The organism is Methanobrevibacter sp. (assembly GCF_045636185.1).
In the GTDB taxonomy this organism is placed as follows: Archaea; Methanobacteriota; Methanobacteria; order Methanobacteriales; family Methanobacteriaceae; genus Methanocatella.
The window spans coordinates 1-46,607 of sequence record NZ_JAZTXC010000119.1 but is presented as its reverse complement, the minus strand read 5'-3'; the positions used below and the strand labels follow the sequence as shown (position 1 = coordinate 46,607).

Genomic DNA, 46,607 nt, shown 5'->3' with positions numbered 1-46,607 from the left:
GAACATACACTATTACAGCAGAATACGATTCATCAATGGTTTCTAATACCATTAAAGTATTGAGCACAATTAAGGCTGAAGATATGGTCATGAAATATCGTGACGGAAGTAAATTTAAAGCTTTAATCCTTGATGGTCAGGATAATCCTTATCCAAATCAAAGCGTTACATTTAATATCAATGGAGTATTTTACATTAGAATAACGGATTCAGAAGGATTTGCAAATCTAAATATTAATTTAATGCCTGGAAGATATATAATAACTTCAATGTTTAATGGATTAAGTACGTCTAATACTATTACAATTACTGAATAAATAGTCTAATGAATTATATTTTAATAATATTTGAAGCATTGACTTAAATTCGCTGAAAAATTCCTGCACAAAAATTTCATAAATACATTTGATTAATAACAAACATTTATACTATTAAAAAAATATACTTATAAATGTATTAAAATTAATTAGGTGAAATTTTGTCTTGGTTATTTGTTATTCTTGCCTTTTTGCTTGCTGGTGTAAAATCTTCAAAAACAAAATATCAAAAGGTTTCTGTTATTATACCAGCTTTTAATGAAGAAAATACAGTAGCCAGAGTCGTTGATGTAATAAGACAAGTTTCATGTGTAGATGAAATCATTGTCGTTGATGATGGATCGTCAGATAATACGGCTCAGGAAGCTAAAGATGCTGGTGCTATTGTAATTTCTCATGAGGTTAATAAAGGTAAGGGTGAAGCTCTTTATACTGGTTATAAAAATGTTGAATGTGATATCATTGCTTTTATTGATGCAGATATTCATAATTTAACTTCTAAAAAAGTTGCTTCTATGATAAAACCTATTTTAGATGGAAAGACAGATATTACTAAGACTAAATTTGCACGTGAAAGTGGGCGCGTAACAGAACTTACCGCAAAACCGCTTTTGAACTTCTTTTTCCCGGAAATTTCTTTTGAACAACCATTAAGTGGACAATTTGCGGCCCGTAAAGAAATTTTAAAAAAGATTAAGTTTGAAAAGGATTACGGTGTTGATGTTGGTATTGTTATTGATGCTGATGTATTAGGTATTTCTATTATGGAAGTCGACATTGGTGCAATTGAACATGATATGTCTCCTTTAGCTGATTTAAACATGATGGCTAACGAAGTTGTAAGAACAATTATGAACCGTGCTAATAAGTATGGTAGAGTAACAATGATTGATGATATTGGATATTATATTCGTTTTTCTATTGTTGGATTATCTTTAGTTATTTTAGGTTTATTTACAATATTTTTCGTTAAATTTATTCCTTTATCTATTGGTGTCATAATTTCTGTTGTTGGAATTATTTTATCACTTTATTTCATTGTTAAAGTTATAATCCAATCAATTAGTATTTTTAAAAAGATTCCTAAAGGAAATTTAATTAAATCATTTATTAGAGTTCACTTTCCTTTAATTTTATCTATGCTACTTTTAATTTTAATGCTTTCAACATTTTTAGGCGCTACTACATTTCAGGATGGTGTTATTTCCATTGAGCCCAATTCAAGAAATTTAATTATATTCACAGATAGAAGTAATATTAATGATAATTCAATTTCTATCAGGGGACCATACACCATTGACACAGCAATTGAAAATGAATCTAATGTAATACGGATGCCATCAGATGCTATGATGACCCTGAATCTTGCAGTAAATGACACGATAATTATAAATAATCAGCCCTATTTAATAAATAATACTAGGGAGTTTGAGCCGGATATACTAAGACTTCCAATTGATGCAAAAAATGCACTTAATGTTGAGGATGGAGATATAATTCAAAATAGTCGTTTAATCGATGTCTTCGCTAAGTCTCATGTTCACCATACATTTGCCGGTAATAATATTACATTCATTGAAAAATTTGTCTTATCATCTAGACAAGAAAGCGAGTGGACATATAAGGTAGTTGTAGACAATCAAACTCTAGCTACGTCATTTGGTGCATTTAGTGAAAATCAATCCTATTCAATAATTTTTGATGGTTCTTATGCAGATCAGTTCACATTTTATAATGAATCTTCCATACATAATTTAAACTTTACACATCAGGGGCACGATGTCCAAATAATTTTTAATAAAACAAACACAACAACGTTAAAGAAATTCGATAGTGAATTTATTAGTTTTAGTTTGGATAATTTAGAATAACATATAAAAATAGATAAATAAGAGATTAATTCTCTTATTTTTTGTCATAAGCTTTAACTGCTTCTTCAACATCATTATAAAGACCTAATGCTGCTAAAGCACCTACTTTACCTTGTTCACCAGTAACAGCAATTAATTCAATACCTAATTCTTCAGCGGTAGCTTCTGCGGTTTCAACATCCATCATACCGGTTTTGGTCGCAATTGAGTATTGTCTTAATTTTTCAGGTATTTCAAGACCTTCAAGAATAGCTATTGCAGTTTTATCAGATAAAGTATCCCTTTTTAGAATTTCAATAGTTCTTTTTATTAAAGCTTCTTTTTTATCATTTTCAACAGCAAAAGTTAAAGCAATAGAAACACAGTTTTGAGTTTTATGTGGATTATGTGGATATAACTGAACAATAATATGATCAAGATATTCATAACCTTCGCTGGCAAGTTCAACACCTAAGTTATGAGCCATTGTCCATGTTGCACCAGCATCTTTAACATCTGTATCGTCAACACCAATAACTACCTTTTCAAGTTTAGGTGTCACTACAGTAGCCCTACCTTCTTTTGAGCCACCACCAGATTTTATAAGTTCAATATATTTGACTCCTTTTCCCATTCCTCTACACATTCCAGCTCCAACACCCGCACCAGCAAGACCGGAATGAGTAACTTTGACCTCGTCATCAACTACTTGAATTTCATCGATTCCTGCTGCATTAAAACTAGCTTTTAAATCGAGAGGTGCGGAACCCACATGACAGGAGTAAACATGTTTGTTACCATCACGATAAGCGTCATCAATTAACTCTGAATTGTTTTTATATTGATGTAACAACCAATGAGAGCCTGAAATACATGGATGATATTCGACAAGTTCTACTTTATCTCCATCAACCATTGTCAGCACTTTTTCATATGGTGCAACCCAAGGATCTGAAAATTTTTCTTTTAGTTCTTCAGGTTTTAAAATTTCCATATAATCATCTTAGATTTCTTTTAATCTATCACACATTTTGATAGCTGCTTCAACTGCACTTTTTGCATTTTTAACACGTCTGTGCGCATCTAATCTAGTCATACCAGGACCAGTGATTCCTAAAGCGACAGGAGTATCATATTCTAGTGCTAAATCAGCTATTTTACGTGATGCATGTTGTGCTACGATTTGATCGTGGTCAGTTGCACCTTCAATTACAGCACCTAATGTGATAATTGCGTCGAACTCTCCTTTTTGTAATAATTTTTTGATAACAAGAGGCATATCAAATACGCCTGGAACAGCAACTACTTTTGTAATTTCACAATCTCTATTTTTAGCTTCAGCTGTAGCTAATTCTAACATCATTTGTGTGATATCATAATTAAATTCTGCTACTACTGCAGCTATTTTGTATTTTACCATATTAAATCCTCCATTATAAACTTTATCATGCAAATATAAGAATTAAGAAACCAGCAACCCCACTTACTACCATAATAAGTATAATAAAGATTGCAGCTAATTGCATTCTAGTAAATTTTCTCATAGTAATATCTCCTTAAATTATAATTAATATAACATTTTTAAATTATTTAAATTTTTTTCCGATTTTTCTTAAATTTTTTGTCATTTTCCAACTATTTGAATTCAAGATTTCGGAATTTTCTTTTTCTAAAATTTGAATCTTTTGAGTTAATTCGTTAATTTGGGATTCATAATGTTTATCTTTTTTAAATTCTGTTTCACAAACTTCAATTAACTCTGATATTTTTTGAGTTAGATGATTATTTCTCTGCCTATGGTAGATATTTTCTTTAATTAATTCATTTTCAGAATTAATATTTAGTTTATCTTTAATTATTTGATTAATAGTATTTATATTGGATGAATAATTAGCACATTGTGATTTATATTTAATATCAATCTTATCCATTGGACTATTCTTTTCGCAAACAGCCCATATTTCGGTTTCACATCCCATATAATCTGATATTTTTGAAGGCAAGTAAGGATTAATTTTACAGTCGTTCAAGGTATAACTATCTTCAACAAGTAATATATCAAATTTGTTAGTTAAATTTAAAAATTCAAGGAAATTAACCTCTGAATTCAATATACAGTTTTTGTAAATATTTTTAGGCAATATCTGTTCAAATAATGTCTTATTTTTTGAAAAAATATGGATTTTATATTTAATGTTGTTATTTATATTTTCAAATGCAGATATAAAGTCTTCAAAACTTCTTTTTGAAAATATATTTCCAAAATAAGCAAAATTAAGATATTCATCATCTATATTGTATTTTGATTCAATAATTTTATAATATTTTTCATCTAATGTTGGATGTGGTGATAATACAGCTTTTTCATTAATTATATTGCTTATATCAAATTTTAAACTATTAATCATAACCTTTTTCTGATTTTCATTTGTAAATATAATTTCATCAGCATAAATAAAGGTTAAATATTCACAAATTAAATTTACATCATCATTAATATCTATTAATTCAAGATTTTTATTCTTTAGGTGGCTATTAATTCTTTCAACATATTCCTTATCATTTATTTCATTACTTGTTCTTCTTCCTAATGGTTTAACTAATGGATCTGAGAATTCAGCCCTCCAATAAGTTTCTGGATGTTTTAATTTATATTCTAATGCTAAAAAATGTGAATGGGCAAAAAAAGCTCTACTATATATTTTTTCATAATTTCCAAGTAGTTCTAATCCTTTTTTTGTAAAGTTTTTAATTTCATTCCAATCTGTTGAAAAATTAGTTTTAACAGTAAATTTATTAACTATATACTCTAAGACAACTTTTTCAAGTGTAAAATCTTTTTGTATATTATCAAGACTTCCACAGATTACATCAACATTTTTCTTCTCAGATAATATTCTTTTAGCAACAACATTACTGGTTGTAGTGTTAGTTGGTGAAAATGCATATGATATAATTAATTCTCGATTATCATTATTTAATTTTGTTATATCTTCATTTAAGTATTTATAAGGAAAAAATTCAAAATTATAAGCTAATATATCATCTAAAACTTTCGAATAATCCTCAGGATGTTTTTTAAGATACTCATTTATCAAAACTATTTGACCGCCGGATAAACTTTCAATAAAACTTCTCATTTCTTGAGTTCTTGCTTTATTAAGGCCTTTGTTAATCTCATTAATAACTTTCAATCGGTCATCAACATTAAATTTATATGATAAGTCTTGTCTTGATATTGAACCATGTCTCCATAATCTAAAATATTTGGCATTAATATTTTTATCAACCACATAAAACTCGAAATCATTTTCGGGATAGAAATTTGCATAATATGCAATATCAACACCATTTGTAAGTTCTGAATTAAATTTAGAATTTTTTACATTTATTGTTGGAATTATTTTATTTGTTGTAATTACAATTGCTTCTTTAATAGTATTATATGGATTTTCAATAGTTCCTGAATTTTCTAAAAGTTGTGGAGTCATGTAAGAGTTTTTCACTTCTTTCGTTTTATCATCAAGATCATAGAATGTTCCTAAAACTATTCTATTAGGTTTAACATGTTTATATAGCTCTTCAAAATAATTGTAACTAATATAATCATCATCATCAATAAAAATACAGTATTTTTTACTGGCTAGTTCAATACCTTTATTACGAGCATTACATACGCCTTTTTCACTTCTTGTTAGAATTATGTTAGCATTGGGAAAATCTTTCTGATATTTTTTAATTATTTCCGTTGTTGAATCTAATTCTCCGTTAACAATAAAAATCGCTTCAAATAAATTAAAATCAATAGTTTGGTTAATTAATGAATCAAGTAATCTTGATATGAAATTTTCTCCTTTATATGTGGGAATAATTGCACTAATACCATCATTTAATTCAGATTCTTTAATCATAACATCACTTATAATAAATTAATTATTTCATTTGTAACTTCTAATGTTGTTGATTTTCCCCCTAAATCTTCAGTCAGGACTGTGCCTTGATTTAATAATTTTAAAATAGCATTTTCTATTCTATCTGCTGAGTCATTTTCAGTTAAATATCTAAGCATCATTACTGCAGATAATATCATGGCTATGGGATTAGCAATTCCTTTTCCAGCTATATCTGGAGCCGATCCATGGACTGGTTCAAATAAGGCTCCATCTTTACCAATATTTGCAGATGGAATTAATCCAAGTCCACCAACCAGGCCAGCACCTTCATCTGACAAAATATCACCAAATAGGTTTGTTGTAACAATTATTTCAAAGTTTTGAGGTTGGGTAATGAGGTACATTGCAGTTGCATCGACATAGAAATCTTCTTTTTCAATATCAGGATATTTTTCACCTATTTCGTAAAAAATTTCTTTGAATAAACCATCACTTTTTTTCAATACATTAGCTTTGTGAACACAAGTGACTTTTGATTTATTATTTTCTATTGCATATTTGAATGCATAATCAATAATTCTTTCTTCAGCTTCACGAGTAATTATACGTTTAGCTATAGCACCATTTGATGTAATTTCTTCTTGATTAGCAATATATAACCCTTCGGTATTTTCACGAACAATCATAAAATCAATGTTTTCTGTTAGTGAATTGGTGTTAGGATAGGACTTCACTGGTCTTAAGTTAGCGAACATTTTTAGTTCTTGACGTAATTTGACAATTACATCTGCTGCAGTTTCACCAGCAGCACCAAATAAACATGCATCACAATTTTTAACTATATCAATTGTTTCTTGAGGAAGTGCGGTCCCTGTTTTTTCTAAACAATCATCACCCGCTTCACCATACTCATAATCAAAATCAATATTTAATTCATTTAAAATAGAAATAGCAGCATCAATTACTTCTTTACCAATTCCATCTCCAGGAATAATTGCAATTTTATATTTATTTGTCATATTATCACCTATTTTGTGCATTCAAAGATATTTTCATCTTTTATTAAAGCATATTTATCTATTTTCTCATAACCTAAATTTTTAATATAATCATCAGCAATTACTTTAAAACCTACATCTATTAATTTATCTTTAAAATCTGTTCCATAAAGTCTTAAATGATCAAATTGGCCATAATATTTTTCTCTTAATTCTGGGGTGTTATATTTTTTATCTTCAAATGTTTTAGTTTTATCAACGGGCATTTCATATGAAATTCCATTAATCGGAACTAATATTAAAGCAGTTCCTCCTGGTTTAAGTACACGATATAATTCATTCATTCCTTTTTTATCATCTTCAACATGCTCTAAAATGTTTGAGCAATAAATTAAATCAAAATAGTTATCTTCATAGGGTATGTCTTGAATATCTACTTTTTCTTCAACTAGAGAATTTTGCATACTGATATCTACTGGATGATATTCCATTCCGCTATTTCTAAATAATTCATTAAATTGAATTTCGGGGGCAAAATGCAAAAAAGTATTTCCTTTTTTTAGTAAATCTGTTCTTTCATGGAAAAATAACCATAATGCCCTGTGACGTTCATGACTTTTACATTGAGGACATTCAACTTCTCTATGAATAATGTTAACATAATGTTTAAATTCAATCCCTTTATAACCACAAATAGGACATTCTTTAGGAGGATATATTTTTTTATATTTTTCTAATTCTTGATTTAATCTATTATTTTCTTCTATTAGTTGTTTATAACTATTTTTATAGTATTTATAACTATTACTCATATTTAAAATAAAATCTTTCATAATATCCCTTATTTTTGTTTAAGATATTCTATTAATCCGCCTTTTTCAAGTATTTCTAACATAAATGGAGGTAATTTTTTAAATGTAATTTCTTCTCCACTTGAAGAAGTAATAGTTCCTTTTTCCATATCAACTTCAATTTCTTCTTCATTTTCAATTAAGTCAGTAATTCCCGGAGCTTCAAGAAGTGGAACTCCAACATTTGTAGCATTTCTATAGAATATCCTTGCAAATGATTCTGCTATTACGGCAGATATTCCCGCACCTTTAATGGCAATAGGGGCATGCTCACGGGAAGATCCACAACCGAAATTAGTGCCCCCTACAATAAAATCACCTTTTTTACACTTTTCACTAAATTTATCGTCTAATCCTTCCATACAGTGTTTTGATAGTGTTTCTTCATCAGTATAAATTAAATATCTTCCAGGAAGAATAATGTCTGTATCAATATCATTTCCAAATTTCCATGCTGTTCCTTTCATAAAATCACTCCGGCACAACAATTCTTCCTTCAATTGCAGAAGCAGCAGCAACTGCAGCAGAGGATAAATAAACTTCTCCTTCAGGTGAACCTTGTCTTCCTTTAAAATTCCTATTGGAAGTTGATAAACTAACTTCTCCAGGTCCGATAATTCCTGTGTGTCCTCCAAGACATGGGCCACAACATGGTGCAGAAACCAAAGCTCCCGCATCAATAAATATCCTGATTAATCCTTCATCCAAAGCTTTTGAATAAACTTCTTTTGATGCTGGAATAACTAACATTCTTGTACCTTTAGCCACTTGATTTCCTTTTAAAATTCTTGCAGCATCTCTTAAGTCACTAATTCTTCCATTAGTACAGGAACCTAAAAATACTTGGTCGATTTCTTGATCAACTTCACTAACTGGCTTTACATTGTCAACATGATTTGGGCAGGCTACTTGAGGTTCTAAGTCAGTAACATCTACATCAATAATATTTAATGATGGAGCGTCTAAATCTGTTTTGAATATTTTATATGGTTTATTTGAGCGTTTTTCTATGTAATCAATTGTTTTTTTATCTGCTTCTACTAAACCGGTTTTTCCACCCATCTCTATTGCCATATTACATAATACCATTCTGTCGGAAACAGTCATCTCCGCTACGGTTTGACCTGCAAACTCACAGGCCTTATAAGTTGAACCGTCAGCTCCTACTTGGCCTATAATATTTAAGATAACATCTTTAGCATACACATTATCTTTTAAATCTCCTGTTATTTCAAAACGATTTGTTTCGGGAACTTTAAACCATAAATTTCCTTCTGCAAAAACCATTGCCATATCGGTTGATCCGATACCTGTTGAAAAAGCGCCTAATGCACCATGTGTACATGTATGTGAATCGGCGCCAACAATAACTTCACCAGGCACGACATGCCCTAGTTCAGGTAAAATTTGATGGCAAACGCCTGCGTTAACATCGTAAAAATATTCTATGTTTTGCTCTTTTACAAAATTTCTCATAATTATATGATTATTAGCAGAGTCAATAGAGTCAGCCGGTATTTGGTGGTCAAACGGAATTACTATTTTAGATGAATCCCATACTTTTTTTACACCAATTTTTTCAAATGATTCGACTGCAAGAGGTCCAGTTAAATCATGGGTCATTGCAATATCGATATTTGCAATGATAATGTCACCAGCTTCAACTTTATTTTTTCCAGATGCCCTAGCTAATATTTTTTCAGACATTGTACTTGACATATTAGTATAACCTCACAGTAAATAATTAATATATTGTTTAACATTCTATTTAACTTTTGAAAAAAACTAAATTTTCATTTTGAATTTTATTTTTAATTTAATTTTAATTTCATTACAAATATTTTTCTTAAGATAATGTTTAATCATAAGTTTATATAATATGTTAAACAAAATACTTTCCATGAGTAAGTTCTTTGGTAGATTTAGAAAAGAAGAGGAAATTCCCGTTGTTGAGGAAGAAGTTCCCATTTGGGAAGATAGGATTTTTTGGGTTGAAACTTTACAAAAAATAGCTTTACCTGTATTAATGAATGTTAAAAAAGATTCTTTAAAGAAAAATATGCTTTTGGAGCCTCTTAATGGTGAAAGTAAAAAATTTGCTTATCTTGAAGCTTTTTCACGTGTATTCAATGGTATAGCACCTTGGCTTGAACTTGGGGCTGATGACTCTGAAGAAGGTATGCTTCGTGGAAAGTATATTGATTTGACTATAGATGCTATTTCAGTTGCTGTAAATCCAAAGAAAAATGATTATATGTTTCATTCCGAACCTAAACAATCTTTAGCAAATATGGCGTTATTTGCTCAGGGTTTACTTCGTTCAAAAAATCAAATTTGGCTTAATTTACCAATAGATGTCCAAGCAAAAATTATGGAGGAATTTAAAAATTCAAGGGCTATTGCCCCATATGAAAATCATTGGCTTTTATATACCTCAATAATAGAAGCTACTCTTTTAGAATTCACCGGAGAATGTGATAAAGAGCGTTTAGTTTATGCTATTAATAAATTCATAGATGAATGGTATATTGGTGATTCAATTTACCGTGATGGCCCGGAGTATGTTTCAAATTATTTTAACAGTGTTTTCATTCATCCGTTGCTTAATGATATTTTAATGGTAATGCGAAAATATGGATTACCTGAAGGCGAATTTTTGGATGTTCAGTTAATGAGATCTTCAAGAATTGCTTCACAATTAGAAAGGATAATTTCCCCTGAGGGTACTTATCCGATTATTGGAAAATCAATTGTTTATCGATGTGGTATTTTCCATACTTTATCTCAAGTTTCTTTACTTAAAATATTGCCTAAAAATATAGAACCCGCTCAAGTCAGGTCAGCTTTGACTAAAGTGTTAAGGAAGCTGTTTGATGGAAATCAAAACTTATCAAAAGAAAATTGGTTGATATTAGGTTTAAATGGTCATCAGGCAGGGCTTGCTGAAAATGATATTAATACTGGAAGTCTGTATATTTGCTGTGCAGTATTTTTAGCATTAGGACTAGATCCAAATGATCCATTTTGGAATGATGAACCTGCTGAATGGACATCTGTTAAAGCATGGAGTGGTCATCCAACTCAAAAAGACCAGTCTATTAACTTTTAATATGATTTTTATGAATTTTAAATCTTTTTTTTCTAAAAATTCAAGTTCTAATAGTGATAGGGAAATTTGGGTTAATACATTATCTATAATTATTGAACCAGTTTTATCCAATATTGCAAATGAAAGTCTTAAAAAAAATATGCCGGTTGAATTCGTAAAAGATGAAAGGGCAAAATTTGCGCATTTGGAAGCTGTGGGCCGTACTATTTGTGGTATTGCCCCCTGGTTGGAACTAGGTCCCGATAATACTCAAGAAGGAAAGTTAAGAAAAAAATACATTGATTTAACAATTAAAGGATTAGTAAATATTTGTAACCCTGAATCGCCTGATTATTTAATTTTTGACCAACCACACCAACCTTTAGTTGATTGTGCTCATTTAACTGAGGGATTGATTAGAGGAAAAACTCAACTTTGGGATAATATAGAATCTAATGGTCAAGAATTAATCATTGAGGCCTTAAAAGAGACTCGTTCAATTCAACCTTGGAATAATAACTGGATTTTATTTCCGTCAATGATTGAAGCTTTTTTACTTGAAACTACTGGTGAATATGATGAATTTAGATTAATGCATGGTGTTAATGTATATATGAATGAATGGTATTGTGGAGATTCATATTATGGGGATGGTCCAAATTTTCATTTTGATTATTATAATAGCTATGTCATTCATCCAATGCTTACAGATATTCTAACAATTTTACGAAAACATGATATTGGAGAATATACTTTTTTAGATGCTCATCTACATAGATTAAGACATTATGCTGGACATTTAGAAAGATTAATATCTCCAGAAGGAACATATCCGGTAATTGGACGGTCAATGTTATATAGAACTGCTGTCTTTCAAGCTTTAGGCCAAGCATGTTTATTTGGTTTATATAATGAAGATGTAAAACCTGAACAGGTCAGAAGTGCACTAACTGCTGTAATAAATAATCAATTTTCTAGTAATGACAATTTTGATGAGAATGGATGGCTACGTTTTGGATTTAATGGTAATCAACCAAAAGTAGCTGAAAATTATAGTAATACTGGTAGTATGTATTTATGCACTACAGGCTTTTTACCATTAGGTTTACCAGAAAATGATAGGTTTTGGTCAGCTCCAAGTGCTGAATGGACTTCACTTAAGGCTTGGAGCGGAAAAGACATAGATTCAAATATGTATATTAAAGATTGAGTTCATATAGGTTTCCATAATTGTATAATTTAATTTCATCTGGAACTTTATAGATTATATTTTTTGTATCAAATATTATTGTATTTTCGTGAATTATTGTGTAATCTAGATTTTTAAACTCATTATGATCACATAATATTAAAATTAAATCAGCATCGATTACGGCATCTTTAAAAGAAACAAAGTTTGGATTATCTATATGCGGATCATGAATAGCTATTTCGTAGTCTTTTTCTAAGTTAGCAATGATTTCATAAGCAGGACTTTCTCTGTCGTCTCCAGTATTTCCTTTGTAAGAAACTCCTAAAACTGCTATTTTACCATTTTTGATTATTTTCCTTACATTGTCGCATACAAATTCTGGCATTGAATTGTTTGTGTCTCTTGCAAGTTTAATAATTTTTGCAGTTTCCGGTGCCTTTGCATAAATAAAGTAAGGATCGATTGCTAGGCAATGGCCACCGACACCAGGTCCGGGAGAATGTAAGTTAACTCTTGGATGTTTATTTGCCATTTTAATTACATCAAGTGCATTTACACCTATTTCAGAACAGATTTTTGCAAGTTCATTAGCCAGTGCTATGTTAACGTCTCTAAAAGTATTTTCCATACATTTTGATAACTCTGCGGTTTTTGCTTCAGTTAACATTAATTCACCTTCTACAAATTGGCCATATACTTCACTTGCTTTTTTACTACATTTTGGAGTAATACCTCCAATAATACGATCATTGTGAATTAACTCTTCAATGATTTTTCCAGGTAAAACCCTTTCAGGGCAATGTGCAAGATATAAATCTTTACCAATAGTAAAACCCGCTTTTTCAAAAATTGGCTTTATTATTTCATCAGTTGACATTGGAGCAATTGTTGACTCAACAATAACCACGTTACCTTTTTCCAAACATGGAATTATTGATTCACATGCATTGATAACATAACTTAAGTCACAGCTGTAATTTTCAACGATATAAGGGGTGGGTACTGTTATTATAAATGCATCTGCTTTTTCAGGCTTTAAAGAGGCTTTGTAAACTTTATTTTTTAAAGCTTGTTTTATGATGTCGGATATTCCAGGTTCTTCGATATGAATGATTCCGTTATTTAAGTTTTCTATCATTTTTTCATTAACATCTACTCCAACAACTTCACAATGATTTCTTGCAAATAGAGCAGCTGTTGGAAGTCCGATATATCCTTGACCAATTACACATATTTTCATATTAACACCCCTTGTAATTTTAAATATTAATATAGATATAACTTATTTATATAATTAAATATTTGGGGATAAAAATGAAAATTTTAATTACTGGTTCAAATGGTATGTTAGGTCATGATTTAATTGATGTTTTAAACGATAAGCATGAATTAATCTTAACAACTTCATCATCATTAGATATAACTGATAAAGAGTATGTAATCAATTTTATAAAAGAAAATAATCCAGATATGGTAATTAACTCTGCAGCCTATACTAATGTTGACGGGTGCGAGGAAAATGTTGATTTGGCTTTTGCAGTTAATGGTGATGGTCCAAGAAATTTAGCTTTGGGATGTAAGGAAGTTGGATGTCCGCTTCTTCATGTAAGTACAGATTATGTATTCAATGGTAAAATTACAAGACCATTGCTTGAAGATGATGAAATTGGTCCTAATTCAGTTTATGGTAAAAGTAAACTTGAAGGCGAAATAGCTATTCAGGAAATTTTGGATAAATTTTTTATTGTAAGAACTGCATGGTTATATGGTGTTAATGGTGGTAATTTCCCTAAAACAATGTTGGAGCTTGCTAAAAATCATCCTGAAATAACTGTTGTTACAGATGAAGTAGGTTGTCCTACATATACTCTTGATTTAGCTAAAGCTATTGGAGAGTTGATTGAAACAGATTATTATGGAATTTATCATGTAACCAATTCCGATAGCTGTTCTTGGTTTGATTTTGCAAAATATATTTTTGAAGTTGCAGAAGTTGATGTTAAGGTAGTACCGGTCACTGCAGCTGAATTTGCTAGACCTGCTCCAAGACCTTCTTATTCTGTTTTAGATAATAAAAAATGGATTGAAAAGGGTTTTAAACCATTAAGAAGTTATAAGGAAGCCATAAAGGAATATATTAATATAATAAAATAGGTGTTTAAAATGGATAGAAGATTGTTAATAATTGCTATTGCAATTATAGCATTATTTGGTGGTCTTTTATTATCTGGTTCGTTTGCTCAAAAAAATGTAAAAGTTGTAGAGGATGGCCAGTATTGTACTGTTGATGAAGTTGCTGCTTATATTAAAGAATTTCATAAGCTACCAAGTAATTATATAACTAAAAGTGAAGCAAAAGCATTGGGATGGAATGGAGGGCCTTTGAAAAACTATGCTCCTGGTAAAAGTATAGGTGGTGATGTATTTACCAATAGGGAGAAGTCTCTTCCAAAAACGTCAGCAAAATACATAGAATGTGATATAAATGCAAATGGAACATCTAGAGGTCCTGAAAGAATTATTTATAATTCTGAAACATTCCAAGTATACTACACATCCGACCATTATAAGACATTTAAAGAGGTTTAAAATTGACAGTTTATGAAATTGATGGTAAATTAATTGAAAAAGATGGTCATAAGTATCTGAAAGAAGCTTTAGATTTTCCGGATTATTATGGTGAAAATCTTGATGCGTTATATGATTGCTTATGTGATTTAAGTTGTGAAATTCATTTTAGCAATGTTTCTCATGTTAAAGAGTGTATTTTAGACACATTTGATGATGCAAGAAAAGCAAATAAAAATTTAATTATTAAATTTATTTAAAAGTAAGTTTTTTATATTATACTTTTCATAAAATATGATAATAATTAACTTATTTTTAATTTTTGTATGGAAATAAGCGAGTTAGATTTAATGATTAGGGATAATGCACAAATAAAAAACTTTAATAGGTATTCATTCTTACTTACTGAGTTAGTTAAAAGAGATATCAGTGGTAAATATAAAGATTCAACATTAGGTTTATTCTGGAGTTTCTTAAATCCTTTATTATCAATGATAGTGTTAACAATGGTATTTTCACAATTTTTCGGTGGGTCTATTCCAAATTTTCCAGTATACTTATTAAGTGGTAAATTAGTATTTGATTTATTTGCAAATGCTACTACTGGAGCAATGGATTCAATTAAAGGAAATTCAGAGATTATAAAGAAGATTTATGTTCCAAAATATATGTTTGCAGTTGGAATTGTATGTTCTGAGTTTATAAACTTTTTAATATCACTTATTGTGCTTATTGCAGTGATGCTTGTAACGGGAGCACCGTTTTACATGTCTTTACTCTACTCTCCGATTCCATTATTTTTCTTACTTTTATTAACAATGGGTGTTGGTTTAATTTTAGCAACAGCTACAACATTTTTCACAGATATTAAGTATTTATATGGTGTTTTAATCATGTTGCTATCATTTATGACACCATTATTTTATCCGATTGAAATGATTCCTGAGCAGTATCTGATTCTATTTAAAATAAATCCATTGTATGCTGCTGTAAAATGTTTTAGGGATATTGTATTGGCAGGTACATTCCCTGAAATGAAATTTTTCATTTATTTGGTTATTACATCAATTGCTGCATTGGCTATTGGAATTTATGTATTTAAAAAATACCAAGATGACTTTATATTAAATATTTAGGAGGTAAAAGATGACAATTCAGTTAAGATATCCAAAAAAAGTTTCTCAAAAAGAGGATAGCGAAAAATCTGTATGGGAAAATTTAGAAAACATTCTTCTTGATGATTGGGATGACGTTGCATCTACTTATGTATCTCCAGAACAAAAGCCATCTGTATTTACAATCAGTGACTTTAATTTTAATATTCCTGATGATGCAAAGGTTTCTGAGGTAGTAATTGAGCATGATTTTCACAAAGAATCTTCTCAAGAACCTATTGAAATTGAACCGCCTTTAATTACTCTGATGGTTGGGGATAATGATTTTGAAGTTAATTCCTTTATTAATGCAGATATTTATCCTGCTGATCGTAGTGTATCAATACCTTTGGAAGATATAAAAGGTGAAGATGTTAAAGGAGATAATTTTAGTATAAAATTTGAATTTCCTGAAAATTTAAATAATCATAGTGGACTGTTATTCTTTGATTTTGTTCGTGTAAGACTAATCTTTGATATTAAAAGATATATTTTAAGCAGTGGTGAAACCAATTCTTATTTCCCGACTGAAGAAAAACCAATTCAATTAGCAGTTGGGGATGAATTTAGATATTCTCTTTACTTTAGAAATGTAAATGGTGTTTCAACAGACCGTCAGGAAGTAAAGTTTAATATCCCCGAAGGATTTGAAATTGTAAAGCATTATTTTAAAGCATCAAAGATTAATAAATTAACAGATGAAGATATTGATGAAGAATTGTATGAAGATGAGTTTGATGAAGAAAAACTAATATGGTATCCGTCTGTTAGAGGTAAAGGTTCAGCAGCTATTAGATTAGTTTTAAAATGTACGCAGGAAGGTCTTAAAGCATTATCAGGTTATAATGAAAACTTTGGTGTAACTCCTAATTTCTATGTTGAAGTTCATGATAAAGATTTTAAAAGTCCTCCAAACATGTTTGATGAAACAACTAATGTATGGGGTACAGAATTAGGAGATGATGAAGAATATCAATTAATCAATCAGAATATAGTCATTGATGTTGAAAATGTATCAATGGAATTTAAAAAAGCACAGGAAAAAGTTGATAATCTCAAGGAATATTGTATTAAATGGGTTAAAAGAGAATTAAAACCTAAAAATAAATTTAAAGCTCTTGATAATGTTTCATTTTCTGTTCATAAAGGTGAAAGAGTTGGAATTATTGGTTTTAATGGTGCCGGTAAAAGTACTATTTTAAAAATATTATCTGGTGTTTTAAAACCAACTTCCGGAAAAATTCAAACTTATGGAACTATCGCTCCATTACTTGAACTTGGTGCAGGTTTTGACCATAATTACAGCGGACGTGAAAACGTATTTTTAAATGGAGCTATTTTAGGTTATTCCAGAGAGTTTTTAGAAAGTAAATATGATGAAATATTGGAATTTTCTGAATTAGGTGATTTCATAGATATTCCAATTAAAAATTACTCTTCAGGTATGGTAGCAAAATTAGGTTTTTCAGTTGCAACTATTGTGGAACCTGATGTTTTAATTTTGGATGAAGTATTGTCTGTTGGAGATGTAAAATTCCAGAAAAAAAGTGGAGATAAACTTAAATCCATGATGGGTTCTGGTGTAACAGTGTTACTTGTATCACATGCAACAGATAACATTCGTGAATTATGTACCCGTGCAATCTGGCTTGATCAAGGTAAATTAGTCATGGACGGGGATGTTGATTATGTCTGTGATGCATATATTGAAGCAGCTAAAAAAGCATCTGAAGAACAGTTAAGCGGTCTAGATTTACAATAGTTTTTTCTATTTTTTATTTTTTTTTAAATAGTTATTTTAATTAATTATAAATTACAAAAAATTATTCATAATTAAAAATTTATAAGTGATTATATGAAAGGTATTGTACTTGCTGGTGGTTCTGGAACTCGTTTGTATCCTATTACTAAGGCAGTTTCTAAACAGTTATTGCCCTTATATGATAAACCGATGATTTATTATCCGATTTCTGTTCTTATGCTTGCTGGAATTAAAGATATTTTGATTATTACTACTCCTCGTGATTTGTCTATGTATAAGGATTTGTTAGGGGATGGTTCTTCGTTTGGTATTAATTTTGAGTATGCTGTTCAGGAGCATCCTAATGGTCTTGCTGAAGCTTTTATTGTTGGTGAAGACTTTATTGGTGATGATAATGTTGCTTTAATTTTAGGAGATAATATATTCCATGGACATAGATTTACAGAGATTTTAAAACGTGCTACTAATCTTGAAGAAGGAGCAGTCATTTTTGGTTATTATACTAATAACCCTGAGGCTTTTGGTGTTGTTGAGTTTGATGATGATTGGAATGTATTGTCTGTTGAGGAAAAACCAAAACATCCTAAGTCTAATTATATTGTTCCTGGGTTATATTTGTATGATAATGATGTAATTGAAATTGCTAAAAATGTAAAGCCATCCGATAGAGGAGAAGTTGAGATTACTTCTGTTAATGAAGAATATTTGAATCGTGGAAAACTTAAAGTAGAACTTTTGGGTCGTGGAATGGCTTGGTTGGATACTGGTACTCATGCTGGTCTTTTAGAAGCAGCTAATTTCATAGAAACAGTTCAAAAAAGACAAAGTTTATACATTGCTTGTCTTGAAGAAATTGCATATCTTAAAGGTTACATTACAAAAGAACAATTACTTGAAACAGCGGAAGAACTTAAAAAAACTGATTACGGACAATACTTATTTAATTTAGCAGAAAGGTGATTATTTATGGGTCAATTTAAATTTACAGAATGTGATATTGAAGGAATGTTTATTGTTGAGCCTGCGGTTTTCGGTGACAATCGCGGATATTTTATGGAAACTTATAATGAGAATGATTTTAAAGAAGCAGGTTATGATTTAACTTTTGTTCAGGATAATCAATCTTCATCATCAAAAGGAGTACTTAGAGGCCTTCATTTGCAGTTAACACAACCTCAAGGTAAATTAGTTCGTGTTTTAAAAGGTGAGGTTTTCGATGTTGGTGTTGATTTAAGAGGTGATTCTCCTACTTATGGTGAATGGTTTGGTGCAATTTTGTCTGATGAAAACAAAAAGCAGTTGTTTATACCACCATGCTTTGCTCATGGATTTTTAGTGTTATCTGACCATGCAGAATTCGCTTATAAGTGCACAGATTTTTATAATGGTCCTGATGAAAGTGGAATTATTTGGAATGACCCTGATATTGGCATTGACTGGCCAATAGATGGTATTGATGAATTAATTTTTTCAGAAAAGGATGAAAAATGGCAAACTCTTGCTGAATCACAAATTAAATATTAGCGGGTGTTTTATTTATGAGTACTATTTTAATTACTGGTGGTGCAGGGTTTATCGGAAGCAATTTTGTTAAATACATGCTGGATAAGTATTCTGATTATGATATTATTAATTTGGATGCTTTAACTTACTGTGGAAACCTGGAAAACCTAAAAGATATTGAAGATATGGATAATTATACTTTTGTTAAAGGTGATATAAGGGATAAAGAATTAGTTAATGATTTAATAGCTAAATCAGACTATGTTATTAACTTTGCTGCTGAAAGCCATGTCGACAGAAGCATTACTGATCCTGAAATATTCATTAAATCCAATGTATTAGGAACACAGGTATTATTAAATGCAGCTAAAGAATTTGGCGTTGAAAAATACATTCAAATCTCAACTGATGAAGTTTATGGAACTTTAGGAGAAACAGGATATTTCTCTGAAACCACTCCATTACAGCCAAACAGCCCATATTCAGCATCTAAAGCTGGAGGAGATTTAATTACAAGAGCATATTTTGAAACATTCGACTTGCCAATCAATATTACTCGTTGTTCCAATAATTATGGTCCTTACCAATTTCCAGAAAAACTAATACCTTTAATGATATCCAATGCTCTAGAAGATAAAAAATTACCAATATATGGTGATGGAAAAAATATACGTGACTGGTTACATGTATACGACCATTGTCAAGCAATAGATTTGGTATTGCACGAAGGAAAACTTGGAGAAGTTTATAATATTGGCGGACACAACGAAAGACAAAACATCCAAATCGTAAAACTAATACTCGAAGCACTAGGAAAAGACGAATCACTTATAGAATTTGTAGCTGACAGATTAGGCCACGACAGACGCTATGCAATTGATGCAGATAAAATCCGCAGTGAACTTGGATGGGAACCAAAATACACCTTCGAAACTGGTATAAAAGAAACAATCCAATGGTATTTGGATAACCAGGACTGGATGGACCAAGTTAAAAGTGGTGAATATCAACAATACTACGAAAAAATGTACAATAACAAATAGGTGAAATCATGGATATTAAGATTTCAGTTGTCTTACCGGTTTATAACGTTGCTGACTATCTTAGAAAATGTTTAGATAGTTTAGTTAATCAGACTTTTAAGGATTTTGAAGTTATTTGTGTAAATGATGGGTCTACAGATTTATCTTTAGGTATTCTTGAAGGTTATGCATTAACTGATTCAAGATTTAAAATCATATCTCAAGAAAACCAGGGATTAAGTGGAGCCCGCAATACTGGAATCGAGCATGTCCAAGGTGAATATGTTTTATTCGTTGATTCTGACGATTGGTTAGAGAAAAATGCTTTGGAATTATTATATGAACATGTAAAAGGTTTTAATTCTGAAATAACAATGTTTAAATTTAAATTTTTCAATAATGATACTTCGGAGATTAGTGAAAGTCCATTTACAAATTTGGAAGTGATTGATCCATCATTGTATACCGGTAATTTTTCGTATTATGATGTTTTAGATATCATTTTTAAAATATCCCATGCCCCTTTTAATAAATTATATAAAACTTCTTTTTTAAGGGATTTGGATGCTAAATTTTTACATGGTTCTTATTATGAAGATTTAGAATTTTTTTATAAAGTATTTTTAAAAGCTAAGAAAGTATCTGTTCTTTCAGAATATCTTTACTATTATCGTATTCGTGATGATTCTATTTCAACATCTGGGGATGAAGGTTCATTTGATATTTTTAATATATTGGAATCCACTAACCAAAATTTAATTGATGCAAATATTTTTGAAGAAGTCAAACAAGAATGGTTGATGTTTATTATTGTTAATTTAAAATTTGTTTATTTAAGATTAAATGATAAATATAAAGATAAGTTTATTAATACTATGAAGGAAAAATATGAGGATTATGAATTGAATAATGTTGTTTTAAATGAAAATTGGCATTATGAAGATAAAGCATTTTATTTGACTATTTTAGATGCTGAAAATTATAGAGAATTTAATTTAATGTTTGAAAAAAATTCTTATGAAATACTTGCTAAACATTATGAAATTTTGTCAAATGAATATAAAAAACAAATTGATGAGTTAACTGCTGAAAATAATTATTTGAAAGAAAAATTTAATGGTTCTATTACAAATAGATTTAAGAAAATCGTGAAATCATGAAAAAAGCTTTAAGTGTTATTATTCCTGTTTATAATGTCGAATCTTATATTAAAGAGTGCTTAGATTCAATTGTTAATCAAAGTATCGGAATAGAAAATATTGAAGTCATTATAGTAAATGATAAAACGCCTGATAATTCTATGGATATTGTAATGAAATATGCGGACAAATATCCTTCATTTAAAGTAATTAATAATGAAGTTAATATGGGTTTAGGCGAAAGTAGGAATATCGGGCTTAAACATGTCACTTCGGATTATGTTACATTTTTGGATAGTGATGATTTTATATCTTTAAATGCTTATGAGGATGCTTTAAATAAAATAAATGAAAATAATGTTGATTTATTAATTTATAGGTGGGAAACTTATAGTATGGGTGAAATAGTTCAAACGAATAACATTCACCATCAATTTCTAGAGGAAAATATTTTAATAGATGATATCAATAATTATCCTAAATTGTTTTTTTTAACTTCAGCTTGGAATAAAATTTATCATAAAAGTTTGTTTCATCTTTTAAAATATTCTAAAGGTCTTTATGAAGATAATTGTGTTACTTGCAATGTTTTATTAAATGCAAAGCGTATTTTTTTAAGTAATGATTCTATTTATTACTATAGGAAAAATTTGGATTCCATTACAGAAAAAATTTCTAAAAATAATGTAATTGATTTATGCAACGTTATTTCTCAGTTATATGACTTAAACAATCATAATGTTAATATATTAATTATTAACTTTATAAATGATGTTTTATTTTGGATTTATTATTATGATTGGGTGATATGTGATGAATTAACTTTTGTTGAAAAACTTCAGAAGGTTTCGAAAAAAATTAAACAATCCGATGTTGAAAAATTTGTATTTTTATTCCCTGAATGGAATTTTTACAAAGAAGATATTTTGAATTTAGACAATTATGATTCAGAAACTTTTCTTGCAAAATATAAGTATTATAAAAGATTACCTAAAGTCAAATCAATTGCAGGTTTATATGTTGATGAGGGTAATGGATTCAGTGAAGATTGCAGAATTGATGTTGTTTATGTTCCTAAACTAAAGAATAATCAATTAACATTTGATTTAAGAGGTTATTCTAATATTTCAGGTATTCGTTTTGACCCTTTAGAAGGTGAATTTATTAAGTCTAGAATTAATAATATCAAAGTCATTGATGCTAATTGTGATAATTCAATTAATGATGATTATCAGTATTTTTTAACCTTGGACCCTAATTTTGTTCTTGACGGGGAGTTTAAGGATGATAAGTTAATGATAGATTTTGATTTGGAATTTATAACTAATGAAGAATTAGCCAGTCTTTTTGTTGAGAAAAATGCTATTATTGCTGAAAAAAACAATATTATAAATGAGATTAATCACAAAGATAAAAAACATAGATTTAATTTTTTTAAGTAGGGGAACTATGGTAACTTTCAACGATTTCTTAATAAAATCAAAATTTAATATGAAAAAAGCTAAACTTTATCAAGAAAGCTATTTTAAGATAATGGAATCAGGTTTATTTGATAAGAATTATTATATTAATGCTTATCCCCATATTAAAAAATCAGGAATGGATCCTTTAGTTCATTATTTATTTTATGGAGCTAGTGAGAATAAACTCCCTTCTCCAACATTTAATCTTAAAAGATACTTACATGAATATCCAGAAATCGAAAAAAATAATTTAAATCCTTTAATACATTATATTGATAATAACAGTACTGGATTTACTTTGGATAAAAGTCCTTTTGCTTTAAGAAGGGAAAAAATCATTGATACAAATAAAATGTTTTTATCTAACTATGAATTTGAAAGTGAACCATTAGTTTCAATTATTATTCTTAATAGAAACGGTCTTGAACATTTACAAAGGTTGTTCGATAATTTTGATGAAAAAACAAATTATTCTAACTATGAAATAATTGTCGTTGATAATGCATCATCCGATGACTCTGTTAGTTTTTTAAAGAGTTTAAACTTGCCTATTACTCTAATTGAAAATTCTGAAAATGTTAGTTTTTCTAAAGGTAATAATGATGCTGCAAATATTGCAAATGGTGATTATTTACTTTTATTAAATAACGATATTGAGCCTACATACGGTTGGTTGAATGAAATGGTAGGATGCATGTTAAATAATGAAAATGTAGGTTCTGTTGGGGCCAAATTAATATTTCCATATTATGAAGATATGAAAAATCAAGGCAAATCTTACTGTATTCAACATGCAGGCGTAAAATTTAGAGAAGAAAGAACTCCTTATATTTATGGTCCTTATCATAAAAACATGTTCTCTACATTAATATTTTCATCTGATGTTAATCATCAAAAAGAAGTCATATCCAATACTGCAGCCTGTCTTTTAGTTCCAAAAGACGTTTATTTTGAGTTTGGCGGTTTAGATGAGACTTATTTCTATGGGTATGAGGACATTGATTTTGCATTAAAGTTATATCAAAATAATTATAAATCAATTTTCAATCCTTTCGCTTTATTGTTCCATCATGAGTCCGCTACTCGTGTTGAAGATGAAGACAAGAAAAATCAACTTAACTATAAGAATATCATGTATTTTTTAAGCAAATGGGGCGATTTTCTTTTCAAAAAGTTATTGATTGATAAAATCGAACAAAATCATTTTTTCACTGATAAAAAAATTGATATTTCAATCATTTCAAAAAATGATGAATTTATTTCTAATCTGGTAAAAAATTTAAATAATAAGGATTTTAATGTAAAAATAATTCCAAATTTAAATAATTTTGATATTGGGGAGAATTGTGATATTTTGATATCCAATGATAAGAATTATGATGTTGATAAAGCCGTTTCAAGGTTAAATTTAATTAAGGTTTTAATTTCTGGTGAAAATGATTCTCGATATGATATTTGTTTGGATAAATGTGAAAATTATTCTGATAAATTAATGGATATAATCAAAGAAGAGTATTTGTGATATTATGGGATATGATGATATTTATGAAACATATTTGGAAGTTTCAAAAAAACATGTTGATAGACCATTATTCGATCATTCAACTGATTCTGCTGAAGAAACAATTGAAGATATTAAAAATAATAAAATAGCTATTTATACAGCATTTACTGGAGATTATGATACATTAAAACATCCGGAAGTCATTGATGATAATTGTGATTATATTTGTTTTACTGATAATGCTGAGTTAACTTCTGATTTGTGGAAAATCATCCCAATGGAAGAATCCATATTGGATAATAATAGAAAAGCCAAACAGTATAAGTTACTTCCTCATAAATACTTAAAAGATTATAAATACAGTTTTTGGTTGGATGGAACTTTTAAAATTAAAGGCAGTATTCGCGAGTACATTTATAATAATATTCGTGCTAATTCTAAAATGCTGGTTGTTGTTCATACAGAAAGAGATTGTGTTTATAAGGAATATGATGCTTCTAAAATCATTCCACGCTATCCAAGAGCGGTTATGGAAGAACAAGTTGAATTTTACCGTTCACAAGGATTTCCTGAACATTACGGTTTAGGCGTTATGGGTGCACTTTTTAGACAACACAATCATCCTGACGTAATTAAAGTAATGGAGGATTGGTGGGATGAAAATATTAAATATACTAACCAAGATCAGCTTAGTTATGCATATGTATGTTGGAAAAATGATTTTCATCCGTCTGTGAGCCGTATTTATTATTGGGATAATGAATACTGGGCTAAAGAAGAAGGAGATTATCATCATAAAGTTATTTTTACAACTCCTATTACAAGTGATAACTTAAGAGCTAAAATAGGTGTTGAAGTAGAAAATATGAAAATCGGAGATACTATTGATTTATCTCGTGAAGAATTATATTTGCTTGTAAATGATGTAAAAGGATTAGCCGGATATAGAATTGATACTGCAGGTCGTGTTGGTTTTTTACAAAATGAGTATAATGAGTTTATGAATTCTAATTCTTTGAAATTAACGAAGCCTTTAAGAGTTGCGGGGGATTTAGCTCGTAAAGTTAAACATAATAATGTAATAGAATCTATCAGAACTTCAAAAACAAGTGCTACTGATGACATTAGGGAATATGATGCCATAAGTAATTTAGGACTTTTGAATGAAACCAGATATGGTCAAATACATCCATGTATTGATCCGATATTGCATTTTATCCAGGAGGGTTCAAAAACCGATTCTATGGATGAAAAACTAGAATATATAAATCCGATTTTTGATTTGTATTACTACATTAGTGAAAATGAAATCGGGGATGAAGATCCTATACTTCATTATGTTACAAAAGGTTTTAGAGAAAAATTAAGTTTTAATAGAAAATATCCTAATTTTATAAGAAATTTAAGTGATGATATAAATGTGCAGTTAGATACTTTTGCTACTAATCGCATTCAAAAAGAATTGGATTCTAATTATTATATAACGGATGCGAATGTTTTAATCGATTATATTGTTACTCAAAAAGATTTTAAAACAGATACTATTAAAGTAGGTGTATTTTTAGAGGATAATTATGATAATATGAATGCATGTCCATATATAAGAATTCATGCTCCATTTTCTAAATTATCTGAGGATGGAAATTATCATTTCTTTATTTATGGTCAAGAAATAATGCCTCTTTTGGATATTGAAAACATGATTAACTCACATATCTTCGATGTTATTGTTATTCAAAGAGTAAATCCATATTCCAATATAATTTTAAAGAAAGCTAAAAGGCATAATATTAAAGTAATTTATGAAACGGATGATGATTTCCTAGATATTAATCCGGCCAATCCGTCATATAACTATATTTTAGGTAATTTTGATAATATTTCAAAGCTTGTAAATAATGTAGATCAAATTACAGTATCTACCAACGAATTAAAAGCTCGTTTTGATAAATTAAATATTGATAATATTGAAGTTATTAGAAATTATTATGTTAATAGTTGTTTAGCGTTGAAACCATTTACATTTAGAGGAAATGACATTATTAAAATTGGTTATTTCGGAACTTTAACTCACCAAAATGACTTGGAATTAATTCATAATGTTATTTTGAGGTTAAAAGATATTTTCTCTAAAAAGGGAATAACAGTTATTTTTGAAATTGCTGGTGCTTCAATTGATGAGACTAGTGAATGGTTTAATGTAGTTAAAATACCTTATTATCCTATGTCCTTGCCTACTTTTTATGATTGGTTGGGAAAACACTCTAATTGGGACATAGGTATTATTCCATTAGTTAACACAGAGTTTAATAAGTGTAAAAGTGAACTTAAATATATAGAATTTTCAGCTTTGGGCATTCCTGTTGTTGCAAGTGATATGAATGTCTATAATGAAGTCATTAAAGAGGGTGTAACTGGATTTTTAGCTAATACGGAAGATGATTGGGTAAATAAGTTATCTTTATTAATTGAAGATCCTATTTTAAGAAACGGTATGGTAAATAATGCTCATGATGATATTTTAGAGAATTACAGTTTAAAATCCCGTGCCAGTCAGTGGGATAATATATTTAAAAGGTTATTAAAGGATTAATTATCTTAATCTTCCTTTTATATTATTTATTTTATATTTAATCCATCCTTTTGTAGTTTGCAGTGTTGCAATCTGTTCGGTTTTTTGATTAAGTTCAACTTCAAGATTCTGTATTCTATTTCTGAATAATTTGTAGTCTTCCATCTGCATATATGCTTCATCTAAGTTTTCCTGTATAATTTGGTTAATAATGCTTTTAATCGCATTATTTTCGGGAAAAGGCTCTACATTTTTTAGTTTCTTAAACATAGGCATGGATTTTTCAACTAATGTTTTTTTATCCTCCAGATCAATTGTTTCACTCAATGCAACGTCACTGAGCCAAACAGATAAATGCTGATTGAAAATGGTATCATAGTATTTACAGGCATTATTCTTTTCTAAAACATCGGATGTATATGAATAACCATCTATTAATCCATTTAAATAATGCATTCCTTTTGATAAACTTGTTGATGAATTATCTCCAGTTCTCAATCTAAAATTGTAAACAATATCATTAATAAATATAATTTTTTTCGCATTAATGAACGCATCTACCATAAAAGTTAAATCTTCAGCAAAAACTCCTTCCGGAAATGATATTTCATGTTCAAGCAAAAATTCTTTTGGAAATATCATTCTCCACACATTATTTATTGAGAAAAATAGTAGGTTTTCATCAATTGAATTTAAAACAACATCTTCAGTTATCCAATCTTCAGTTACAAAGTAATTATCACCAAAAGTCTGGAATTTTCCAATAGCAATATCAGTATTATTACTTGTAATTGCATTATATAACTTTTCTACAGTGTCGGAAAGATAATTGTCGTCATGATCTAAAAACATTATGTATTCAGATTCACTGTTAGCTATTCCAATATTTCTTGCTCTTCCAGGGGTTCCAGTTTTTTTGCCTGATTCATAAGTTTTAATATTATCGTATTCAGAGCAATATTTGTTTATTAGCTCTTGTGTTGAGTCTGTTGAATAATCGTCGATGATTATCACTTCAATATTTTCAAAACCTATGCTTTGAGCTTTAATTGAATCGATTGTCGAGTCTAAAAATTCAGCACTATTGTATGATGGAATAATAACAGTTACTTTATATGACATAAATTTATTTTTATGTTAAATGTTATATATAATTAAGAGATGAAATAATGTTTTTTTCTAAATCAATTAAAAAAAATCCTAAGGCTTATATAGCATTTAAATCTAAAGGAAATCCTCAAAAAATTTCTAAATATCAGGATGCATACTCTCGCATTAAGAGTTTAGCTATTATCAATGAGGATAAATATTTAGAAGTTCACAATAACTTAAATGATTTAGATTATATTCTTCATTATTTATATTATGGTATCAAAGATTCACTGGAAGTTCAGCAATCATATACCAGCGATATTTTTAACTTAGAATTCTATAAAAATAATTATGGTGCTGATAATCCTATTTTAGATTATGTTTTGCATGGTTTTTATAAAAAAAATCAGGTTAATGTATTGGATAATAATTATATTAATACACTTGAAATGGACCTCTATAAACAATATTTTGCAAATGAAAAATCAACTGTTGAAAATGTTGTTTCTAATTCTTATTATATTCGTGATAAAAGAACTTTAATTCCATATATTCAACGTGAAAATCCTATTGAACTGGATACAATTCGTGTAGGAGTTTTTACAAATGATTCATTTGAAAATTTAGCTCCTTGTCCATATATAAGATTACATGCTTTATTTTCAAAATTATCTGAAAGTAAAAAATTCACTTTCTTTATGTATGGTATGGATAGTTTTGTAATGATGGATATTGATAATATTTTAAGATGTAAGCTATTTGATGTGGTTGTTGTTCAAAGAATTCTTCCTTTTTTAGATGTTTTACGCAAAAAATGCAAAAAATACGGCATTAAGCTGGTTTATGAGACAGATGATGATTTATTGGGTGTTGAACCGAATAGTCCTTCATATGAATATGTAAATAGAGTTTCAGATTCTATAAATGATTTTATTGATGCCAGTGAGGTTATTACAGTCACAACATCAACTTTAGCATCCAGATTTGATAAAAATAAAGTGGTTATCATACCAAATTACTATGTGGATTCTGTATTGGATGTTAAGGATAATATTAAAACTGAAGGTAGGCTTAAATTAGGGTTTTATGGAACATTAACCCATTCTAAAGATTTATTCTTAATAAAAAATGTTATATTAAAATTAAAGGAAAAATATGATTTTGATTTTGAGGTAATCGGTGGATTTAATGCTGAAGACAATGTTGATGAGGATTGGTTTAACTCAATTCAACTTCCTCCAAACAATATGGACTTTGAAAAATTCATGAAATGGCTACCTGGGGCAATCAATTGGGACATTGCTATTGTTCCTCTTGAAGATTCACCATTTAATCAGTGTAAAAGTGAGTTAAAATTTATTGAATTGGCGGTATTAGCTCTTCCTGGTGTTTATTCAGATATGTGTGTTTATAATACTGTCGTTAATGATGGGGTTAACGGATTTTTGGCATCAAATGAAGATGAATGGATTGAAAAAATTGAAAAACTTATTTTGGATAAAGATTTAAGAAAAACCTTTAGGAATAATGCATTGAATAAGGTTTTAACTGATTATACAGTCGAAAACAGAGTAAAAATCTGGGATGAAGTATTGAATAAAATAAGTTAATTTTATATATATTTAAATAATAATACTATTTATTGAAAGGAATTTTTTTCGGAAGTTATCTTCCGAATGCGGAAGGAGATTTATATGTTGGAACAATATTTGCCATTTGTTGGTTTGATAATATTTGGGAATATTGAAAATTTGGTTCTTTCTTCTCAAGGAGTTGTGGCTGGAGCTAACCCTCTTAAATTAGGGATTTTAAGTTTTATTGCAGTAGCTATATGGTTAGCTATTGGAACCTTTGGAACTCGAATTGCACTGCCTTATGTGAGTTTTATCGATTTTTTCGGTGGATTAATTATTTTTGTTTTAGGTGCTCAAGCTATGATTGAGGCATTCAGAGGTGAATAATCGTGGTAAATGAGTTCAAACAATTTTTTGGCTTAATTGTTTTTGGAAACATCGAAAACCTTATTTTAGCGGCACAGGGTGTTGGTGCAGGTGTTGACCCTATCGGGTTGGCGGCTTTAAGTTTCACGGCTGTACTTTGCTGGCTTTTAATTGGTACATTTGGTACTAGGGTAGCTATTAAATATGCAAGGTATATTAATTTCATAGGTGGGCTTGCAATATTTATTTTAGGTGCTCAAGCAATGTTACAAGCGCTTCCTGAAATGATGAAATTTTTCTAGAAATTTTTTTTAGATATATTTAATTAATATCAAAAAGATATTATTATTAATATATTTTATTTAGCTGATTTTTATGAATGAAGATGAGAATCCCTATGAAGTAGTGAAAACTAGATATGAATCAAATGTTGATAGTTTTATTTTAAGTGATTTATTTAAATTTAGTCTTCAAATCGATGAAAATTTAATCAATGATATTAAAGATAATGAATTAGTAATTTATACAGCATTTACGGGGGATTATGATTCATTAAAAGAACCAGAATTCATCGATGATAATACAAAATATGTATGCTTTACTCAAAATCCTAATCTAAAGTCTGATACCTGGGAAATTATTCAGATGGAAGATTCTACATTAGATGATAATAGGATTGCTAAACAGTATAAAGTTTTTCCAAATAAATATTTTCCAGATGATAAATACAGTTTTTGGATTGACGGTTCTTTTAAGATTAAAGGTAGTATTCGCGAATATATTTATAAATATGTAAATTCTTCAATGTTAACTGTTGTTCATCCGGAACGTGACTGTATTTATGATGAAGCAATGGAATCATTGCCTTTTGCAAGATATTCTAATTATTCAATCTTAAATCAGGTTGAAAAATACAAATTAGAGGGTATGCCCACCCATTATGGTCTTCCGGTTTTAGGAGCTATTTTTAGAAAGCATAACGACCCCGAAATTGTTTCATTAATGGAGCAATGGTGGGAAGAAATAATTAATTACACTAATCAGGATCAATTAAGCTTTACTTATTTGATGTGGAAGAATGACTTCCATCCTTCTGTGGGAGCTGTTTATTATTGGGATAATGAATATTGGGCAATAGACAACCAAGAATATCATCATAATGTTAAAGTAGAAGATTATATTACAAGCAGGAATTTAATAAAATCTCTTGAAGGCAATATCAAAGAAACGAATACCTTAACAAAGGAGGAAATTACTTTACTCTTCAATGATATTGATGCATTAAGAGATGAGGCCGAAGCTTTAAATCAAAATAGGGATTATTGGGATAGACAAATTAACAATGTTAGGGATTCCACATCCTGGAAATTGACTAGTAAATTACGAAATATAAAAAATAAAGGTGATTAAATGGTTAAAAATATTGTTAATGGGGGTTCTTTGTCAAATTTAAAATCCATGCTTAAAAATCGTAAATATTATAGTCAAATAAAAAATTCAGGATTATTTGACAGTGAATTTTACAGTGAAACTTATGATGATTTTAAAGGAGATCCTCTCAATCATTATTTGACCAAAGGATATAAAGAGGGCAAATTACCTTCCTTAGATTTTGATTCAGATTTTTACTTAAAAGCTTATCCTGATGTTAAACAGGCACATTTAAATCCATTATTACATTATATTGCTCATGGCAAATCAGAAGGTAAAATAATTCAGCAGGCATATTCAATTAGAAGAAAAGAGGAAATTTGTGAAACTAACTTGGCATTTTTATCTAATTATGAATTTGATGCAGAACCACTAGTATCTATTATTATTCTAAATAGAAATGGTTTGACTCATCTTAAACGTTTGTTTAAAGACTTTGATTCAAAGACTAATTATTCCAATTATGAAATCATTGTTGTGGATAATGCCTCAACAGACGATTCTGTTAGTTTTTTAAAAAGTCTAGATTTACCAATAACAGTCATTGAAAATGATATTAATGTTAGTTTTTCTAAAGGAAATAATGATGCGGCTAAAATAGCTAAAGGCAAATATTTACTTTTATTGAATAATGATATTGAACCTACATATGGTTGGTTGAATGAACTGGTTGGTACAATTTATTATAATGATGATGTAGTCTCTGTCGGGGCTAAACTTATTTTTCCCTATTATTTTACTTCAAATAGGGTTTCTTCATATAAAATACAGCATAGTGGAGATATATTTGCTGAAAGGATGTATCCTTGCTGTTTATATGCAGTTAATAAATCTGATTCCAAATTAGATATTTTTGATTCCAAGCTAACTCAAAATAATCAATCTATTGCTGTTACTGGTGCTGTTAATTTAATTGATAAGAACGTTTATGAAGAACTTTCTGGTTTGGATGAGGAATATTTTTACGGCCTTGAAGATGTTGATTTTTGTTTAAAATTACATAAAAAGGGTTATAAAATTTTATTTGCCGGCAATTCAGTATTGTTCCATCATGAATCTAGTACACGTGTTAAAAATGAAAGTTATTTTGAAAATGATAAAAATAATTACTCTATTTTCTGGAATAAATGGGGTCAGTATTTATCAAGATGTTTATTATTAGATAAAATTAATTCAAATAAATTTTTCACAGAAAAGAATCTTAAAATCACTATTGTAGATAAGCCAAATTCTAAAAATGGAGAATTAATATCGGAAATTTCTAAAAACTTTAATGATCTTAATTATTCTGTTGAAGTGATTATGGATATGGAAAATAATTATATTGGTAATTCTTGTGATATTTTGATTTCATTCACTGATAGTTATAAATTAAATAATCTTGTTGCACGCGGCGATATTGTAAAGGTTATTGTTGACAATAATAATCTAAATACTGATGATTATGATATTGTTGTTTCTTTTGATGATATGAGGCCAAATAATAATTTTATTAAAATCGATAATGATTTTACAACAGAATTTTTAGAAAAACTTGAAAAAATAATAAGAGATGGTTATGAGTTTTAAAAATAAACTTTTTTCAAAGTTTCCAAGCAGATATATTTCTTATAAGATTAAAGATAAAGATAAAGCTTCAGAAATTACAAAAGGATATAAAGCTATTCGTAAAAATAATTTATTTGATGATGAATTTTATTTAAAAAAATATCCTAAGGTTGCTTCATCTGGAATGGATCCTCTGCTTCACTATATTTTTTTTGGTTTTAATGAAGGCAAAAAGCCTAACGATACATTTGATGGGGTTTTTTACAAAAATCATTATTCTGATGTTGATATCAATCCCTTAGTTCACTATGCATTATATGGAATTAATCAAAATCGTCAAATTAAAGTTGAAAACAAAGATCTTTCTGAGTTTTATGGCGAGAATAGGGAAAATATTCTATTTGTTCTGCATGAAAAAATTGGCACTGTCGGAGGTACTGGTTTTTTAAATATGGATATTATTGATAACTTACCTGATGACTACAATGCTTTTATTTTAACTTCTGATGGTGAGGATGTTGAATTATGGAATGTTCATGAAAATTTAGAAAAGATTGCTAACTATAATATTTCTTTCAATACGAATTTTTCCGTAATTGACAATGATGATAATTTTATTTCACAGGACAGTTTTGAAAACATTTTTTCCAATGATGATTTGGCTATCGTTTACGATGAAATCCTTTCAAAATTGGGAATTAGGCTTGTTCATATAAATCATTTAATTAATCATAGTTTTGATTTAATCAATATCCTAACAAAAAAATCAATTCCATTTATTGTTAATCTACATGACTTCTATTATATTTGTCCATCTATCCATTTGGTAGATGATGATTGTCAATATTGTAACTTTAACTGCCAAAACTGCAAAGGAATAGCTCATAAATCTGATATTACTAATGAAATAATCCTTGAAAGATGGCATAAGGAATGTAAAGGTCTTTTGGAAAAATCATCTATTAATGTAGCACCTACCCAAAGTGTTGTTGATGTTTATCAGGAAATTTATCCGGATTTAGATAATTTCAATGTCGTGGAGCATGGTGTAAAAATTGATAAATCTTCCTATAAAGCACAATTAACATCTAAACCAATTAAAATTTTAGTTCCGGGACATGTTTCTCCGCATAAAGGTTCACTAATAATTAAACAGCTCAAAGAATTTGACAAAGACAAAAATTTGGAGCTGCATTTTATGGGGACTACTATTCCAAATTTAAACAGCTATGGTGTTAATCATGGAAAGTATGAACGTAAGGATTTTAATAGAATAGTGACTGATATTAACCCTTCTTTCGCATTGATTTTATCAACTTGTCCAGAAACATATTCCTATACTTTAACGGAGTCATGGATGGCAGGTATTCCTGTAATTGCAAGTGATTTGGGTGCTTTAAAGCAAAGAATTTCTTCAACCGGTGCTGGATGGTTGGTCGATTATACAAATATAAATGAGATTTATAACTTAATAATTAATATAAATCAAAATGATTATGAAAATAAACTTTCAAGTATTTCAAAAATTGAATTTAAAGATTTAAATGCGATGTGTGATGAATATATTTCATTATATAATAAATTAACTGATTAAAATGTCTGATTATAAAATTTCTGTTATTGTTTCTACATATAATACTGGAGATTACTTAAATGAGTTTTTAGACTCCATTAAGTCCCAAAATATTGGATTTGAAAATATTGAAGTTATTTTTGTTGATGATAAATCAACTGACAGTTATACTCTTGATTTATTAAAAGAGCTTAATCAATCTTACAATAATGTAAAAGTTGAGTTTTTAGATAAAAATTCGGGATTTCCGGGCACCGGTAGAAATATTGGCTTGAATTTAGCTGATGCAGATTATGTCATTTTTGCTGATCATGATGACACATACGCGGAAGATGCTTTTGAAGTGATGTGCAATAAAATTGGTGAAAATGACGTGCTTATTTCCAATTTTAATCAAGTTTATCCAAATAAAACTGTTCCATTCAAGTCAATCTATAAAGATTCTGGTGAAATACAGGTTTTATGTATTGATGAAGATAAAAATCTTTTAAGAGTGCCTGCTGCGATATGGACTAGATTATTTAGAAAAGATTTTTTATTGGAAAATGATATTTGCTTTTTAGAAGGTATGTTGGCTGAAGACGTTTATGTTGCCACATATTCTTGCCTAAAAGCTGATGGAATTATTTATCTTAATGATTTTTATTCTTATAATTACAAAATTAGAGATAGTGATGATGATAAATCAACTATTCATGTAAGGAATCGTAAATATATTGAAGCAATCTTAAAGGGATATTATAAAATCGATGAGATGTTAATAAGTTTAAATAAGACATCTTATGGTGAAATAATATTTAAGAGCCATCTCACATCATGGTTATATACAATAGTTTTATCTAAGATAAGTGATGATGACAAAAAAGAATTATTTATAAAGTCCTATGATATATTTAATAAGTATTATAGTGAAGATCCATTCTTTAAAAAAAGATATAATAAATTGGTTGATTTAATATTAAATAAGAAATTTGATGATGCAGTTTTGGAATCTAATAAATTAGGAAAAACTCAAGAAAATATGAATAATAGAAGTTTCATTTCTAGAATAAAAAACAAATTGGTCGGATAAAATGGCAAAGTATAAGGTTAGTGTGATTGTTCCAACATATAATTCAGGTTTATTTCTCAATGCTTTTTTTGATTCAATAATGTATCAAAGTTTGGGCTTTGAGAATATCGAAATTATTTTCGTCGATGACTGTTCCGATGATGAATATACTTTATATTTACTTAATTTATTTGATAAGAATTTTTATAATGTTAAATCAGTATTTTTAGAAGATAATACTGGATTTCCTGGAACTGGACGTAATATTGGCTTATCTTTGGCCGATTCTGAGTTTGTAATTTTTTCAGACCATGACGATACTTATGTCCCAAATGCTTTTGAGATAATGTATAATCATGCGGTAAAAAATGATGCAGACATGGTCATTACAAATTATTATAAGATTTATCCCAATGAAAGAGAAAAGGTTAAAACGATTTTCAATGGGGAAAATATCGTTGTTAGTAGTGTTGATGATGATACACGCTTATTTTCAATAGATCCTGCAATTTGGTGTAAATTATTTAGAAAAGATTTTTTAATTGAAAATGATATTCGCTTTTTGGAAAGAATGCTGGCTGAAGATTTATACTTTTTTATAGTATCTTTATTTAAATCATCATGTACCGTTTATTTGGATAATGTTTATACTTACAATTACTACATCCGTAATGTTGAAGGAGATAAATCTACGATTCACATTAGAAATAAAAAATATTTGGGTAAAATGATTGAAGGATATTGGCAAACAAATGAATTCTTAAATAACAATGATTTTAACCAATACTATGCGGATATTTTTAATATGCACTTTGTATATTGGATTACAAGTTTAATTGTCAGTGATATTTCGGATGATGAAAAATTAGAATTAATTTCCAATATTAACGAGCTTCTTAAAAAGGATGTTGAAATCATCCCAGGTTTTAATGAGAGGATTTATTCTGGTTTAACCAAACCTATTTTAGAGGATAATTATGAAAAGACACTTAAAAGTATTAATTCTATTTCAAGATATCGAGGTATTTTTAGATTAATTACTTCATTTTCAGCACGGAGAGGGTAAGCTATGTTTTTAAAGCATAAATTATTTGGGAAATTATTTAATCTTTTCACTAAGTTTCGTATAAATGATTATTTGGTTTCTTTCATAATAGATTCTAATGAGTCATTCACAGGTAATTTAGAATATATTAAAAAAGAATTGGAAAAAAGAGGTAATTTTCAGTTTCATTATTATTATAAGGATAAATTATCTTTCAATTCCTTCAAAAAACTTGCCACTTCCAAATATGTATTTTTAAATGATAATTTCTTTCCTTTAGCATTTATGAATTTTAAAGATGAAGCATGTGTTATTCAATTATGGCATGCTCCAGGTGCATTTAAAAAGTTTGGAGGCAGTATTGAAAATGCTTCAATGCTTAAGTTAATATCAGATAATACGGATTATTTGATTATTACTTCTTCATATAATGAAAATTACTATAGTGAAGCATTTCAAATTGATAAGTCTAAAATTAAACCTTTAGGTCTTCCAAGGGCAGATTATTATTTTAAAAATCATGATATTAATAAATTGAGGCAGAATTTTAATAAAAAATATAATATTGATTCAAATAAGAAAATAATCTTATACGCTCCAACATTTAGAGAAAATGAAAAATATAATAATGTTTTCAATTATTTGGATTTAAAGGAATTCAATAATAAATTATCTGATGATTATGTTTTAGTTTTAAGACTTCATCCTAAGATTAGGAAATTTTATTCTGGCGATATTTCAGTTGACGGAGATTACATTGATTGCAGCGATTATAAAAACGAACAGGAGCTGTTATTATTATCAGACATATTGATTTCAGATTATTCGTCAATAATGATAGAATTTGGACTTTTAAATAAGCCTATTGTATTCTTTGCTTATGATTTGGATAATTACCTGTCTAATGAACGTGGTTTTTACCTTGATTATAAGAAAGACCTTCCGGGACCTATTGTTTATACAACTAATGAATTAATTGATGTTATCTCTGAAGGCATTGATACTTCCAAATTGGAGGCCTTTACTAAAACCCAATTTAATGAAATCGACGGCAAGGCATCTGCAAGAGTTGTTGATTTTGTCCTGAATGAGGGTGATAAAAATGGATAATGTTAAGGTAAGCGTTATACTTCCGGTATTTAACGAGCAGGACTATATATCAGCAACCCTAGATTCAATTATCAATCAGGATTTCACGGATTTTGAAGTGATTATAATCGATGATGGTTCAACGGATAATACTTTAAAGGTTATAGAAGAAAAATTCCATAATTGTCCAATACCCCATAAAATTATTCATCAGGAAAACAATGGAGTAAGTTCAGCTAGAAATAAGGGAATTTCACTTGCTTGCGGTGAATACATTGTATTTGTAGATGGTGACGATTATATCTTAACAAATCACTTATCCCAATTATACAATGAAGGATATGATTTTAGCTTAACACAAATGGTTAAAAAAGAGGGTGAAGAGATAAAAAATCCTCATTATTACGATTTTGATGAAATAAATGCTAAAGATTTTATTAAGTTAGAATTAGAAATGAAAATACCTTTTAATTTTGTTCAATTATCATATAAAACAGATATAGTAAAAAAACATAATTTACAGTTTCGTGAAGATGTAAACTATGGTGAAGATACCGATTTCGCTTTAAGAGCATTATGTTATGGTGATTCTGTAAAGATTGGTAATGAAATTACCTATTATTATATTCAGCATGAAGAATCATTAAGCAATACTTCAAAACTAAACCGCTTTGATTATATTTCTGTTTTAGAGGATTTGGCTACTTTTTTCAAAAAACAAAATCAGAATGACCTGACTGAATTAGTGAATAGTTCCAGAATTCCAAAAGCTATTTTTGGAAATATGAACTACTTTTTTTATCATAATTATGATTATGATGAAGTAATTAAAAAAATGAAGGATTTAGATCTTTTTAGGAAATTATCCTATTTTAAAGGCGATAAAAAGTTCTCCCTTAAAATTAAGTTATTTTTATTAAATCCTAAGTTATATTATATAATGTGGAGAAAATTCAAAAATTCAATTTAGATTCATATGAAAGTTTCAGTAATTACCCCTAATTATAATGGAGTCAAATTCCTTGAAAATTATTTTAAATCACTTAATAATGACAGTGAATATATTGGAGAAGTAATAATAATTGATAATGGATCCACGGATTCTAGCATTGATTATATTCAAAGCAATTCTTTTAATTTTCCTGTTATTCTAATTAAAAATGATGAAAATTTGGGTTTTGCACCTGCTGTCAATCAGGGAATATCAAATGCAAAGTATGATTATATTTTCTCTTTGAATAATGATACAGAAATTAAAAAGGGTTCTATTAAGGCAATGCTGGACTTAATTAAGGAGAATAATGTCTTTTCGGTCCAAGCTAAAATGCTTCAGTCAGACAACAGACAGCTCATAGATGATGCAGGGGATGAATATAACTTGCTTGGATGGACCAAAAAAATTGGGGAAAATCAGGATTCAGATAATTACTCAGAAGTTTTTGAAATCTTTTCTAGCTGTGCTGGGGCAGCATTATACAAAAAAGAGATTTTAGATAAAATCGGCCTTTTTGATGATAATTTTTTTGCATATATGGAAGATGTTGATTTGGCAATTAGATCACAAATCAACGGATATAAAAATTTGTTATGTCCGGATGCAATTGTTTATCATATTGGAAGTGCAACGAGCGGAAGCAGATATAATGATTTTAAAGTAAGAATTGCCGCTCGAAATAATGTATGGACAGTTTATAAAAATTTACCAATTCCATTGAAGATTTTAAATATCATATTTCTGTTTTTAGGTTTTTTAATCAAATACATTTTCTTTGTAAAAAAAGGATTTGGTTCACTTTATCTTGAAGGCATTAAGGAAGGACTATCCACAAGGTCCGGACTTGAAAAGGTAAATTTTAAAAAAGATAACCTGAAAAATTATTTTAAACTAGAGTATAAATTGATTATAAATACATTAAAATTTTTAAAAAAGTGAAATATCATGGATTTATCAGTCGTAATAGTAAATTATGGAACCTTCGAATTAACTAAAAATACTGTCAATTCAATATTGGAGTATTCCTATCCGTTCAGCATTGAAATTATTATTGTTGACAATGCTTCTGTGGATGATAGTTTATCTAAACTTAAAGAGTTCTTTAAAGATAAAGTCAAATTCATACAATCCAAATCAAACAACGGTTTTGCTGCGGGCAATAACCAGGCTTTAAGAATCGTTGATTCTAAGTATGTTCTGCTTTTGAATTCAGATACAGTAGTCTGGCAAAATACCCTAGAAGACATTTACAATTTCATGGAAAATAATCCTGATGTTGGAGCCTGTGGATGTCAGGTACTTTTAGAGGATGGAACTCTTGATAAAGCATGTAAACGCAGTTTTCCTAATGTAAAAAATTCTTTTTTCAGATTGTTTCATATTCCAACCAAAAGTGAAGATGACAACTATAATCTGGACGATTTGGATGATGATGGCATTTATGAAATTGATTGTCTGACCGGTGCATTTATTTTCACCCGAAAAGAAGTTTTGGATGATATAGGCCTTTTAGATGAGACATTTTTTATGTATGGTGAGGACATTGATTTCTGCTATAGAATTAAGGAGGCAGGCTGGAAAATATTATATTATGGAAAAGGTAAAATAACTCACTTTAAGGGGGCCAGCAGTAAAAAACAAAGACCTAAACTTATTTATGAGTTTTACCGTGCCATGTATATTTATTATAAAAAACATCACTCCAAAAAGTATAATTTTTTAGTAAACGTTATAGTATATTTGGGAATATTCTTATTATGTATTTTCAAACTTTTTTTAAATATTTTTAAAAAGAAAAATTAAATATTGATGAAATATATAATTATATTAACTAATTTTCGTGGTTAATATATGATAAGGGAAAATCAAAAATGGTTTAATATTGTAATGGTTTTGCTTGATGCTGCTGTTTTAGCTATTTCTTTAGCTATTTCATGGTGGATTCGTTTTAAAACTACAGTATTTGGCCCTATTGGAGGACATTTGCCTATTGAGAGTTATGTGTTCTTCCTGTTATTTGTTGTTATTCCAGTATATTTAATTTTATACTTCTCTTTTGGATTATATAAGCCTCGTAGAACCTATAAAACGATTTTTTCAGAAGCTACTCAGATTATTAAAGTCAATATTGTAGCATTTGTCGTGTTAGTTGCTATCCTGTTTATTTTAAATCAGCCCGATTTCTCAAGAATCATGCTATTCCTTTTAGCTGTTGTTGCATCAATATTGGGCATTATTGAAAGATTTATTATTAGAAGCTTCCTTAAAAGGATACGTATAGATAATAGAAATCTTAAGCATATTCTTATTGTCGGAGACAATGATTTAGCATTTACTTTTGCACGAAAAATAAGAAATAATCCTTATTTGGGTTTTTATATTAGTGGATTTTTAGGAAGAAGTGACCGTGTTGGCATGGAGATTGAAGGAAGTAAAATCATAGGTTCTTTCAGCGATTTAGATTATGTTCTGGATAATAATAGTTTTGACCGTGTTGTTTTGGCTATTCCATTGAAATACTATTATAAAATCGATGAATTGGTGGAAAGCTGTGAACGTGTTGGAATAAAAGCAGAAATAATTCCGGATTATATAAGATATTTTCCGGCTCAACCGTCAGTTGATATGGTTGAAGATATTCCAATAATTAATATCAGATATGTTCCTTTGGATGATAATTTCAATAAATTCTTGAAATTTCTTTCTGATTATCTTATTTCTATAGTGGCCATTATCATAACTTCTCCAATCATGATTATCACTGCAATTGCAATAAAATTAACTTCTCCAGGACCTATTATTTTTAAACAGGAAAGAATAGGGTTCCATGGAAAACCTTTTAAGATGTATAAGTTCCGTAGTATGAAGGTTCAAAACTCGAATGATGAAGAATCCGGATGGACTACGAAAGACGACCCTAGAAAAACCAAGGTTGGGGATTTCATTAGAAAAACCAGTATCGATGAATTGCCTCAGTTTTTCAATGTTTTAAAAGGTGATATGAGTGTAGTTGGTCCAAGACCTGAAAGGCCATATTATGTTGATGAGTTTAGAAAAGAAATTTCTAAATATATGGTCAAGCATCAAGTTAGGCCAGGCATAACTGGTTGGGCTCAAATTCATGGTTGTAGGGGTGATACTTCTATTAAAAAACGTATAGAATACGATATTGAATACGTAGAAAACTGGCATATGGCATTGGATTTAGGTATCATGATTAAAACTATTGTAAAGAAAAATCCTAATGCATATTAATAATCACCACATATTTATTAGTTTATATTTTATTTGGGCAATTATTAGAAATATTTTTAAAAAATATTACTCTTCAAATGCTCTCCCACATCACTTATATTATAAGAAAATACAAAATAATAATTAACTTTCTAATGAGGGGTTTGGTATGGAAAAAGAAATTTTAGAACAATACAAAAAAGTCGAAGATATACTCTCTGAAGAAGAATTCTTAGCTGAAATGGATGAGATTCGTCCAGAATTTGAAAATTTACCTTTTATGAATGAAGAAGATATAGCAAAAGAAGTTGTTAAAAATCATATTGGTGCTGATGAAATTCAATCATCTGAAAATTCAATAGAGGAAAATGATGAAGATTCTTCTTTTGAAGAAATTGTAATGACTGATGAACTTTTAGAAAAATACAATCAAGTTAAAGATCATCTTTCTGAAGAAGAGTTTTTAGCAAAAATGAATGAGCTAAAAAGAGAAAATGCACATGCTTCTTTTATGAATGAAGAAACTTTTGCAGATACAATCATCGGAGAATATGTAGATAATGAAAATGAATTTTTAACTGAAAGAGAAGAATATTCTAGTGATAATATCGGATTATTGGAACCTGGAGATAATAATAAATCATTTACTGGTGTAGTTAAAATCATAAGTAATCCAAAATCATTTACAACAAGCAAAGGAAAATCCGGTAAGGTATGTAATGTTGATGTAGAAGACAAAACCGGTAAAATTCGTGTTGTCTTATGGACTGAAAATATTAAACATTTAAAGAATATTTCCGAAGGAGATATTGTCCATGTTGGTGATGTTGATATTAAAGACGGATATTCTGGCCTTGAAGCTACAATGAGACCTAGATCAGTATTTGAAAAGGTTGTTGATGCAAATCCTAATGATTATCCTATTTACAAAGAAGAAATCACACCTATCAGTGATGTAAAACCTGATACCACAGTGAATGTCATTGCTAGAATAGTCAGAATCCCTCCTGTTAGATCTTATAATAAAAATGGTAAGGATGGTAAAGTTGGTTCTTTAGAGCTTCAAGATGCTTCTGGAACTATTTCATATACTTTATGGAATAAAAATGTTGATTTAATCGAATCTTTAGATTTAAACGATGGGGATACTGTTAAAATTCTTCAAGCTCAAGTAAGAGAACGCAATGATGAAAAATCATTAAGTCACTGGGATGGAAGAATAATTAAAGGTGACTTTGATGTGCCTGATTTTGTACACGAGGTCTCAAAAATTGGCGATTTGGATGACGGAGATTCTGATGTTGAAATAATTGGTGTTGTAAGTAAAATACAAGATGTTAGAAAATTTATTAGAAAATCAGATCAAAGTGAAGGACAATTAAGAAACTTCAATATTACTGATGATACAGGATCCATTCGTGTAACTTTGTGGGGAGACGCTGCTGATTTGGATATTAAAAAAGGAGACATTGTTAAATTAATTGGTGGAAATGTAGTTTATGATGAATATACTCCAGAAGGGCATTCCATTAATACTAATTTCTCAACTCAAATTACTGTAAATCCTACAAACTTATCAGATGATGATTTAACATTATTCGATTCAATTAGAGAAAAATTACAGCCAATTCCTATTGAACAAGTAATGTTATATGATGAAGATGGCGTTGACGTTGATGTAATGGGTAGAATAATGTCTGTTGGTGGCGTCAGAACCTTTGAAAGACAAACTGATGGCAGTGTAGGACATGTTCGCTCTGCTTCACTTTCTGATGGAACTCATGTTGTTCAATTATCTTTATGGGATGATAAGACTGAAATCGATTTAAATGTTGGTGACGCTTATTTAGTTGAAAATGCTAGAGTAAAATTCACTATGGATTCAATTGGCTTAAACATTGGTTCATCTTCAAGAATCGTTAAATTGTCTGAAGAAGAAGCTAAATTCTTACCGTCATTCGAAACATTGGAAAAAATGATTTATGAATATCGTGAAATTTCAGATTTAGATGAATATGATGAAAATATCTTTATTGTTGCAAGAATTTTTGAAGTATTCGATGCCCGTGAATTTGAAAGGGATGACGGTACCAAAAACCTTGTTAGAAATATTGAAATTGCTGATAACTCACAAGCTATTAGAGTATCCTTGTGGGGAGATGATGCTAAAAGAGAATTTGATGAAGGTGAAGCAATAAAAATCCAAAATCCAAGAATTGATTTCTATAACGATCAATTAACCTTAAGTGTTGGTGAATCTACAGCTATTGTAAAACCAAGTGATGAAGAATTAATGAATTTACCTTCATTTGATGAATTAAAAGAAGCAATTTATGTTCCTAAGGATATTGAAGCAATTGAAGATGAAGATTTCAATGTACGTGTTACAGGTACTCTTCAAGAGATTGTTTCAGATAGATTACTCCTTAGAAAATGTCCTAACTGTACTAATACAATTGGAAACATAGAACTTGATGGTGAAACTACTTGTGAATTCTGTGGAGAAACATTTGATGAACCTAACACTACAATCATGATTCCTGCAACATTAGTTGATGATACTGGTGAAATTGGAATTACATTCTTTGATAATCTTGTAGAAGATTTACTTGAAATGTCTAAAGAGGAAATTGTCAATATTGTTACTGATGATCCTGGTGCTTTAGATGGAAGAATAGAAGATTTAGAAGGTATTACAGTTGAAGTAATTGCAAATGTTAGATATGATGAATATAATGAGGATAGAAAACTCAGCCCAAAGAAAATTTTACAAAAATATTATTAAATTAAATTTAAGGATGGATTATTATGGTGGAATTAGAAGATTTACCAAGTGTTGGTGAAAAAACAGCTGAAAAATTGAGAGATGCAGGTTTTGCAGATATGATGAGATTAGCTACTGCTACTCCAAAAGAATTATCAGTTAAAGCAGAAATTGGTGAAGGTGTTGCTGAAAAAGTAATTGAAGCAGCACGTAAAGCTGAAGACATTGGCTTTGAAACTGCATTAGAAGTAGATGAAAGAAGAAAAGATGTTGGTCATATTTCTGTAGGAAGTAAAGGATTTAATGATTTAATTGCTGGTGGTATAGAAACTCAAGCAATCACTGAAGTATTTGGTGAATTCGGATCCGGTAAAAGTCAAATTTCTCATGAATTAGCAGTAACCGTTCAATTGCCAGAGGAATTAGGTGGTCTTGATGGAGATTGTGTTTTTGTTGATACTGAAAATACATTCCGTCCTGAAAGAATTAAACAAATTGCTAATGGTTTTGAATTAGATGTTGAAGATGTTTTACAAAGAATTCATGTTGCCCGTGCATTCAACTCATCTCACCAAATTTTAATGGTCGATAAAATTAATGAGCTTATCCAAAATGGTACTAATGTTAAATTAGTTATTGTTGACTCATTAATGGCTCACTTCAGGGCAGAATATGTTGGAAGAGAGTCTTTAGCTGTAAGACAACAAAAGTTAAATCAACATTTACACTCACTTCAACAAATTGCTAATACTTACAATGTAGCTGTATTTATTACAAACCAAGTTCAAGCTAAACCAGATTCATTCTTTGGAAGTCCTACTAAAGCTATTGGTGGTCACGTTTTAGGACATGCATCTACTTATAGAATTTGGCTTAAAAAAGGACTTGCAGGTAAAAGAATTGCTCGTTTAGTCGACAGTCCTCATTTACCTGAAGGTGAATGTGTATTCAAAATTACTAATGAAGGTATTGTAGACTAAATATCTTCATCTTTTTTTTCTTTTTCCTTTAATTTTATATATTTTAATTAACTACTTTTTATGTAATGAATGCTATTGAAATTACAATTTTATCTATTGTTTTAATGATTGCTTTAGGTTATTTTTTAAAGCGAATTGATTTTTTATCTTTTAAGGATGTTGATTCTTTAAATAATATTGTGATTTACATTTTACTTCCTTGCATGATATTTCATGCCCTTTATACTGCTGATTTATCTTTGCTTCCACAGTTGGGAATTCTTCCATTTGTTATTTTAGCTTCATCATTCATAACCGGCATAATTTCTTATTTTATTCTAAAAACATTTAACATATCTGACAAACACTTATGGAGTATTTTAATAACTGTCATGATTGCTAATACTGGTTTTATGGGATATCCTGTAAGTTTAGGTATATATGGCCATGAAGGATTTTTAAGAGCTATATTTTGTGATACCGCAACTATGGCCATTTTTTTAATTTTGTCTTTTGTTCTGATTTTAAAGTTCGGAGGAAATATTAAAACAGCAATTAAAAAAATCGCATTATTTCCCCCTTTATGGGCTATTGTTTTTGGAATTTTACTTAACTTAACTAATATTCCTATTGGGCCGGTCATTGATAATACTGTTAATTATTTGGGAAATGGGGCCATTCCATTAATCATGTTATCTTTAGGTATTTCTATTGATCTGGAAGGTTTAAGACGTTCAAAATCAGCAATTATTTTTACTTCAATTATAAAATTAGCATTTTTCCCATTTATTGCATTTTTAATCGTGTCATTTTTAGGACTTTCAGACTTGCAATTTGATGTATCTATTGTCGAAGCTGCAATGCCATCTGGAATGCTGTCAATGCTTTTAGCTATAACTTACAAATTAGATTTCGAATTAACCTCTGATTGCATTTTAATTAACACAGTATTTTCCCTAGTATCTTTGCCCATAATTATCATGTTAATTTAGCAAATATTAATTTATTTAA

The 46,607-nt window shown here is 29.1% G+C and carries 40 protein-coding genes and 1 pseudogene; 32 read left to right on the top strand and 9 right to left on the bottom strand.

Going from position 1 to position 46,607, the window contains the following annotated elements; genetic code table 11:
- Both ACKI3Q_RS07030 and ACKI3Q_RS07025 read left to right on the top strand, forming a co-directional pair.
- Positions 1-317: pseudogene (locus tag ACKI3Q_RS07030) on the top strand (hypothetical protein); the annotation flags it as partial.
- 161 nt (positions 318-478) lie between these two features.
- On the top strand, positions 479-2,188 hold the full coding sequence (locus ACKI3Q_RS07025) for a glycosyltransferase (RefSeq protein WP_407415631.1): 1,710 nt from the start codon (positions 479-481) through the stop codon (positions 2,186-2,188).
- Between the two features lie 34 nt (positions 2,189-2,222).
- On the opposite strand, the gene mmp11 is transcribed toward ACKI3Q_RS07025, so the two are convergent.
- The 7 genes from mmp11 to hacA form a co-directional block, all read right to left on the bottom strand.
- Complete coding sequence (gene mmp11 / locus ACKI3Q_RS07020; RefSeq protein WP_407415629.1) at positions 2,223-3,161, bottom strand: methanogenesis marker protein 11; 939 nt, start codon at positions 3,159-3,161, stop codon at positions 2,223-2,225.
- 9 nt (positions 3,162-3,170) lie between these two features.
- Positions 3,171-3,587 carry a 6,7-dimethyl-8-ribityllumazine synthase gene (gene ribH / locus ACKI3Q_RS07015; protein WP_407415627.1) on the bottom strand — a complete coding sequence of 139 codons (417 nt, stop codon included), beginning with the start codon at positions 3,585-3,587 and terminating at the stop codon, positions 3,171-3,173.
- A 166-nt stretch (positions 3,588-3,753) separates the two neighbouring features.
- Positions 3,754-6,078, bottom strand: a complete 2,325-nt coding sequence (locus ACKI3Q_RS07010; protein WP_407415625.1) for a glycosyltransferase — start codon at positions 6,076-6,078, stop codon at positions 3,754-3,756.
- A gap of 8 nt (positions 6,079-6,086) precedes the next feature.
- The gene (locus ACKI3Q_RS07005) at positions 6,087-7,079 is read right to left on the bottom strand and encodes an isocitrate/isopropylmalate family dehydrogenase (RefSeq protein WP_407415623.1); all 993 of its coding nucleotides are present in this window, start codon (positions 7,077-7,079) and stop codon (positions 6,087-6,089) included.
- An 8-nt stretch (positions 7,080-7,087) separates the two neighbouring features.
- The gene (locus ACKI3Q_RS07000; protein ID WP_407415621.1) at positions 7,088-7,891 is read right to left on the bottom strand and encodes a class I SAM-dependent methyltransferase; all 804 of its coding nucleotides are present in this window, start codon (positions 7,889-7,891) and stop codon (positions 7,088-7,090) included.
- A gap of 8 nt (positions 7,892-7,899) precedes the next feature.
- On the bottom strand, positions 7,900-8,376 hold the full coding sequence (locus ACKI3Q_RS06995) for a 3-isopropylmalate dehydratase small subunit (RefSeq protein WP_407415619.1): 477 nt from the start codon (positions 8,374-8,376) through the stop codon (positions 7,900-7,902).
- A 4-nt stretch (positions 8,377-8,380) separates the two neighbouring features.
- Positions 8,381-9,628: a homoaconitase large subunit gene (gene hacA, locus ACKI3Q_RS06990; protein ID WP_407415617.1), complete on the bottom strand. Its 1,248-nt coding sequence runs from the start codon at positions 9,626-9,628 to the stop codon at positions 8,381-8,383.
- A 160-nt stretch (positions 9,629-9,788) separates the two neighbouring features.
- Between hacA and ACKI3Q_RS06985 the strand changes: the two genes are divergently transcribed.
- Both ACKI3Q_RS06985 and ACKI3Q_RS06980 read left to right on the top strand, forming a co-directional pair.
- Positions 9,789-11,018, top strand: coding sequence for a DUF2264 domain-containing protein (locus ACKI3Q_RS06985; RefSeq protein ID WP_407415615.1), 1,230 nt, complete (start codon positions 9,789-9,791; stop codon positions 11,016-11,018).
- A gap of 1 nt (position 11,019) precedes the next feature.
- Positions 11,020-12,207, top strand: a complete 1,188-nt coding sequence (locus ACKI3Q_RS06980) for a DUF2264 domain-containing protein (protein WP_407415613.1) — start codon at positions 11,020-11,022, stop codon at positions 12,205-12,207.
- On the opposite strand, the gene ACKI3Q_RS06975 is transcribed toward ACKI3Q_RS06980, so the two are convergent.
- On the bottom strand, positions 12,197-13,429 hold the full coding sequence (locus ACKI3Q_RS06975) for a nucleotide sugar dehydrogenase (protein WP_407415611.1): 1,233 nt from the start codon (positions 13,427-13,429) through the stop codon (positions 12,197-12,199). The genes ACKI3Q_RS06980 and ACKI3Q_RS06975 overlap by 11 nt on opposite strands.
- Before the next feature lie 74 nt (positions 13,430-13,503).
- Between ACKI3Q_RS06975 and rfbD the strand changes: the two genes are divergently transcribed.
- The 12 genes from rfbD (at position 13,504) to ACKI3Q_RS06915 (ending at position 26,897) form a co-directional block, all read left to right on the top strand.
- Positions 13,504-14,343 carry a dTDP-4-dehydrorhamnose reductase gene (gene rfbD, locus ACKI3Q_RS06970; RefSeq protein WP_407415609.1) on the top strand — a complete coding sequence of 280 codons (840 nt, stop codon included), beginning with the start codon at positions 13,504-13,506 and terminating at the stop codon, positions 14,341-14,343.
- 9 nt (positions 14,344-14,352) lie between these two features.
- The gene (locus ACKI3Q_RS06965; RefSeq protein ID WP_407415607.1) at positions 14,353-14,778 is read left to right on the top strand and encodes a ribonuclease domain-containing protein; all 426 of its coding nucleotides are present in this window, start codon (positions 14,353-14,355) and stop codon (positions 14,776-14,778) included.
- 2 nt (positions 14,779-14,780) lie between these two features.
- Positions 14,781-15,017 (top strand): barstar family protein, encoded by a 237-nt coding sequence (locus ACKI3Q_RS06960; protein WP_407415605.1) that lies wholly within the window; start codon positions 14,781-14,783, stop codon positions 15,015-15,017.
- Between the two features lie 66 nt (positions 15,018-15,083).
- Entirely contained in the window at positions 15,084-15,893 is an 810-nt protein-coding gene (locus ACKI3Q_RS06955) for an ABC transporter permease (RefSeq protein ID WP_407415603.1), read from the top strand.
- Positions 15,894-15,903: 10 nt separating this feature from the next.
- On the top strand, positions 15,904-17,673 hold the full coding sequence (locus ACKI3Q_RS06950; protein WP_407415602.1) for an ABC transporter ATP-binding protein: 1,770 nt from the start codon (positions 15,904-15,906) through the stop codon (positions 17,671-17,673).
- A 93-nt stretch (positions 17,674-17,766) separates the two neighbouring features.
- Positions 17,767-18,633, top strand: coding sequence for a glucose-1-phosphate thymidylyltransferase RfbA (rfbA, locus tag ACKI3Q_RS06945; protein WP_407415600.1), 867 nt, complete (start codon positions 17,767-17,769; stop codon positions 18,631-18,633).
- Positions 18,634-18,639: 6 nt separating this feature from the next.
- Positions 18,640-19,197: a dTDP-4-dehydrorhamnose 3,5-epimerase gene (gene rfbC, locus ACKI3Q_RS06940; RefSeq protein WP_407415598.1), complete on the top strand. Its 558-nt coding sequence runs from the start codon at positions 18,640-18,642 to the stop codon at positions 19,195-19,197.
- A 14-nt stretch (positions 19,198-19,211) separates the two neighbouring features.
- Positions 19,212-20,219 carry a dTDP-glucose 4,6-dehydratase gene (rfbB, locus tag ACKI3Q_RS06935; protein ID WP_407415596.1) on the top strand — a complete coding sequence of 336 codons (1,008 nt, stop codon included), beginning with the start codon at positions 19,212-19,214 and terminating at the stop codon, positions 20,217-20,219.
- Positions 20,220-20,227: 8 nt separating this feature from the next.
- Positions 20,228-21,358, top strand: a complete 1,131-nt coding sequence (locus ACKI3Q_RS06930) for a glycosyltransferase family 2 protein (protein ID WP_407415594.1) — start codon at positions 20,228-20,230, stop codon at positions 21,356-21,358.
- Positions 21,355-22,779, top strand: a complete 1,425-nt coding sequence (locus ACKI3Q_RS06925) for a glycosyltransferase family 2 protein (protein WP_407415592.1) — start codon at positions 21,355-21,357, stop codon at positions 22,777-22,779. The genes ACKI3Q_RS06930 and ACKI3Q_RS06925 overlap by 4 nt, the downstream gene beginning before the upstream one ends.
- 7 nt (positions 22,780-22,786) lie before the next feature.
- A complete protein-coding gene (locus ACKI3Q_RS06920; RefSeq protein ID WP_407415590.1) occupies positions 22,787-24,322 on the top strand; it encodes a glycosyltransferase family 2 protein in 1,536 nt (511 codons plus the stop codon).
- A gap of 4 nt (positions 24,323-24,326) precedes the next feature.
- Positions 24,327-26,897: a glycosyltransferase domain-containing protein gene (locus ACKI3Q_RS06915; RefSeq protein WP_407415588.1), complete on the top strand. Its 2,571-nt coding sequence runs from the start codon at positions 24,327-24,329 to the stop codon at positions 26,895-26,897.
- Here the strand turns inward: ACKI3Q_RS06915 and ACKI3Q_RS06910 are convergent, their stop codons facing one another.
- Complete coding sequence (locus tag ACKI3Q_RS06910) at positions 26,898-27,998, bottom strand: glycosyltransferase family 2 protein (protein ID WP_407415586.1); 1,101 nt, start codon at positions 27,996-27,998, stop codon at positions 26,898-26,900.
- Positions 27,999-28,045: 47 nt separating this feature from the next.
- Between ACKI3Q_RS06910 and ACKI3Q_RS06905 the strand changes: the two genes are divergently transcribed.
- The 16 genes from ACKI3Q_RS06905 to ACKI3Q_RS06830 all read left to right on the top strand — a co-directional run bounded on the left by ACKI3Q_RS06905 (position 28,046) and on the right by ACKI3Q_RS06830 (position 46,588).
- Entirely contained in the window at positions 28,046-29,578 is a 1,533-nt protein-coding gene (locus ACKI3Q_RS06905; protein WP_407415584.1) for a glycosyltransferase, read from the top strand.
- Positions 29,579-29,662: 84 nt separating this feature from the next.
- Positions 29,663-29,929 carry a hypothetical protein gene (locus tag ACKI3Q_RS06900; protein ID WP_407415582.1) on the top strand — a complete coding sequence of 89 codons (267 nt, stop codon included), beginning with the start codon at positions 29,663-29,665 and terminating at the stop codon, positions 29,927-29,929.
- Positions 29,930-29,931: 2 nt separating this feature from the next.
- Positions 29,932-30,210: a hypothetical protein gene (locus ACKI3Q_RS06895; protein ID WP_407415580.1), complete on the top strand. Its 279-nt coding sequence runs from the start codon at positions 29,932-29,934 to the stop codon at positions 30,208-30,210.
- A gap of 73 nt (positions 30,211-30,283) precedes the next feature.
- Positions 30,284-31,318, top strand: a complete 1,035-nt coding sequence (locus tag ACKI3Q_RS06890) for a glycosyltransferase domain-containing protein (RefSeq protein ID WP_407415578.1) — start codon at positions 30,284-30,286, stop codon at positions 31,316-31,318.
- Complete coding sequence (locus ACKI3Q_RS06885) at positions 31,319-32,908, top strand: glycosyltransferase family 2 protein (RefSeq protein ID WP_407415576.1); 1,590 nt, start codon at positions 31,319-31,321, stop codon at positions 32,906-32,908.
- Positions 32,898-34,481: a glycosyl transferase gene (locus ACKI3Q_RS06880; protein ID WP_407415574.1), complete on the top strand. Its 1,584-nt coding sequence runs from the start codon at positions 32,898-32,900 to the stop codon at positions 34,479-34,481. Before ACKI3Q_RS06885 ends, ACKI3Q_RS06880 begins: the two co-directional genes overlap by 11 nt.
- Position 34,482: 1 nt before the next feature.
- On the top strand, positions 34,483-35,532 hold the full coding sequence (locus ACKI3Q_RS06875) for a glycosyltransferase family 2 protein (protein WP_407415572.1): 1,050 nt from the start codon (positions 34,483-34,485) through the stop codon (positions 35,530-35,532).
- Position 35,533: 1 nt separating this feature from the next.
- On the top strand, positions 35,534-36,577 hold the full coding sequence (locus ACKI3Q_RS06870) for a glycosyltransferase family 2 protein (protein WP_407415570.1): 1,044 nt from the start codon (positions 35,534-35,536) through the stop codon (positions 36,575-36,577).
- A gap of 3 nt (positions 36,578-36,580) precedes the next feature.
- Positions 36,581-37,666, top strand: a complete 1,086-nt coding sequence (locus ACKI3Q_RS06865; protein ID WP_407415568.1) for a CDP-glycerol glycerophosphotransferase family protein — start codon at positions 36,581-36,583, stop codon at positions 37,664-37,666.
- Complete coding sequence (locus ACKI3Q_RS06860; protein WP_407415566.1) at positions 37,659-38,615, top strand: glycosyltransferase family 2 protein; 957 nt, start codon at positions 37,659-37,661, stop codon at positions 38,613-38,615. Before ACKI3Q_RS06865 ends, ACKI3Q_RS06860 begins: the two co-directional genes overlap by 8 nt.
- A gap of 6 nt (positions 38,616-38,621) precedes the next feature.
- On the top strand, positions 38,622-39,578 hold the full coding sequence (locus tag ACKI3Q_RS06855; RefSeq protein ID WP_407415564.1) for a glycosyltransferase family 2 protein: 957 nt from the start codon (positions 38,622-38,624) through the stop codon (positions 39,576-39,578).
- A gap of 6 nt (positions 39,579-39,584) precedes the next feature.
- Complete coding sequence (locus ACKI3Q_RS06850) at positions 39,585-40,442, top strand: glycosyltransferase family 2 protein (protein WP_407415562.1); 858 nt, start codon at positions 39,585-39,587, stop codon at positions 40,440-40,442.
- 48 nt (positions 40,443-40,490) lie between these two features.
- Positions 40,491-41,894: an undecaprenyl-phosphate glucose phosphotransferase gene (locus tag ACKI3Q_RS06845; RefSeq protein WP_407415560.1), complete on the top strand. Its 1,404-nt coding sequence runs from the start codon at positions 40,491-40,493 to the stop codon at positions 41,892-41,894.
- A 148-nt stretch (positions 41,895-42,042) separates the two neighbouring features.
- Positions 42,043-44,658, top strand: coding sequence for an OB-fold nucleic acid binding domain-containing protein (locus ACKI3Q_RS06840; RefSeq protein ID WP_407415558.1), 2,616 nt, complete (start codon positions 42,043-42,045; stop codon positions 44,656-44,658).
- A gap of 23 nt (positions 44,659-44,681) precedes the next feature.
- Positions 44,682-45,617: a DNA repair and recombination protein RadA gene (radA, locus tag ACKI3Q_RS06835; protein ID WP_407415556.1), complete on the top strand. Its 936-nt coding sequence runs from the start codon at positions 44,682-44,684 to the stop codon at positions 45,615-45,617.
- Positions 45,618-45,682: 65 nt separating this feature from the next.
- Complete coding sequence (locus ACKI3Q_RS06830) at positions 45,683-46,588, top strand: AEC family transporter (protein WP_407415554.1); 906 nt, start codon at positions 45,683-45,685, stop codon at positions 46,586-46,588.
- Positions 46,589-46,607: the final 19 nt, after the last annotated feature.

Excerpts from the sequence above, each read along its gene's own strand:
- rfbA (WP_407415600.1), top strand. The coding sequence starts at position 17,767 with ATGAAAGGTATTGTACTTGCTGGTGGTTCTGGAACTCGTTTGTATCCT.
- hacA (WP_407415617.1), bottom strand. The coding sequence starts at position 9,628 with ATGTCAAGTACAATGTCTGAAAAAATATTAGCTAGGGCATCTGGAAAA.
- ACKI3Q_RS06925 (WP_407415592.1), top strand. The coding sequence starts at position 21,355 with ATGAAAAAAGCTTTAAGTGTTATTATTCCTGTTTATAATGTCGAATCT.
- ACKI3Q_RS06870 (WP_407415570.1), top strand. The coding sequence starts at position 35,534 with ATGGCAAAGTATAAGGTTAGTGTGATTGTTCCAACATATAATTCAGGT.
- ACKI3Q_RS06950 (WP_407415602.1), top strand. The coding sequence starts at position 15,904 with ATGACAATTCAGTTAAGATATCCAAAAAAAGTTTCTCAAAAAGAGGAT.
- ACKI3Q_RS06910 (WP_407415586.1), bottom strand. The coding sequence starts at position 27,998 with ATGTCATATAAAGTAACTGTTATTATTCCATCATACAATAGTGCTGAA.
- ACKI3Q_RS06840 (WP_407415558.1), top strand. The coding sequence starts at position 42,043 with ATGGAAAAAGAAATTTTAGAACAATACAAAAAAGTCGAAGATATACTC.
- ACKI3Q_RS06980 (WP_407415613.1), top strand. The coding sequence starts at position 11,020 with ATGATTTTTATGAATTTTAAATCTTTTTTTTCTAAAAATTCAAGTTCT.
- ACKI3Q_RS06875 (WP_407415572.1), top strand. The coding sequence starts at position 34,483 with ATGTCTGATTATAAAATTTCTGTTATTGTTTCTACATATAATACTGGA.
- rfbB (WP_407415596.1), top strand. The coding sequence starts at position 19,212 with ATGAGTACTATTTTAATTACTGGTGGTGCAGGGTTTATCGGAAGCAAT.
- rfbC (WP_407415598.1), top strand. The coding sequence starts at position 18,640 with ATGGGTCAATTTAAATTTACAGAATGTGATATTGAAGGAATGTTTATT.
- ACKI3Q_RS06860 (WP_407415566.1), top strand. The coding sequence starts at position 37,659 with ATGGATAATGTTAAGGTAAGCGTTATACTTCCGGTATTTAACGAGCAG.
- ACKI3Q_RS06890 (WP_407415578.1), top strand. The coding sequence starts at position 30,284 with ATGAATGAAGATGAGAATCCCTATGAAGTAGTGAAAACTAGATATGAA.
- ACKI3Q_RS07005 (WP_407415623.1), bottom strand. The coding sequence starts at position 7,079 with ATGACAAATAAATATAAAATTGCAATTATTCCTGGAGATGGAATTGGT.
- ACKI3Q_RS06905 (WP_407415584.1), top strand. The coding sequence starts at position 28,046 with ATGTTTTTTTCTAAATCAATTAAAAAAAATCCTAAGGCTTATATAGCA.
- ACKI3Q_RS06995 (WP_407415619.1), bottom strand. The coding sequence starts at position 8,376 with ATGAAAGGAACAGCATGGAAATTTGGAAATGATATTGATACAGACATT.
- ACKI3Q_RS06900 (WP_407415582.1), top strand. The coding sequence starts at position 29,663 with ATGTTGGAACAATATTTGCCATTTGTTGGTTTGATAATATTTGGGAAT.
- ACKI3Q_RS06965 (WP_407415607.1), top strand. The coding sequence starts at position 14,353 with ATGGATAGAAGATTGTTAATAATTGCTATTGCAATTATAGCATTATTT.
- ACKI3Q_RS06915 (WP_407415588.1), top strand. The coding sequence starts at position 24,327 with ATGGGATATGATGATATTTATGAAACATATTTGGAAGTTTCAAAAAAA.
- radA (WP_407415556.1), top strand. The coding sequence starts at position 44,682 with ATGGTGGAATTAGAAGATTTACCAAGTGTTGGTGAAAAAACAGCTGAA.
- ACKI3Q_RS07000 (WP_407415621.1), bottom strand. The coding sequence starts at position 7,891 with ATGAAAGATTTTATTTTAAATATGAGTAATAGTTATAAATACTATAAA.
- ACKI3Q_RS06855 (WP_407415564.1), top strand. The coding sequence starts at position 38,622 with ATGAAAGTTTCAGTAATTACCCCTAATTATAATGGAGTCAAATTCCTT.
- ACKI3Q_RS06885 (WP_407415576.1), top strand. The coding sequence starts at position 31,319 with ATGGTTAAAAATATTGTTAATGGGGGTTCTTTGTCAAATTTAAAATCC.
- ACKI3Q_RS06985 (WP_407415615.1), top strand. The coding sequence starts at position 9,789 with ATGTTAAACAAAATACTTTCCATGAGTAAGTTCTTTGGTAGATTTAGA.
- ACKI3Q_RS06850 (WP_407415562.1), top strand. The coding sequence starts at position 39,585 with ATGGATTTATCAGTCGTAATAGTAAATTATGGAACCTTCGAATTAACT.
- mmp11 (WP_407415629.1), bottom strand. The coding sequence starts at position 3,161 with ATGGAAATTTTAAAACCTGAAGAACTAAAAGAAAAATTTTCAGATCCT.
- ACKI3Q_RS06920 (WP_407415590.1), top strand. The coding sequence starts at position 22,787 with ATGGTAACTTTCAACGATTTCTTAATAAAATCAAAATTTAATATGAAA.
- ACKI3Q_RS06865 (WP_407415568.1), top strand. The coding sequence starts at position 36,581 with ATGTTTTTAAAGCATAAATTATTTGGGAAATTATTTAATCTTTTCACT.
- ACKI3Q_RS06955 (WP_407415603.1), top strand. The coding sequence starts at position 15,084 with ATGGAAATAAGCGAGTTAGATTTAATGATTAGGGATAATGCACAAATA.
- ACKI3Q_RS06975 (WP_407415611.1), bottom strand. The coding sequence starts at position 13,429 with ATGAAAATATGTGTAATTGGTCAAGGATATATCGGACTTCCAACAGCT.
- ACKI3Q_RS06880 (WP_407415574.1), top strand. The coding sequence starts at position 32,898 with ATGAGTTTTAAAAATAAACTTTTTTCAAAGTTTCCAAGCAGATATATT.
- ACKI3Q_RS06930 (WP_407415594.1), top strand. The coding sequence starts at position 20,228 with ATGGATATTAAGATTTCAGTTGTCTTACCGGTTTATAACGTTGCTGAC.
- ACKI3Q_RS07010 (WP_407415625.1), bottom strand. The coding sequence starts at position 6,078 with ATGATTAAAGAATCTGAATTAAATGATGGTATTAGTGCAATTATTCCC.
- rfbD (WP_407415609.1), top strand. The coding sequence starts at position 13,504 with ATGAAAATTTTAATTACTGGTTCAAATGGTATGTTAGGTCATGATTTA.
- ACKI3Q_RS06830 (WP_407415554.1), top strand. The coding sequence starts at position 45,683 with ATGAATGCTATTGAAATTACAATTTTATCTATTGTTTTAATGATTGCT.
- ACKI3Q_RS06845 (WP_407415560.1), top strand. The coding sequence starts at position 40,491 with ATGATAAGGGAAAATCAAAAATGGTTTAATATTGTAATGGTTTTGCTT.
- ribH (WP_407415627.1), bottom strand. The coding sequence starts at position 3,587 with ATGGTAAAATACAAAATAGCTGCAGTAGTAGCAGAATTTAATTATGAT.